56 protein-coding genes and 1 tRNA gene (2 of these 57 running past the window's edge) are annotated in these 56,239 nt (G+C 57.0%); 43 read left to right on the top strand and 14 right to left on the bottom strand.

The annotated features are described in order from the left end of the window. Both groL and groES read right to left on the bottom strand, forming a co-directional pair. On the bottom strand, nt 1-1,549 hold the 5' portion of the coding sequence (groL, locus tag M3A44_04075; protein MEQ6340836.1) for a chaperonin GroEL. Its footprint begins 98 nt before the window's first position; only the first 1,549 of its 1,647 coding nucleotides appear in the window; the start codon lies at nt 1,547-1,549; the stop codon falls past the left edge of the window. 57 nt (nt 1,550-1,606) lie between these two features. Next, nucleotides 1,607-1,897: a co-chaperone GroES gene (gene groES, locus M3A44_04070; protein MEQ6340835.1), complete on the bottom strand. Its 291-nt coding sequence runs from the start codon at nt 1,895-1,897 to the stop codon at nt 1,607-1,609. Between the two features lie 197 nt (nt 1,898-2,094). Here groES and M3A44_04065 point away from each other — a divergent pair, with 197 nt between their 5' ends. The 16 genes from M3A44_04065 to M3A44_03990 all read left to right on the top strand — a co-directional run bounded on the left by M3A44_04065 (nt 2,095) and on the right by M3A44_03990 (nt 13,939). Continuing rightward, nucleotides 2,095-2,418, top strand: coding sequence for a divalent-cation tolerance protein CutA (locus tag M3A44_04065; GenBank protein MEQ6340834.1), 324 nt, complete (start codon nt 2,095-2,097; stop codon nt 2,416-2,418). Nucleotides 2,419-2,433: 15 nt separating this feature from the next. Next, complete coding sequence (locus M3A44_04060; GenBank protein MEQ6340833.1) at nt 2,434-4,326, top strand: protein-disulfide reductase DsbD; 1,893 nt, start codon at nt 2,434-2,436, stop codon at nt 4,324-4,326. Beyond that, on the top strand, nt 4,323-4,904 hold the full coding sequence (locus M3A44_04055) for a TlpA family protein disulfide reductase (GenBank protein ID MEQ6340832.1): 582 nt from the start codon (nt 4,323-4,325) through the stop codon (nt 4,902-4,904). Before M3A44_04060 ends, M3A44_04055 begins: the two co-directional genes overlap by 4 nt. Before the next feature lie 163 nt (nt 4,905-5,067). Then, entirely contained in the window at nt 5,068-5,508 is a 441-nt protein-coding gene (gene aroQ / locus M3A44_04050; GenBank protein MEQ6340831.1) for a type II 3-dehydroquinate dehydratase, read from the top strand. A 24-nt stretch (nt 5,509-5,532) separates the two neighbouring features. Beyond that, the gene (gene accB, locus M3A44_04045; GenBank protein MEQ6340830.1) at nt 5,533-5,985 is read left to right on the top strand and encodes an acetyl-CoA carboxylase biotin carboxyl carrier protein; all 453 of its coding nucleotides are present in this window, start codon (nt 5,533-5,535) and stop codon (nt 5,983-5,985) included. A 57-nt stretch (nt 5,986-6,042) separates the two neighbouring features. Next, nucleotides 6,043-7,383, top strand: a complete 1,341-nt coding sequence (accC, locus tag M3A44_04040; GenBank protein ID MEQ6340829.1) for an acetyl-CoA carboxylase biotin carboxylase subunit — start codon at nt 6,043-6,045, stop codon at nt 7,381-7,383. A 109-nt stretch (nt 7,384-7,492) separates the two neighbouring features. Continuing rightward, entirely contained in the window at nt 7,493-8,062 is a 570-nt protein-coding gene (locus M3A44_04035; protein MEQ6340828.1) for a pesticin C-terminus-like muramidase, read from the top strand. Continuing rightward, the gene (locus tag M3A44_04030; GenBank protein ID MEQ6340827.1) at nt 8,059-8,721 is read left to right on the top strand and encodes a hypothetical protein; all 663 of its coding nucleotides are present in this window, start codon (nt 8,059-8,061) and stop codon (nt 8,719-8,721) included. The genes M3A44_04035 and M3A44_04030 overlap by 4 nt, the downstream gene beginning before the upstream one ends. Before the next feature lie 126 nt (nt 8,722-8,847). Then, nucleotides 8,848-9,747, top strand: coding sequence for a 50S ribosomal protein L11 methyltransferase (prmA, locus tag M3A44_04025; GenBank protein MEQ6340826.1), 900 nt, complete (start codon nt 8,848-8,850; stop codon nt 9,745-9,747). Between the two features lie 20 nt (nt 9,748-9,767). After that, nucleotides 9,768-10,571, top strand: coding sequence for a zinc-ribbon domain-containing protein (locus M3A44_04020; GenBank protein MEQ6340825.1), 804 nt, complete (start codon nt 9,768-9,770; stop codon nt 10,569-10,571). 55 nt (nt 10,572-10,626) lie between these two features. Then, a complete protein-coding gene (locus tag M3A44_04015) occupies nt 10,627-10,935 on the top strand; it encodes a (2Fe-2S) ferredoxin domain-containing protein (protein MEQ6340824.1) in 309 nt (102 codons plus the stop codon). Between the two features lie 169 nt (nt 10,936-11,104). Further along, nucleotides 11,105-12,028, top strand: coding sequence for an ATP-binding cassette domain-containing protein (locus M3A44_04010; GenBank protein ID MEQ6340823.1), 924 nt, complete (start codon nt 11,105-11,107; stop codon nt 12,026-12,028). Then, nucleotides 12,025-12,801, top strand: a complete 777-nt coding sequence (locus M3A44_04005) for an ABC transporter permease (GenBank protein ID MEQ6340822.1) — start codon at nt 12,025-12,027, stop codon at nt 12,799-12,801. The genes M3A44_04010 and M3A44_04005 overlap by 4 nt, the downstream gene beginning before the upstream one ends. 113 nt (nt 12,802-12,914) lie before the next feature. After that, nucleotides 12,915-13,343: a 50S ribosomal protein L13 gene (rplM, locus tag M3A44_04000; GenBank protein ID MEQ6340821.1), complete on the top strand. Its 429-nt coding sequence runs from the start codon at nt 12,915-12,917 to the stop codon at nt 13,341-13,343. 28 nt (nt 13,344-13,371) lie between these two features. Next, entirely contained in the window at nt 13,372-13,764 is a 393-nt protein-coding gene (gene rpsI / locus M3A44_03995) for a 30S ribosomal protein S9 (GenBank protein ID MEQ6340820.1), read from the top strand. Between the two features lie 101 nt (nt 13,765-13,865). Continuing rightward, nucleotides 13,866-13,939 (top strand) — tRNA-Gln (locus M3A44_03990). 23 nt (nt 13,940-13,962) lie between these two features. Here the strand turns inward: M3A44_03990 and M3A44_03985 are convergent. Together M3A44_03985 and M3A44_03980 are read right to left on the bottom strand one after the other, a co-directional pair. Continuing rightward, nucleotides 13,963-14,235: a type II toxin-antitoxin system RelE/ParE family toxin gene (locus M3A44_03985; GenBank protein MEQ6340819.1), complete on the bottom strand. Its 273-nt coding sequence runs from the start codon at nt 14,233-14,235 to the stop codon at nt 13,963-13,965. Continuing rightward, nucleotides 14,232-14,450 (bottom strand): ParD-like family protein, encoded by a 219-nt coding sequence (locus M3A44_03980; GenBank protein ID MEQ6340818.1) that lies wholly within the window; start codon nt 14,448-14,450, stop codon nt 14,232-14,234. The genes M3A44_03985 and M3A44_03980 overlap by 4 nt, the downstream gene beginning before the upstream one ends. 382 nt (nt 14,451-14,832) lie before the next feature. Between M3A44_03980 and M3A44_03975 the strand changes: the two genes are divergently transcribed. The 17 genes from M3A44_03975 to M3A44_03895 all read left to right on the top strand — a co-directional run bounded on the left by M3A44_03975 (nt 14,833) and on the right by M3A44_03895 (nt 35,151). Continuing rightward, nucleotides 14,833-15,933, top strand: coding sequence for a porin (locus M3A44_03975; GenBank protein ID MEQ6340817.1), 1,101 nt, complete (start codon nt 14,833-14,835; stop codon nt 15,931-15,933). A gap of 411 nt (nt 15,934-16,344) precedes the next feature. After that, complete coding sequence (locus M3A44_03970) at nt 16,345-17,424, top strand: porin (GenBank protein ID MEQ6340816.1); 1,080 nt, start codon at nt 16,345-16,347, stop codon at nt 17,422-17,424. A 217-nt stretch (nt 17,425-17,641) separates the two neighbouring features. Beyond that, entirely contained in the window at nt 17,642-18,496 is an 855-nt protein-coding gene (locus tag M3A44_03965) for a cytochrome c3 family protein (protein MEQ6340815.1), read from the top strand. Beyond that, the gene (locus tag M3A44_03960; GenBank protein ID MEQ6340814.1) at nt 18,486-19,376 is read left to right on the top strand and encodes a peptidylprolyl isomerase; all 891 of its coding nucleotides are present in this window, start codon (nt 18,486-18,488) and stop codon (nt 19,374-19,376) included. The genes M3A44_03965 and M3A44_03960 overlap by 11 nt, the downstream gene beginning before the upstream one ends. A gap of 117 nt (nt 19,377-19,493) precedes the next feature. Beyond that, a complete protein-coding gene (locus M3A44_03955; protein MEQ6340813.1) occupies nt 19,494-21,344 on the top strand; it encodes a hypothetical protein in 1,851 nt (616 codons plus the stop codon). 153 nt (nt 21,345-21,497) lie between these two features. After that, nucleotides 21,498-21,938, top strand: a complete 441-nt coding sequence (locus M3A44_03950; protein ID MEQ6340812.1) for a hypothetical protein — start codon at nt 21,498-21,500, stop codon at nt 21,936-21,938. Nucleotides 21,939-21,957: 19 nt separating this feature from the next. Further along, complete coding sequence (locus M3A44_03945) at nt 21,958-22,698, top strand: cytochrome c, class I (protein MEQ6340811.1); 741 nt, start codon at nt 21,958-21,960, stop codon at nt 22,696-22,698. A gap of 311 nt (nt 22,699-23,009) precedes the next feature. Continuing rightward, nucleotides 23,010-24,305 carry a hypothetical protein gene (locus M3A44_03940; GenBank protein ID MEQ6340810.1) on the top strand — a complete coding sequence of 432 codons (1,296 nt, stop codon included), beginning with the start codon at nt 23,010-23,012 and terminating at the stop codon, nt 24,303-24,305. Between the two features lie 171 nt (nt 24,306-24,476). Next, on the top strand, nt 24,477-25,091 hold the full coding sequence (locus M3A44_03935) for a cytochrome c3 family protein (GenBank protein MEQ6340809.1): 615 nt from the start codon (nt 24,477-24,479) through the stop codon (nt 25,089-25,091). After that, complete coding sequence (locus M3A44_03930; protein MEQ6340808.1) at nt 25,052-26,431, top strand: hypothetical protein; 1,380 nt, start codon at nt 25,052-25,054, stop codon at nt 26,429-26,431. The genes M3A44_03935 and M3A44_03930 overlap by 40 nt, the downstream gene beginning before the upstream one ends. Further along, complete coding sequence (locus tag M3A44_03925; GenBank protein ID MEQ6340807.1) at nt 26,431-27,513, top strand: 6-bladed beta-propeller; 1,083 nt, start codon at nt 26,431-26,433, stop codon at nt 27,511-27,513. Before M3A44_03930 ends, M3A44_03925 begins: the two co-directional genes overlap by 1 nt. Further along, a complete protein-coding gene (locus tag M3A44_03920; GenBank protein MEQ6340806.1) occupies nt 27,510-30,215 on the top strand; it encodes a hypothetical protein in 2,706 nt (901 codons plus the stop codon). The genes M3A44_03925 and M3A44_03920 overlap by 4 nt, the downstream gene beginning before the upstream one ends. Then, nucleotides 30,212-31,255 (top strand): cytochrome c biogenesis protein ResB, encoded by a 1,044-nt coding sequence (locus M3A44_03915; protein MEQ6340805.1) that lies wholly within the window; start codon nt 30,212-30,214, stop codon nt 31,253-31,255. The genes M3A44_03920 and M3A44_03915 overlap by 4 nt, the downstream gene beginning before the upstream one ends. Further along, nucleotides 31,252-32,127: a cytochrome c biogenesis protein CcsA gene (gene ccsA, locus M3A44_03910; GenBank protein ID MEQ6340804.1), complete on the top strand. Its 876-nt coding sequence runs from the start codon at nt 31,252-31,254 to the stop codon at nt 32,125-32,127. The genes M3A44_03915 and ccsA overlap by 4 nt, the downstream gene beginning before the upstream one ends. Then, nucleotides 32,124-32,834, top strand: coding sequence for a tetratricopeptide repeat protein (locus tag M3A44_03905; protein ID MEQ6340803.1), 711 nt, complete (start codon nt 32,124-32,126; stop codon nt 32,832-32,834). Before ccsA ends, M3A44_03905 begins: the two co-directional genes overlap by 4 nt. 65 nt (nt 32,835-32,899) lie before the next feature. Next, a complete protein-coding gene (locus tag M3A44_03900; GenBank protein MEQ6340802.1) occupies nt 32,900-34,207 on the top strand; it encodes a hypothetical protein in 1,308 nt (435 codons plus the stop codon). A 170-nt stretch (nt 34,208-34,377) separates the two neighbouring features. Then, complete coding sequence (locus tag M3A44_03895; GenBank protein ID MEQ6340801.1) at nt 34,378-35,151, top strand: hypothetical protein; 774 nt, start codon at nt 34,378-34,380, stop codon at nt 35,149-35,151. On the opposite strand, the gene M3A44_03890 is transcribed toward M3A44_03895, so the two are convergent. The 5 genes from M3A44_03890 to M3A44_03870 form a co-directional block, all read right to left on the bottom strand. Then, nucleotides 35,089-36,039 carry a DUF6279 family lipoprotein gene (locus M3A44_03890; protein ID MEQ6340800.1) on the bottom strand — a complete coding sequence of 317 codons (951 nt, stop codon included), beginning with the start codon at nt 36,037-36,039 and terminating at the stop codon, nt 35,089-35,091. The two genes, M3A44_03895 and M3A44_03890, sit on opposite strands and share 63 nt — an antisense overlap. 75 nt (nt 36,040-36,114) lie before the next feature. After that, nucleotides 36,115-37,725 (bottom strand): BatD family protein, encoded by a 1,611-nt coding sequence (locus tag M3A44_03885; GenBank protein ID MEQ6340799.1) that lies wholly within the window; start codon nt 37,723-37,725, stop codon nt 36,115-36,117. Then, nucleotides 37,719-39,488 carry a VWA domain-containing protein gene (locus tag M3A44_03880; protein MEQ6340798.1) on the bottom strand — a complete coding sequence of 590 codons (1,770 nt, stop codon included), beginning with the start codon at nt 39,486-39,488 and terminating at the stop codon, nt 37,719-37,721. Before M3A44_03880 ends, M3A44_03885 begins: the two co-directional genes overlap by 7 nt. Continuing rightward, on the bottom strand, nt 39,488-40,498 hold the full coding sequence (locus M3A44_03875) for a VWA domain-containing protein (GenBank protein ID MEQ6340797.1): 1,011 nt from the start codon (nt 40,496-40,498) through the stop codon (nt 39,488-39,490). Before M3A44_03875 ends, M3A44_03880 begins: the two co-directional genes overlap by 1 nt. Nucleotides 40,499-40,501: 3 nt before the next feature. Continuing rightward, a complete protein-coding gene (locus tag M3A44_03870) occupies nt 40,502-40,972 on the bottom strand; it encodes a DUF4381 family protein (GenBank protein MEQ6340796.1) in 471 nt (156 codons plus the stop codon). Nucleotides 40,973-41,238: 266 nt separating this feature from the next. Here M3A44_03870 and M3A44_03865 point away from each other — a divergent pair, with 266 nt between their 5' ends. Then, the gene (locus tag M3A44_03865) at nt 41,239-41,994 is read left to right on the top strand and encodes an IS5 family transposase (GenBank protein ID MEQ6340795.1); all 756 of its coding nucleotides are present in this window, start codon (nt 41,239-41,241) and stop codon (nt 41,992-41,994) included. Nucleotides 41,995-42,075: 81 nt separating this feature from the next. Here the strand turns inward: M3A44_03865 and M3A44_03860 are convergent, their stop codons facing one another. From M3A44_03860 to M3A44_03845, 4 genes are all read right to left on the bottom strand, one after another. After that, the gene (locus M3A44_03860; protein ID MEQ6340794.1) at nt 42,076-42,753 is read right to left on the bottom strand and encodes a hypothetical protein; all 678 of its coding nucleotides are present in this window, start codon (nt 42,751-42,753) and stop codon (nt 42,076-42,078) included. Between the two features lie 87 nt (nt 42,754-42,840). Then, nucleotides 42,841-44,409: an alkaline phosphatase gene (locus tag M3A44_03855; GenBank protein MEQ6340793.1), complete on the bottom strand. Its 1,569-nt coding sequence runs from the start codon at nt 44,407-44,409 to the stop codon at nt 42,841-42,843. A gap of 115 nt (nt 44,410-44,524) precedes the next feature. Continuing rightward, nucleotides 44,525-45,418 (bottom strand): DUF58 domain-containing protein, encoded by an 894-nt coding sequence (locus tag M3A44_03850; GenBank protein ID MEQ6340792.1) that lies wholly within the window; start codon nt 45,416-45,418, stop codon nt 44,525-44,527. Between the two features lie 5 nt (nt 45,419-45,423). Next, complete coding sequence (locus tag M3A44_03845; GenBank protein ID MEQ6340791.1) at nt 45,424-46,380, bottom strand: AAA family ATPase; 957 nt, start codon at nt 46,378-46,380, stop codon at nt 45,424-45,426. A gap of 262 nt (nt 46,381-46,642) precedes the next feature. Here M3A44_03845 and M3A44_03840 point away from each other — a divergent pair, with 262 nt between their 5' ends. Continuing rightward, nucleotides 46,643-48,850 (top strand): hypothetical protein, encoded by a 2,208-nt coding sequence (locus M3A44_03840; GenBank protein ID MEQ6340790.1) that lies wholly within the window; start codon nt 46,643-46,645, stop codon nt 48,848-48,850. Beyond that, nucleotides 48,850-49,044, top strand: coding sequence for a hypothetical protein (locus M3A44_03835; protein ID MEQ6340789.1), 195 nt, complete (start codon nt 48,850-48,852; stop codon nt 49,042-49,044). Before M3A44_03840 ends, M3A44_03835 begins: the two co-directional genes overlap by 1 nt. Before the next feature lie 477 nt (nt 49,045-49,521). On the opposite strand, the gene M3A44_03830 is transcribed toward M3A44_03835, so the two are convergent. Continuing rightward, on the bottom strand, nt 49,522-50,004 hold the full coding sequence (locus tag M3A44_03830; GenBank protein ID MEQ6340788.1) for a hypothetical protein: 483 nt from the start codon (nt 50,002-50,004) through the stop codon (nt 49,522-49,524). A gap of 655 nt (nt 50,005-50,659) precedes the next feature. Here M3A44_03830 and M3A44_03825 point away from each other — a divergent pair. From M3A44_03825 to M3A44_03795, 7 genes are all read left to right on the top strand, one after another. Next, complete coding sequence (locus M3A44_03825; GenBank protein ID MEQ6340787.1) at nt 50,660-51,502, top strand: formylglycine-generating enzyme family protein; 843 nt, start codon at nt 50,660-50,662, stop codon at nt 51,500-51,502. 91 nt (nt 51,503-51,593) lie between these two features. Beyond that, nucleotides 51,594-52,214, top strand: coding sequence for a cytochrome c biogenesis heme-transporting ATPase CcmA (ccmA, locus tag M3A44_03820; protein ID MEQ6340786.1), 621 nt, complete (start codon nt 51,594-51,596; stop codon nt 52,212-52,214). Between the two features lie 12 nt (nt 52,215-52,226). Next, a complete protein-coding gene (ccmB, locus tag M3A44_03815) occupies nt 52,227-52,904 on the top strand; it encodes a heme exporter protein CcmB (GenBank protein MEQ6340785.1) in 678 nt (225 codons plus the stop codon). Nucleotides 52,905-52,918: 14 nt separating this feature from the next. Continuing rightward, nucleotides 52,919-53,665, top strand: a complete 747-nt coding sequence (locus tag M3A44_03810; GenBank protein ID MEQ6340784.1) for a heme ABC transporter permease — start codon at nt 52,919-52,921, stop codon at nt 53,663-53,665. After that, the gene (ccmD, locus tag M3A44_03805) at nt 53,662-53,850 is read left to right on the top strand and encodes a heme exporter protein CcmD (protein ID MEQ6340783.1); all 189 of its coding nucleotides are present in this window, start codon (nt 53,662-53,664) and stop codon (nt 53,848-53,850) included. The genes M3A44_03810 and ccmD overlap by 4 nt, the downstream gene beginning before the upstream one ends. Continuing rightward, the gene (gene ccmE / locus M3A44_03800; GenBank protein MEQ6340782.1) at nt 53,834-54,301 is read left to right on the top strand and encodes a cytochrome c maturation protein CcmE; all 468 of its coding nucleotides are present in this window, start codon (nt 53,834-53,836) and stop codon (nt 54,299-54,301) included. Before ccmD ends, ccmE begins: the two co-directional genes overlap by 17 nt. A 43-nt stretch (nt 54,302-54,344) precedes the next feature. Continuing rightward, nucleotides 54,345-56,239 carry the 5' portion of a heme lyase CcmF/NrfE family subunit gene (locus tag M3A44_03795; protein ID MEQ6340781.1) on the top strand. It continues 136 nt past the right edge of the window, so only the first 1,895 of its 2,031 coding nucleotides appear in the window; its start codon is at nt 54,345-54,347; its stop codon lies off the right edge, out of view.

Raw genomic sequence — 56,239 nt, 5'->3', positions numbered from 1 at the left:
TGGTGATCATCAGGCCGGCCACGGAGGCGGCGTTCTGCAGTGCGGAACGCGTTACCTTGGTCGGATCGAGGATACCCATGGCGATCATGTCGCCATACTCGCCGGTGGCGGCATTGTAACCGTAGCTGGTCTCACCTGCGGCCACTTTGTCGAGCACCACGGAGGCTTCACCGCCGGCGTTGGCGACGATCTGGCGCAGCGGTTCTTCCATGGCGCGGCGTGCGATGGCGATGCCGATGTCCTGGTCATGGTTGTCACCCTTGAGGCCTTTGAGCGCCAACAGAGCGCGGATCAGCGCAACGCCGCCGCCCGGTACCACGCCTTCTTCGACAGCTGCACGGGTTGCGTGCAGGGCATCTTCGACGCGGGCTTTCTTCTCTTTCATTTCCATCTCGGTGGCAGCGCCGACCTTGATGACGGCTACGCCGCCAGCGAGCTTGGCAACACGCTCCTGCAGTTTCTCACGGTCGTAATCAGAGGTGGTTTCCTCGATCTGGGCGCGGAGCTGCTTGACGCGTGATTCGATGTCGTTGGCTTGACCTGCGCCGTCGATGAGGGTGGAGTTATCCTTGGTGACAAGGATGCGCTTGGCGCGGCCCAAGTCGTTCAGGGTGGCTTTTTCCAGGCTCAGGCCCAATTCCTCGGCGATGACGGTGCCGCCGGTGAGGACGGCGATGTCCTGCAGCATAGCTTTGCGGCGATCACCGAAGCCGGGTGCCTTCACGGCGCAGACTTTGACGATACCGCGAATGGTGTTGACCACCAAGGTGGCCAGCGCCTCGCCTTCTACGTCTTCCGCAATGATGAACAGCGGGCGACCCGACTTGGCGACGGCTTCCAGCACCGGCAGCAGCTCGCGGATGTTGGAGATTTTCTTGTCGTACAGCAGGATGAACGCGTCTTCCAGCTCGGCGCTCATGTTCTGCTGGTTGTTGATGAAGTAGGGGGAGAGGTAGCCGCGATCAAACTGCATGCCTTCCACTACGTTCAGGTCGTTTTCCAGGCCTGAACCTTCTTCAACGGTAATCACGCCTTCCTTGCCGACTTTGCCCATGGCATCGGCGATGATGCGGCCGATGGCCTCATCCGCGTTGGCGGAAATGGTGCCTACCTGAGCGATGGCTTTGTCATCGGTGCAGGGCTTGGACATTTTCTTCAGTGCTTCGACGGCAGTGATAACGGCCTTGTCGATGCCGCGCTTGAGGTCCATGGGGTTCATGCCGGAGGCGACGGACTTCATGCCTTCGCGCAAAATGGCCTGGGCCAGCACGGTGGCGGTGGTGGTGCCGTCGCCAGCGATGTCGGAGGTCTGCGAAGCGACTTCCTTAACCATCTGTGCGCCCATGTTCTCGAACTTGTCTTCCAGTTCGATTTCCTTGGCCACGGACACGCCGTCTTTGGTGATGGTGGGGGCGCCGTAGCTCTTCTCGAGTACTACGTTACGGCCTTTGGGGCCGAGTGTTACCTTAACGGCGTTGGCCAGAATGTTAACGCCGCGCACCATGCGAACACGTGCGTCATCACCGAATTTTACGTCTTTAGCTGCCATGTGTTATTCCCTCTGAATTCGTTGATCAAATAATGAAAGGATCGTGAGAACTATATATTACTCTTCGATGACGGCGACGATATCTTCTTCGCGCATCACCAGAAGATCTTCACCTTCGACCTTGATCTCGGTGCCGGAATATTTTCCAAACAGCACTCTGTCGCCTGGCTTGACGGCCAGGGTGCGCACTTCGCCATTTTCAAGGATCTTGCCCTTGCCCACGGCGATCACTTCGCCGCGCACGGGTTTCTCGGCTGCGGTATCAGGAATCACGATGCCACCGGCTGATTTACGCTCTTCCTCCATGCGACGGATGATGACGCGATCATGCAAAGGACGGATTTTCATATGTAATCTCCCTAATAATTAAAGACTTAACACGTGTGTGCTGCGGTTTCAGCATCGCGGCGAGCGTTAATTAGCACTCACCGTCGACGAGTGCTAATAATGATATCCGTCAAATTTCCTACGTCAAGTGATTTCGTAAAAGATTCATGGTTTAACGCGTTTTTGCTCGGGCGGCAAGGATGCGGTATCTTCTTGGGATGAATAACAAATACCACATCGTTCTTACCACCTGCCCGGACCCCGGAGTAGCCGATACCCTTGCCGGCGCCCTGGTGGATCAGGGGCTGGCCGCCTGTGTTAATATCCTGCCGACCATGCGTTCGGTCTATTACTGGAAAGGGGAGCGCCAGACCGGAGAGGAGCATTTGCTGCTCATTAAATCGCGGGTGGAGGATTATGCTGCGATTGAGGAGGCTATTCTGGCGATGCACCCCTATGAACTTCCAGAGATTCTCGCTGTCTCCATTGACACTGGGCTGGCGGCCTACCTTGCCTGGATTGATTCCTCAGAAGAGATATAGAGAGATATAGAAAGCGTGAAGCGGTTTTTGATGGTGCTGTGGTTATTTGCCACCGGTGTGGTAATGCCAGTGACGGTGGTGGCGGACGCTTCCTCGCAGGGGCTTTTCGGGGCGATTTCTTCTCTTGGCGAGCGGCTGGGCGTAAAAAAGCCGGATGAAAAATTTCTGGAAGCGGATCGCGCTTTTGTTCTGTCGGTGAACGCCATCAATGCCACTACCGTGAGTGCGCGGTGGGATGTTGCCGAGGGTTATTATCTCTATAAAAGTAAATTTTCGTTCGTGCTGAAAGATGGCGCGGGCGTCAGTCTCGGCACTTTTACCGCCCCCCCCGGCGAATTCAAGACCGACCCCAACTTCGGCCAAGTTGAGGTCTATCACAAGCCGCTGACCATCACTTTGCCTGTAACGCGCACCTCCACTTCACCTGCCGACATCAATCTGGAGCTGCATTATCAGGGCTGCGCCGATGCCGGTTTTTGTTACCCGCCGATCACCAAGGTTGTTGCATTAACACTGCCTGGCGGTAGCGCGCCGTTTGCCTCTGTGCCACCTGCTGCCGCTAATGATGATGCCCCGGAGCAAGACCGCTATGCCCAATCCCTGGCGAGCGGCAACACGGCGCTCACCCTGCTCAGCTTCTTCGGTATTGGCCTGCTGCTGGCCTTTACCCCTTGCATGTTCCCCATGATCCCCATCTTGTCCAGTATCATCGTAGGGCAGGGCAGGGCGCTTACTACACGCCGAGCTTTCACTTTGTCGTTGTCTTACGTGCTTGCCATGGCGGTGACCTACACAATTGTGGGGGTCGTTACCGGGTTGTTCGGCGGGAATCTCCAAGCGGTTTTTCAAAACCCCTGGATACTCGGTAGCTTTGCTGCCGTGTTCGTGCTGTTGTCTCTGTCTATGTTCGGCTTCTATGATCTGCAACTACCCGGTCGCTGGCAAAGCAAGCTGACCGAGATGAGCAACAAACAGCGCGGCGGCAGCCATGCGGGCGTCGCCGTGATGGGTTTTTTGTCTGCACTCATTGTCGGCCCCTGCATTGCTGCGCCACTGGCGGGCGCCCTGATTTATATCGGCCAGAGCGGTGACGCCGTGCTTGGCGGGTCTGCCTTGTTTGCGCTGAGTCTGGGCATGGGCGGGCCGCTGCTGGTTATCGGCGCCTCCGCAGGCAAGCTATTGCCCAAGGCCGGGGATTGGATGAACGCCATCAAGGCGGTGTTTGGTGTGATGTTGCTGGCGGTGGCCGTGTGGATGCTGGAACGCATTCTGCCGCCGCAGATTACCATGGTGCTATGGGCGGTGCTGCTCATCATTTCGGCTGTGTATATGGGCGCCCTGGAGCGGCAACCCCCGGAGGCCAGCGGCTGGAGCAAGCTGTGGAAGGGCGTGGGGCTGGTGTTGCTGATCTGTGGCGGCTTGATCATGCTCGGTGCGGCAGGCGGCGGCAAGGATGTATTCCAGCCCTTGCGCGGCGTGCAATTCGCCGGAGGTGGACTGTCCGCCGCCGAAGCCCCCCCGCTGTCGTTCAAGACCATCAAAGGCCTGGCCGGATTGAACCGGGAAATTGATCTGGCGCGCGCTTCTGGCAAGCCCGTCATGCTCGATTTTTATGCCGACTGGTGTGTCTCCTGCAAGGAGATGGAGAAATACACCTTCTCTGATCCGGGTGTTCAGCAAGCGCTGGCTGGTGTGGTGCTGTTGCAGGCCGATGTCACCGCCAATGACGCCGAAGATCAGACACTGCTCAAACACTTTGGTATTTTTGGCCCGCCGTCCATCATGTTTTTTGGCCCCGACGGCACAGAGCAGCGTGACCGCCGCGTAGTGGGTTTTTTGAAGGCAGGGAATTTTCAGGCGCATGTTGCTGCGACGCTTGGAAGGAAGCAGGGAGTACGTACATTATGAAAAAATCCGGGTTGATACTGGCTGCGCTGTTGTTTTTTGGTTTCGGCGCCATGGCCAGCAAATACTTTTTCGCGGGATTGCAGGAAGTGACGCCTGCCAATGCGGCGGAAAAGCGCGCTACGCCTGTGCCCATGCCCGCGCCTGCGCAGGAGGCAGGCCCGATGCGCCCGGCGTTTGCATTGCCGGACATGGAGGGCATATCGCGCAATATCAGCACTTGGGACGGCAAGGTGCTGGTGGTCAACTTTTGGGCTACCTGGTGTGGGCCGTGCCGCCGCGAGATGCCTGCTTTTATTGAATTGCAGAAGAAGTATGGCCCGCAGGGTCTGCAATTTGTGGGTGTAGCCTTTGACGATGTTGAAGCGATCCAGGCATTTATGAAGACGTCCAGAATGAAGATCAATTACCCCGTTCTGGTGGGGGAGGATGATGCAATGATCATCGCCGAACGGTATGGGAATACGATGGGGGCATTGCCCTATACCGTCGTCATCGACCGCAAGGGCAGAGTCATTTACGGCCAGATCGGCGAGATGTCCCGTCAGCTTGCCGAGGAGACTATCAAACCCCTGCTATGAACATCTGGCGTCGATCTGCGTCGAAATACGGTCTATTTCATTTGATCTGGACAAAACGCTCACCGCCATGCACAATTCACCTCGTCGGGTTTCTATAAGAAAGCTTAAAAAAACATACGCAAATAATACGCGTGTGTTGCTTGCTGTGTTTGGAGGGGGCGAGATGGCGGTGGTACTGGTTCTGCACGGACCGAACCTCAATCTGTTGGGTGCTCGTGAGCCTGAGCATTATGGGCGGGTGACGCTGGGCGCTATCAACGCACGGCTGGAAGAGCTTGCCCAGGCGGCAGGCCACACCCTGGCCAGTTTTCAGAGTAACGCCGAACACATGCTGGTGGAGCGAATACACGCGGCCCAGCAGGAGTCCATAGAGTTTATCATTATTAATCCCGCTGCTTTCACACATACCAGTGTCGCGCTACGCGACGCGTTGAGCGCGGTGCGCATCCCGTTTATTGAGGTGCATTTGTCCAACGTGCATGCGCGAGAAGCGTTTCGTCACCATTCCCACTTCTCCGATCTTGCGGTCGGGGTCATCTGCGGTTTCGGGCCGCAAAGTTATGAATTGGCGCTGCAGGCTGCCTTGGCGCGCCTTGGTAATTGATAGATACATTAATTTGGGTAAATTATGGATATACGCAAAGTTAAAAAATTAATTGAATTGCTTGAAGAGTCCGGTATTGCGGAGCTTGAGATCCGGGAGGGCGAGGAGTCGGTGCGTATCAGCCGTTACGGCCAATCGCCTGCGCCGATGATGATGCAGGCCCACGCAGCCCCTACCGTGGTCGCCACGTCTGCGGCGGCTCCGTCCGTTGCGCCAGCGCAAGAGGCCGCAGCCACCGCGCCTGGCCATGCCGTAACATCACCCATGGTCGGCACCTTTTACCGCTCCCCTTCTCCCGGCACCAAGGCTTTTGTCGAGGTGGGACAGCGCGTCAATGTTGGCGATACCCTGTGCATCATCGAGGCGATGAAGATGCTCAACCAGATCGATTCCGACAAGGCTGGCGTAGTGACCGCCATCCTGGTGGAAAATGGCGAACCTGTCGAATATGGCGAGCCACTCTTTGTCATTGAGTAGGGGTGGGTGTACAGCCCGTCTCATCTGACTCCCTTCATCCTATAGTGAGCCTGATGAATGCTTGAAAAAATCGTTATTGCCAATCGCGGTGAAATCGCCTTGCGCATCTTGCGCGCGTGCCGTGAACTGGGCATTAAAACCGTGGCGGTGCATTCCTCGGCGGATCGTGACCTGAAACACGTATTGCTGGCCGACGAATCTGTGTGCATTGGTCCGGCACCCGCCGCCCAGAGTTACCTGAACATTCCTGCGCTGATCAGTGCCGCCGAGGTCACCGACGCAGTGGCCATCCATCCCGGTTATGGCTTCCTCTCCGAAAATGCCGATTTTGCCGAACGCGTTGAACAGAGCGGTTTTATCTTTATCGGTCCACGGCCCGAAACGATACGCCTGATGGGCGACAAAATCTCCGCCATCACCACCATGAAAAAAGCCGGTGTGCCGTGCGTGCCAGGCTCCGGAGGCCCGCTTGAAGATGACGAGCAGGAGATTCGCACGATGGCGCGCGACATCGGCTATCCCGTCATCATCAAGGCGGCGGGCGGTGGCGGTGGGCGCGGCATGCGCGTAGTGCATAGCGAGGCCGCGCTGTTGCAGGCTGTCTCTCTGACGCGAACCGAGGCCGCCAATGCCTTCGGTAATGCCACCGTGTACATGGAAAAATTTCTGGAGAACCCGCGCCATATCGAGTTTCAGGTGCTGGCCGACCAGCACGGCAACGTGATTCATCTCGGTGAGCGCGACTGCTCCACGCAGCGCCGCCACCAGAAGGTAATCGAAGAAGCTCCGGCGCCCGGTCTTTCCGACAAGCTGCGCAAGAGCATGGGCGAGATCTGCGTCAAGGCCTGCAAGAAAATCGGTTATCGCGGCGCGGGCACGTTCGAGTTTTTGTATGAGAATGAACGCTTTTACTTCATCGAGATGAATACCCGTGTCCAGGTGGAGCACCCGATCACGGAGATGGTCACTGGCGTGGACATCGTCAAGGAACAGTTACGCATCGCTGCTGGTGAGCCGTTGCCGTATCAGCAAAAAGACATCGTCTTGCGCGGCCACGCCATAGAGTGCCGCATCAATGCCGAAGACCCGGCCACCTTCATGCCATCGCCAGGCATGATCACCCGCTACCATGCGCCAGGTGGCCCTGGCGTGCGTGTCGATTCGCATATCTATTCCGGTTACAAGGTGCCGCCCAATTATGACTCGATGATCGGCAAGCTGATTGCGCATGGCGACACCCGCGAGTCAGCCCTGGCGCGCATGCGCACCGCGCTCAGCGAGATCATTGTGGAAGGCATCAACACCAACATCCCGCTGCACCGCGACATTCTCAAAGATGCGGCCTTCATTGCGGGCGGCACGAATATCCATTATCTGGAAAAGAAGCTGGGGTTGTAAGTCTTTGCATCGAAAAGGTGCGAAGATGCAATACCATGTTTTTGTGAGATCTCGCTTTTTTGCTTTTGGGGCCATCAAAGTTAGTTGATAATGAGGCTGTCCGCATCGAATGGTTGATAAGGTCGATTTTAAATTCATAAGCCAACTTGAGGGCGGGCGCACGACGACTGGGTATGTTCCTGCGGTCGGGGGCAGTAATAGCGGCGTTACCATTGCTACGGGCTTTGATTTGGGGCAGCGCAATGTTGCAGACATAAAGGCTTTAGGGTTGACTGTGGCTCTGGTTGAGAAGCTCAAGCCGTACCTCGGTAAGAAGAGGCTTGAAGCCGTTACCTTTCTGAAACAAAAGGCTTTGGTGATTACAAGTGCCGAAGCTGAGCAAATCGACAAAGCAGCGAAAAAATCGTTGCTGACAAAGGTCAAGCTAAAATACATTTCGTCTGCCCATAATTCCAATACGCTGCACTTTGATAGCCTCCCGGTCGAGGCTCAAACCGTGATTGCTTCAGTGGCCTTTCAGTATGGCGCCAGCCTTGACGTGCGTGTTCCTAAATTCTGGCAGGCCGTTTCGTCACAAAATTGGGGTGAGGCGGCAAAAATCCTGAACTCTTTCGGCGATGCCTATCCCAGCCGAAGGAGAAAAGAAGCTGATCTGCTCAAGAAATTGATCAGCAAATGAGCATGAGGCTCGGGATTATTGTCGTCAGTCTGTCGCTGATGATCTCGGGATGCGATCGGCAGGAAAATGTTCAGACTGATGTCTTAATTTACAATCCTTCAGTTAAGCAGGCCTGGCAGTCTTTCAATGTCGAGATGGCGAAGAAACGCCCGCCCCTGCAATTTGACTCAGGCAAGGTGGTGGGTGATTGCATCGCTTACCTGAAGGAAAGCAGGCACGCTTCGATCAGTGAGGGCGTGAATAATCAAGCGATGGCAGGAGGGTATCTGATATGCCCCACACTTTCATCTATCCAGGCAGCTAAGCCGGCAGCGCACGTTTTTTCGAGGGAAAAAAGACTAGGGAAAGTCTTGTTTGATCGTCTCGATGTGCTCAGTTTTCCTTCTTCGTTCAATCAAAGGGCAGATGCTCAACACAACACACCAAGGTTGCTGTCGGATATTTCCTGGAAGGTAGGGCAATACTCTATTACTTCCGATTCTGAGGACTGGCGGATTTCAATCGAGGTGGTAGCCGAGTTGGATGTCAACGGCAATGGTATTCCAGATTTACTGCTTTGGTTCTTGGATGAGGCGAAGGACGGAAATTACAAAATCTATCGTGTATTGGAGATTCTTGATGCGAAACGCGAGGGGTTGCTAAAGGCCGCGTCCATTTAGGTTAAAATTCGCATTCTTTGTGCCTTGGCGTCGTTGCGTGAAATTATCTTTTTGCAGCGCAGAATAAAACGCACGCTCATGGTATGTTATCCTTCCTAATCCTTGTAACTTTTCCCTGCTGCCAAAATGCCCTGGCTACAACTCAAGCTCAACGCCAAACCTGATACTGCCCAGCACCTTGCCGACCTGTTGAGCGAAGCGGGCGCCAGCGCCGTGACCCTGCAGGATGGCGCGGATCAACCGCTCTACGAGCCGCCGCCGGGAGTCACGCCATTGTGGACGCAAACCAGCGTGACTGGCCTTTTCGAGGCGGATGCCGATCTTGACGCCGTGCTTGAGTATCTGCGTGTCGCACTGGGTCAGGACGAACCGCCCATACACCGCATCGCCCCGCTCGAAGACAAAGACTGGGAGCGCGAATGGATGGACAACTTTCACCCAATGCGCTTTGGTGACCGGTTGTGGATCTGCCCAAGCTGGCGCTCACCACCCGAACCCGATGCGGTGAACGTGCTGCTCGATCCCGGGCTAGCGTTTGGCACAGGCACGCATCCTACTACTGCGTTGTGTCTTGAATGGCTGGATCAGCACGATATTGCGGGCAAGGATGTTATCGACTACGGTTGCGGTTCGGGCATCCTAGCTGTTGCCGCAGCAAAACTAGGGGCTCGCCGGGTGTGGGCGGTCGATTATGATCCCCAGGCATTGCTGGCTACCACGCTCAATGCCGAAAAGAATGCGGTTGACGCAGTTATCACTACAGTGCTCCCCAAGGATTTGGCCGCGCATTTTCCCGGTGAGCCGGTTGACCTGCTCATCGCCAACATACTTGCCAAACCTCTGATTGACCTTGCGCCCCCCTTCGCAGAGCTGGTGCGGCCTGGAGGAAGCATTGTTTTGTCTGGCGTCCTCGATAGCCAGTCGGATGACGTGGCCGGGCATTACCAGCCCTGGTTTGATATGGCCCCGAGGGTTGAGCGGGAGGAATGGGTGCGGCTGTCTGGTATAAGGATCTGTCGGACTTAGGATGAAAGGATGCCGCCGCCATGTACGCACGCTGCCCCCACTGTAGCACCATCTTCAGGATAACCGCCCTGCAACTCACCGTCGCACAAGGGTGGGTGCGGTGCGGGCAGTGCCGTAGCGCATTTGATGCGCTGGGTAATCTCGCGGATCAGGCTGAAGGGTTCGCGCCCGTGGCTGCCTCAGTGCCGGTTACCCCTGTTGGTGGCGCAATCTCTCCTGGTCCAATAGAAATAGAAAGCAGGGCAAATGTGGCGCCGCCCGCCGAAGAGGCTGAAGAGGCTTTTGATCTCGTCAACGCGCCGCCCATTACCATGTATGAACGTGCTGTGGAGCCGGAAACCGTCCGGAGCGGCTGGGCAGGCACGCTGGCCTGGACGTCGGTAAATCTGTTTCTGATTGTTCTGCTGGTGGCGCAGTATGTCTATTTCACCCGCGACGATCTCGCCCGTTATCCCGAGCTGCGGCCAAGTCTGGAGGCGATGTGCGGGGTGATGGGCTGCGAAATCCCGCTGATGCGCGATGTCAAGCGCATCAGCCTGGTGAACCGCGAGCTGCGCAGCCATCCGGACGCGGCAAATGCGCTCCTGGTGAAGGCAGCCCTGATCAATAATACCTCTTACCCGCAGCCTTATCCGGTGCTGCAATTGAGCCTCTCCACTGTTACTGGCCAGGTTGTGGCGGCGCGCCGTTTTCAGCCGGTAGAATATCTTGGAAAAGCCATCAATATCAAAGAGGGCATGGTGCCGCAAAAGCCCGTTGAAGTGGTGCTGGAGCTCGTCGACCCTGGCCAGAACGCGATCAGTTTTGAATTTGAATTTCTATAGGCGCTTCTTCAGAAAAATCCGTGGGTAAACCACATACAACATGAAATTTAACGCTATGTCCTATTACCGTCACCATGTCTTTTTCTGCACCAACAAACGCGAAGACGGCAGCGCCTGCTGCCAGGACTTCGACGCCCAGGCCATGCGCGATCACGCCAAGGCGCGTGTCAAGGAGCTGGGCCTTAACGGCAAGGGTGCTGTGCGCATTAACAACGCCGGCTGTCTGGATCGCTGCTCTGAGGGGCCAGTGATCGTCGTCTACCCCGAGGAGGTGTGGTACACCTACGTGGACAAGGACGACATCGACGAGATCGTCGAAGAGCACCTGCATCATGGTCGCGTGGTTGAGCGTTTGAAGATTTAGAATGAACCTAAAAACTCAGTTATCCACGAAAGTCACGAAAAAACACGAAAATATTCAGATACATATCGCGTGTTACTTGCCACCCATCCGGTGAATTGCTGAAGCAATCCATGTTTTTGTTTTGTTTCGTGAATTTCGTGTTTTTCGTGGACAAAAAGAGGTTTTAAGGATGGAATCAGATGCGGTCGTCGAGGCGCGTGGCCTGACCAAATACTACGGTGCGCAGCCCGTCGTCGATGGTATCGACATCGAAGTCCAGCGCGGCGAGTGCTTTGGCCTGCTAGGGCCTAACGGCGCGGGCAAGACCACTACCTTGCGTATGCTGATGGGCGCCACGCCACCCAGCGCGGGGACTCTTGACGTGCTGGGCTACCCTATACCACAACAGGCGCGCAGGATGCGCGAGCGGCTCGGCGTAGTTCCGCAGCAGGACAACCTCGATCCCGATTTCACCGTGCTGGAAAACCTCATCACCTACGCCAGCTACTTTGGCTTGCATGGCCCTGAACTTGACGGGCGCATCGCCGATTTACTGGTGTTTGCCGCATTGGAGGCCAAGGCCGGTGCGGGCATCGGCACCCTGTCCGGCGGTATGAGGCGGCGCCTCACCCTGGCGCGAGCGCTCATCAACGACCCTGAACTGCTGATTCTCGACGAGCCGACCACCGGCCTCGATCCGCAGGCCCGCCAGCTCATCTGGCAGCGTCTGCGTGCCTTGCTTGGGCAGGGCAAGACCCTGATCCTTACCACACATTACATGGAAGAGGCCGAGCGCCTCTGCGACCGCCTGATGATCATTGATAACGGCCATGTTCTGGTCACCGGCAGCCCTGCCGAGCTGGTCAGGCAGCATATCGAGCCGCATGTGGTGGAGATTCATGGCCGCGGCGTAGAAGAGTGGTATGACACCATCGGCCGTCCTCTCGTCCAGCGTGGCGAGCGCTCCGGTGAGACGGTATTTTGCTACGTCAATGACGAGCGTCCCTTGCTGAATGCCCTTGGCCAGCGGCCCGATCTGCACTTCATGCACCGCCGCGCCAATCTGGAGGATGTATTCATCAAGCTGACCGGCAAGGAGTTGCGCGAAGGATGAATTTTTCCTTGCCGGTTATCAGTCTGCGCTGGCTCCCCGTCTGGCGTCGCAATCTGCGCGTCTGGCGCAAGCTTTCTGGCCCCGCCTTGATCGGCAACTTCGGCGAGCCACTGTTGTACCTGCTCGCGCTGGGCTATGGCCTGGGCGGTTTCGTTGGCGAGGTGAAGGGCTTGCCCTATATCGTCTTTCTCGCATCCGGCATCATCTGCGCCAGCGCCATGAACACCGCCACCTTCGAGGGGCTCTATTCCGCCTACACTCGTATGGCTGTGCAGAATACCTGGGGCGGCATGCTGGCCGCCCCACTGGATATTGACGACATCGTGCTGGGTGAGGTCGTTTGGACGGCCACCAAGAGTCTTATCAGCGCAATCCCCATTCTGATCGTGGCGGCGGCGCTGGGGGCGGTGCAGGGCTGGGGGGCGCTGTGGGTGCTGCCGGTGGTCTTCGTCACCGGCTTGTGTTTCGGCGCCATGGCGCTGGTGGTTACCGCGCTGGCCAAGAGCTATGACTTTTTCATCTACTATTTCACGCTGGTCATTACCCCCCTGTTCCTGGTGAGCGGTGTATTTTTTCCGCTGGAAGGTGTGCCGCAGGCCGTGCAAATAGGCGCGCAATTGCTGCCATTGTCCCATGCGGTGGAGATTGTGCGCCCCCTGATGACCGGGCAACCGCTGCATGACCCGGTGTTTCACCTGCTGGTGCCACTGCTCTACGCCGGTGCCGCATTCTGGCTGGCCACGGTGTTGCTGCGGCGCAGGCTGATGTCGTGAAAGTTGCTGTTGTGGTTAAGCCGGATCTACATGATTGCTAAATCACCCTTGTATCTTTTCGCTCCCTCATGTAACATTCTCGCCCTTTACGCAGTTTTTTGGAGCGAAGCACAATGAAAACCTTTAGCGCAAACCCAACGACCGTCCGGCGCGACTGGTATGTTGTGGACGCCTCCGGCAAGACCCTGGGCCGTCTTGCCACCGAAATCGCGCGCCGCCTGCGCGGCAAGCACAAACCCGAGTACACGCCGCACGTCGACACCGGCGATTACATCGTGGTGGTAAACGCCGCCAAGTTGCACTTCACCGGCAACAAGCTCGCGGACAAGATGTACCACAAGCACACCGGGTTCATCGGCAACTTGAAGACCATCTCTCTCGGCAAGCTTATGGCTAAAGCGCCGGAGCGTGTCATCGAGACCGCCGTCAAGGGTATGCTGCCCAAGAATCCGCTGGGTCGCGCCATGTACCGCAAGCTCAAGGTATACGGTGGTGCTGAGCACCAGCACGCCGCGCAGCAGCCCAAGCCTTTGGATATCTGATAGTAATTACTTTTAGCAGGAACTGCATATGGCACAAACACAGCATTATGGAACAGGCCGCCGCAAAAGCTCCGCAGCGCGGGTTTACGTCCGCTCCGGCACCGGCAAGATCACCATCAACAGCCGCACGATCGAAGACTACTTCGGCCGTGAAACCGCGCGCATGCTGGTGCGTCAACCGCTAGAAAGCGTCAAGCTGGTCGATGCCGTGGATGTCAACGTCACCGTCTCCGGCGGTGGCAACACCGGCCAGGCCGGCGCCATCAGCCATGGTATTGCCCGCGCACTGCTGGGCTTTGATGAAACCTTGCGCCCCGCCCTGCGCAAGGGCGGCTTCCTTACCCGTGATGCGCGTGAGGTCGAGCGTAAAAAGGTTGGTCTGCGCAAAGCCCGTAAGCGTCCGCAGTTCTCCAAGCGCTAATATTATCCGGGTTTACCCTCAGTCATTACCCCTTTCCCGTCATCGGGAGAGGGGTGAGGGTAAAGCGGTGTTACCTCTTCTGTTTATCTCCTTTCTTTAATTGGGGGATCGTCTAGCGGTAGGACGGCGGACTCTGACTCCGTCAACCTAGGTTCGAATCCTAGTCCCCCAGCCATTTCTGCGTTTGCTCATGCCGTGCTACGCCTTCAGGTTACGGTAAAAATTCTCGTGTGATCCAAAAGACAGAAGCTTGATAGCGTCTTTGTCTTCCGTTACACGGTAGGTCAGCAAAAGAAGCTGTGCGTTGTGGCGATACTTGAAAGCACGCATACCCGCCAAGTCGCCCTTTTTCATCTCTCCGGCTTCCGGGTGGGCGGCGATGGTTCGCACTGCATTGTCTAAAGCCTGCTTTTCGTCTGGGCGGAGCTTTTTTGTCGCGCGCTCGAATCGGGGTGTTGCGACCAGCTTCATCCGAATTTGTATTCCTTGCCCATTCCTGCCCGGTCTTCTTCTATACCAACCAGGGTATCGATGATGAATCCAACGGGCAGATCCGGGTTGTCCTCGGCCGCCTTTCCTATCCGCGCCCAATATTCAATCTGTTTGGGCACGGAACGGTGCATTGCGTTGGCGTAGGGTTTGGCCGCCTCCACCAGTTCATCCGATAGTTTCATTGCAGTTGCCATGGCGTCCTCCACGTTTGTGAGCAGTATAACGGTTGTAATGTATTGCAAAAAGAACCAAAAGGCAACCAAATTTTCTTGTTCCCTGGAGGGGAGACTGCGCGCCGCCCTTCAGGGTATTCGTAACAGCGCGGCGGCTCCCTCTCTATGTTTGTCACGGCGAGTTACGGTTAGTTGTAGGGTGCGCCGTGCGCACCAAGCATCGAGATAATATGGTGCGCACGGCGCACCCTACACTGTTGTTGTATCATATTTACAACACAACTCCCTGCTCTGTTGCTTTTTTTGAAATAGTTGTTGCATTTCCGCTAAGCCCTCATTACAGTCCAAGCTGTGTCACTTTACAACGTGACCTTCCAACCTACACTCAAGGGAGAATTTACAAATGCAGAAAAAACTGATTGCTTTGGCTGTCGCCGGTGTATTGGCTGCCCCGTTGGCCGCGCAGGCTGATGTCGAGATCTACGGTCAGGCCCGCATGTCGGTCGATTACAGCAACAACGACACCCCGATTGCCGGCGATGACAAGAGCGCCTTCTCCGTCTCCAGCAACAAGTCACGTATCGGCTTCAAGGGCAGCGAGGATTTTGGTAACGGTCTGAAGGGTCTGTGGCAGATCGAGCAGGGCGTGAAATTCGACAGCGGCACGTGGGGCAACGAAGCACGTGACACTTTCCTCGGCCTGGGCGGCAACTTCGGCACAGTGCTGGCCGGCAAGCTGAGCACCCCCTACCGCACCTCCACCGAGCGCCTGGATGTGTTCAAGGACACCAAGGCGGACTACAATGCCATCGTCGGCAGCGTCGGCAGCGCCGGGCAACTGACCGGTGACACCAACGTTGGCAACCTGCGCACCAACAACTCGCTGGCCTATGTTACGCCGAGCATGAGCGGCTTCCAGGGCACGCTGGCTTATGTCGCCAACTATAATGATCTGGTCGGTGGTTCTGGCGACAACCTGCCGCGCACCAAGGATGATGGCAAGAAGGACGCCTATAGCCTGAGCGGTACCTATGACAACGGCCCGCTGTTCCTGGCGGCGGCCTATGAGGCTCTGAACAAGGCTGGCCTGGGCGGCGGCACCGGCACCCCGAGCACCAAGTCCTGGAAAGTGGGCGGCGGCTGGAATTTCGGCCAGGGCACCACCATCGGCGCGTTGTTCGAGAACATGGATCTGGGTGGTAGCATGGGTGATCGCAACGCCTGGTACCTGAGCGGTATGCACAAGATGGATGCCTTTAACGTCAAGGCCGCCTATGGCTCCGCAGATAAGTGGAGTGGCACAGGGCTTAGCGACACCGGCGCGCAGCAGTTCTCAGTCGGCGCGGGCTACGACCTGTCCAAGACCACCGAGGCCTATGCCCTGTACACCCAGGTCAGCAACGACAAGTTCGGCGCCTATGGTCTTGAGAGCATTTCAGGTTATGCCGACAAGTCTGTATCGTCCTTCTCGCTCGGCATCAAGCACATGTTCTCGTCCAAGTAAGACGGTGACAGATCGCGCATGACAAGTGGCGAGTGATGTGGTGCGGCGGGGGAGATTCCCGCCGCATCACGGTTCGCCGCGAGTCGCGCGTAATAAAAGCAGTAATTCGACGGGCGTCCTTATCAGGCGCCCGTTTTTTTTGCGTTTATTCATTTGAGAGAGTGACGTAGGTTGGGTCAAGGAGCGCAAGCTCCGGACCCAGCCTACATTTTTTGCTGTTGCTGTGACGGACACCTTTCGGTACAGTCTTGCGTTTGCATATATTAAATTTTCGTGAAACCTTGCGAACAAGGATTCATATAGCGGAATGCAAGGAGCTTTTGCCTTGATATGCTAAGACGGGGTGATTGCGTTGTCCTCGGGAGTGCCGGGGGAGGGTGTAGGTGTTAATTACTATTGAGAGGGGTACAAATGCAGAAGAAACTAATTGCCTTGGCAGTTGCTGGTGTGTTGGCTACGCCGTTAGCCGCGCAGGCCGGAGTGGAGGTATATGGCCAGGCGCGGATGTCCGTGGATTATGTCAATAATGATGACACGGGCCTTGCTCCTCCTGCGGGCAGTGGTCTTGCCAACCCTGACAAGAGCGCGCTTTCGGTGACGAACAATGTGTCTCGCATTGGCTTTAAGGGTGACGAGGATCTGGGTAACGGCCTGAAGGCGATATGGCAGATCGAGCAGCGTGTGGATTTCGATACGGGAGGGTTTGCCACTGGGCCCCGTAATACCTTTCTTGGCCTGACCGGCGGTTTTGGTACCGCGCAGATCGGCAAAATCGAGACGCCTCTTCGGCTGGCGACCCAGCGCATCGATGCTTTTGCCGATACCCGGGCCGATTACAATGCCATCATCGGCAACATCGGTGGGACGCTGGTATTCGATAAGCGCAGCAACAATATCATCGTTTATACCTCGCCCGAAATGCAGGGATTCAAGCTGTCGGGGGCCTACGCGCCTAGCGATAAAAGCGATGATCTGCCTCGATCCACCAGCGATGGTGACAAGAGTGTGGGCAGTGTGAACGCGACCTATGGCAATGGCCCGCTATATCTGGCGGCGGCTTTTGAGTCGCAGGGCAACTACACCGGCACCAATGACGCCAGGGCAACCCGGCTGGGCGGGTCGTGGGACTTTGGACAGGGTACGACGGTGGGCGGTGTCTGGGAGAAGGCTGACAAGGGCGGCGCTAATGGTGACCGCAAGGCTTGGTATGTGAACGCGGCCCACAAAATGGGCTATACCACTCTCAAGGCTGCGGTGGCTGGTGCAGGCGATATGGGCAGTAAATCGGATACGGGCGCCATGCAATATTCGCTGGGCGCAGCCTATGCGATGAGCAAGACCGCCGAGGTTTACGCCCTTTACACGATGATGAATAACGACAAAAATGGTGCCTATGGTCTGTGGAACGGCCAGTTAGCCACCGCCGGTTACAACGACAAGAGTGTATCTGCCTTGTCTGTCGGCATCAATTACAAGTTCTCATCCAAGTAAACAGTCACGTTTTACGGGATTGAGTGGGCGCCTTCGGGCGCCCATTTTTTGTGTGCCGTTTGCCATGAAGCAAGCTGAAGGGGGAGCTGCTCCGGCGACCCTTTATTTTGTATGGTTTTGCCTCGTTTTGCCTGGACTATCGGCCTCTGTTTTGTCATTTCATTGACAGTGCAAAACCCCCTGTGTTAGAAAGCTAAAGACAACGAGGGTGGCATAATTGAAAATAAATCACCAAGAACATTCGTTGCGTGGGAGAGGGCTCGTTGTCGGTGCAGTGCTGCTTATTGTCTGTGGCTCGGTTTTTTTTGCCGCAGGCGGCGCGCTGGCCGGCATTTTTAACACCAAGCACAATCTCGGCAGCACGGGCGTGAACGCGGCCAGCCAATTTAGCGGCACGCGGGAGATTTGCGTGTTCTGCCATACCCCCCATGGTGGCAACGAGGCCGCAGCCGTTCCCATCTGGAACCGCAATCTCGACCCCAATGGCTTTCAAACCTATGACCAGATGGGCACCACCACGCTCGATGCCCATGTGGAGCAGGTGGGCTCAGTCTCACTGGCTTGTCTTTCCTGTCATGACGGCACCCAGGCGATGGACTCGTTGCTTAACGAGCCTGGATCCGGGCGGGTTGTTCCAGGCTTCAGGAGCGGCATCTGGAGCGGTCAGGCGGCCTCCGTCGGCGGCAGGATCGCGCCACCCAACGTTATCACCAATTTGAGCAAGGATCTGACCAATGATCACCCGGTGGGCATCCAGTATGCGGGCGGGGGCTATTCCAATTCCAATCCCTCCGGTCCGGGCGCTGACAAGGATTTCAACCAGGCCAACACCGCGATTGTCGGCACGGAGAGGGTGTGGTGGGTAAACACCCCCGTGGAGGGCTCGCTGGCCTTCGAAAAGACCGACATGAAGCTATACACGCGCACCGGTACGCGCGGCAAATATGCCGGCGAGCCGCAACCGTATGTTGAGTGTGCCTCGTGCCATGATCCGCATGTCGATTACAATCCCACCTTCCTGCGCATTGATCCCAAGGGCAGCGCGTTATGTTTGACCTGTCATGCGAAATAGGGGGGGGCGCTGGTGGGCGTTGCAGATATTAACCCTGGCCTTGGTGGGCGTTGCTGTTGCTGGCGTGCCGCCCCAGGAGACTCAAGGAGTGGTCGCGCCGTTCGCTATAGTTGGGGGTGAGGCGATATCGCAGGCGGAGTATCAGTCCGCGCTGCATGAGGGGATGCGGCGCAAGTTTTTTCATGGTGCGCCCTCACAGGAGCAGGTTGACGCCTACCGCCGCGAAGTGGCGCAGGCTTTGATTGACCGTGCTCTGCTGCGGCAGGAGGCGAAGAACCGGGGCTTGGAAGGCGACGATCTGCTGGGGCGTCTGGATGCGGATGTCCGGCGTGTGCCGGAGCCGGGCGCGGAAGAGGTGCGCGGTTATTATAATGCGCATCCGGATAAGTTTACCGCGCCGGAGCGGTTGAGGGTTGCGTTGATCCTGCTCAAGGTGGAGCCTTCTGCGACAGGTGCGGCATGGAAGGCAGCGGAGGCCGAGGCGGCACGCCTGGTTGGCAGGCTGCGCCAGGCAGAGCCACAGCGCCGGGAGGCGGATTTCGCCGAGCTGGCCCGGTTGCACTCGGGGGACGTTTCGGCGGGCCGGGGCGGGGATCTGGGATATGTGCATAAAGGTATGCTGGCCGGCGAGGCGCAGCAGGTGTTGGATGGCATGAAGCCGGGTGATGTCTCCGCGCCGCTGTTGTTGCTGCAAGGGGTGGCGGTGCTGCGGCTGGAGGAGCGCGTCGCGCCCGCATTAAGCGCGTTTGATGCCGCAAAATCGCGCGCGCGTGACTTGCTGGCGAGGGAGCGGGGGGAGGTGGCGTGGCAGGCGCTTATCGAGCGGCTGCGCAGGGAGACGCCGGTTACGATAAATGAAGAAAAAGATGCTGGCCCGTGAAATCGCAGAGCGTGTGGGGCGGTCTGCAATTCGGTGCTGTTTTTAATAATAATTTGAATGCTATCTAGGGGCGCGCCGTCGGCGCGGTTGGCAATATGACTGTCACGCCTTATGTATATGAGCAGATTTGACGCCAGGCATTATATGCTGGCACTGCTCGCGTTCGCGTGGCCTTTGCGTGGCTTCGCGGTGGCTGTGGGGCCTGCGGAGGTGACGGGCAGCCTGGGCTACAACTACCGTCTGCTGCAAGGTTCCGATGACAGCAAAACGGCGAGCAATCAGTTCCTTGTCAATTTGCGCGCGAATTCCTATATCTGGCAGCCCTGGTTTGCCACGGCGGAAGGTGGTCTGACCTTGATGCGGGATGCCGCCAGTGTCAGCAAGGCTAATTCGGATAGCGGTCTCCAGGACAGCAGTTCCAACATAGTGACGGGCGAGTTCAATCTCAACCTGCTTCCGCAAAGCCGCTCGCCTTTCAGTCTGCGATATTTGACTAGCAATAGCCGTGTTGACATGGGGCGGATCAGCAGCGCCCCGGTGACGTTTACAAACCTGGAGTTTGATACCCGCCGTCTCGAATTGCGGCAGTCGTATCTTACGGAGCAAAACGACCGTTTCCTGTTCCGGTATGACACCTCGAACTGGAGTTCGGTCACCGACGGTAGCTATGACGACAGCCTGCTGGGGCTGGAGATGGATATGCGGCGCTCAAAGCAGAATCTTCTGGTCAAGTTAAGCCAGGGGACTACCGAACACTCATTGTCCAAGTTGCGCAATGAGAGCCTTATCTTTGACCTGAGTCATTTTTACACGGCGTCCCCCGCGTTGCGGGTTGATTCCAAGGCCAGTTACTACAATTTTGACCGCTCTTTTCGGGTGACTAGTGCCAGTGCGACCTCGGGCAGCAGCACCACCAATATCGCACAGGCCTCAACATTCGTGTTTTGGCGCCCCGAGGCGAGTCCGCTCTCGCTCAGCGGCGGTGTGCGGGCTTTCAAGCTCGATGGCAATACCCCGCTTGATTCCAATAGTTCGCTCAATCTTAGCGCCAACCTTGGCGGGTTTTATCAATATAACAAGCGCTTGCGTTTTGATGGCAGCGCGGCGGTAACAGCTACAGACAGCAACGGTGTGGCAACACGGATCTCACGGCAGCAGGTGGGAGCTTTGTATCAGTCCGACACCATGGATCTTTTCAAGGGGTCTGGCACGTATCAATGGTATGCTACGGGATCGGCTGATAACCAGACTGACAAGGCGGATAATCAACTGCCGCACAAAAACGAAAGCCGGCAATCGGTTTATGCCACTTTGGCGCACAACGGCCAGAAAACATGGCTTGTGAACGATACATCTTCGGTGAGGATGAGCCTGGGGCAGTCGCTTAACGGGTTTTACCGTTTTGGTGGCAGTGATACGATTACTGCCCAGCAGGACCACCAAGGGACGGTGGCGAACCGCCAGTTTAGCGGGATTGCCGCTGCGAATACCCGGCTGGATCATACCGGTATGGTGGCCTGGAGCCAATCGGATACCGGCACCTCAACCGTGCAGGCGACCCTATCGGACTCGAGGAGTCTGTCCGATACCAAGGATAACCAGCAGCTTGCCAATTTTCAGATAATGCGGACTCAGCCCATCAACCGCTTGAGTTTTTTATCGGGTAATCTTACTGTGCAGTATGTGCGCCAGGATTTTCCTGGCCTCGGTACGGCTTCCAATATTACAACGGCAACAGGTAGAATTGACTATCAGCATTCCAGCGTGCTTGGCATCACCAATTTGCGTTTCCTGTCCAACCTGTTTGTTTCCAGGTCGGCAACGCAACAGGGGATTGACCGCTCCGAATGGGATAATCGCCTGGATTATGCGATTGGGCTCCTGGATGCAAGTCTGAGCTTGCGTTTAATACAGATCGACGGGCAGAATTCAAAATTGCTGTTGTTCAGGATTGCGCGTCGTTTTTGACGAGCCCATGGATGGGCGAGGTAGAGCAACGCATGGAACAGTTGCCGATGTGTGGTGTTGTGCGGTTGGGATATAGCCGCGAAAATTGTTGTCAAACGATTTGATAATTGAAGATGGGAGGGTAGCGCAATGTTTGTAACCAAAAGTCGTTCCATGTGGAGCGCCGCTGTATTGGGTGTTGCCGCATGGCTTGCAGTTTTAGTGGTGCCAACGCCCGCGCAGGCGGAGTATGGTGATGTTGTGATCAATAATTATGCTGATGCGGCAGGTATGCGCCCTGCGGTCTTTTCGCACTGGTTTCACCGTGTCCGTTTCCGCTGCAAGGTGTGCCATGCCGATTTGGGCTTCCAGTTCAAGGCGGGCGGCAACAAGATAACCATGGCCAAGATCATCGATGGCAAGTTCTGTGGCGCCTGCCACAATGGCGAAATTGCCTGGTCAGTGGAAAACTGCGGAATGTGCCATTCCGGTGTCCCCGGCACGCCGACGCACTTCCACGGAAGCACGGTCCAGACGCTGGTGGCGCCCGCATATCAACCGATGACGGCACCTTCCGCTCCCGCTGCGCCCCAAGCACCTGCTCCTAAAAAGTGATGGATAGAGGAAAAAGAAGATGAATCGGTATAATAAAACGCTTTTTGTGACATTTGTCCTGTCGCTGCTGGTGGCGGGGCCTGCATGCAGTTCGCAGGCTCAAGGGGTGGCCCGGCCTGACGGCTCGGTGCCGGTGCAAGACCTGTCTTACGCGCCCAGCTACAAACCGGTCGACGAGGTTGCTCAATCCGATGTGCAGGTGATTCATATCGCCGAAGTCGCTGATATCAATAGCTTCAACCGCAACCTGAAGAAACGGGCATTTCAGTTGCCGCCTGCGGAAGACGGTCTGCGTGACCCTCAAAATGAGGCCACCCATATCCTGGCGGCACCCAAATCGGCATTCGAGGGGCTTCCTACAACTGAGTTCGGTAATCGCGTTGACTGGGTGAAGACGCTCGATGAGAAAAAGATCAGGCCGCGCTGGGACCGTGAAGATCCCGATGCAGAACCGTTTGTGATGGATCTTGATATCGTACGCCCAGTGAAGGCCTCGGTGCCGGATGTGGTGTTCCCGCACCGGCAGCACACGGAGTGGCTGTTCTGCTCCAACTGCCATCCCGCGATCTTTATTCCGCAGAAGGGTGCTAACCAGATCAACATGTCCGCCATTCTGTTGGGCCAGAAGTGCGGCGTATGTCACGGCAAGGTGTCCTTCCCGATTACCACCAAGTCGTGCAAGAAATGTCACTCCAAGCCCAAGCCGGATGATTGGAAGCCGCCACTGAGCGAGACTACTCTTAAGAATCCCTGGAAGTGAAGATAAGCGGCGGACCGTCGGCTGATGGTCCGCCGCTTATGTTTTTATTGCGAGTTCCATTAAGTAACATCCTGAAAGGCCTACTTTAGAAGTGGTTTTTCAGGGTGGTATTTTTTGAAGTCCGTGCATTGAAGTGTTGTGTTTCGGCCGGCTTATCTTGAGACCGTTGCGTGCCGCTAAAAGGGAGGTTAGCGGTTTCAACCAGAATGTCTCGGGTTGAAGGTCGATGGACACTTTGATTGAGTAACTGTCAGCGGATTATTCTTGCAGGTGATCAGGTAATGATGATGAAGTTTAGAAACCAACATAGTATGTTTATGGCGCCAGTGCTTGCGATTTGTCTTGCGGGGTATCACGGCGCATCATTGGCGGCGGAAAAGAGGGATTTTGTGGTCACGGCAGCGCCCAAGGACGGCACCCATCCGTTCTACGGGCAGGGGAGCAAGATGGGGCTGGTTGTCGACGGCGTACAGGGTAAAACCCTGGTTTTGACGCGTGGGGTGGAGTATACCTTTAACGTCAATACGGGCCCTATGCACGATTTCTATTTTTCAAACAATCCGGTTGGGCAGGGCGCCAGTACAATCACCGAAGGGGTGACGGGTCAATTTACCTATAGGGGAACGGTGGAATTTGCCCCGGCTGCGTCCACGCCGGGGGTGGTGTATTACCAATGCCGCAATCATAAAAATATGGGCGGCAAGATCCATGTCGTCGATAAAGGACAAGCTGCGCCGGTGGAATCGTCTTCCACGGTAGCTCCAGCCCCTGCTGAAACCGAGGGATCTTCGGCGCCTCCTCCTGTCACGCCTTCTGCCATGGAGGCCCAAGTCAAGCAGAAAATTGATTTTGCCAACATGCTGGTGAATGTGTCCAAGGGCGCGCAGCGTATCTCCGCAAGCAGCAACGCGCAGGCCAAGGATATGCTGGGATCGGCGCGTGCTCATCTTGACGCGTCGCGGACTGCCTTGGCAGCAGGGGATATTGGCAAGGCACAGGCGGAAGTTGACGAGTCGCTCAAGCTGGTGAGCGCGGCAGCGCGCCTGGTGCCCAGCGATTCACCTGAGGTGACCGATCCTAAATTCCGCTATAACGAGCTGCTGGATGCGATAAAGACCTTTGAGTCGTCTTACAAGCAGCATCGTGACAGATTGGCGGCCAAGAAAGGGAATGCCGCAAACACGCTGGACACGAAGAAATTCCAGGACGCCCTTGTCCAAGCGCGCGGCCATGCCGATGTCGGCCATTATGATGAGGCGAACAAGGTGTTGATGGGCGCGCAAAGAATGGTCACGAGTGCTCTGGGTGTGCTGCTTAATGCAGAGACGGTGGTGTATGACAAAAACTTTGCCACGCCTGCCGAGGAATATGAGTATGAGTTGTCGCGCTACAAAAGCTATGAAGAGCTGATCCCGCTTGCCATAGAGCAAAGAAATCCCCCGGCTGCTACCGTGGAAAAGATGCGTGAGTTGTCGGAAAAGGCCAAGGCTATGCACGGGGATGCGGTACAGCAGGCCGCCAAAAAAGATTATGCGACTGCTATCGGCAATCTTCAGGATGCCACGATGCAACTTCAGCGGGCGCTAATGATCGCTGGCGTGAATTAGTCGCGGTGGTTGGTTCGAGGGCGTTTCACGTTTTATAAGTGTGGTGATCGCCTCCCCCCTGTGGGCAGATCACAATTGAGGGTTGCGAAGGCTGCCTGCGGTAAGCAAAGCAAAAAGCTAGTGATTCGGCGTGCTGGGTAGTTGGGGTGTGTTTGCGGGTTTGGGGTGGCGATGAGCGAAAAGAAAAATCTCCAATTCAATCGTCTGGCCGGGCGGGTGTTCTGCGCGCGTGTTTGGGGTGTCATGGCGGCGTTGCTTTGCCTGATTCTTATGGAGGGTGCCGCCGCATCGGAGTTGATATGGTCCAAAGGGCGGCATTTTCAGACGCAGGGCGAAGCGGTGCCGCTGGCGGAAGATGGTATTCGTGATCCAACCAATCCGGCGATCAAGGTGCTGGCGGACCCTGCCGAGGCATTGGCGGATTTTCCCAGGGATTCAAAAGGCATTATCGATTGGGTAAAGGCGCTTGATGACGGTTTGATTGATCCGCGCAAGGGACTCAATGGTGAAGTTCAAATGTTCCCGGTGGATTTTGATATTATCTTTAAAAATACCGGGTCGATGCCTAATGTCCGTTTTCCTCATCGGCAGCACACGGAATGGCTGACGTGCGCCAACTGCCATCCGTTGATCTTTCTCCCGCAGGCGGGCGCCAATCCCGTTAATATGGCGGCCATCATCCAAGGCCGGTATTGTGGCGTGTGCCACGGCAAGGTCGCCTTTCCGCCAACCCTGAATTGTGGACGATGTCACTCCGTTCCCCGTCAAACTGCCGGCTTTCGCTGACAGCGCTGGGCGTAGCCCTGGTGCTGGCGCAATCCGGCTGTGCCTCGCTGGGTAAACCTGCGCCTGCGCCGCTAGTCAATCAATCACAGGCTGCAAATCAGGATCAATCCGCCCAGGCTGCTGGCACACCCGTTTCCCCGGTGGTTGTTCAGAGAACTCCGCAAGATGAGGTTCTGTTGGCACCTGTGCCCGTGACGGCAATGCCGGAACCGCTTCCCTTAACCATTGCTCCAGATGGGGTTGCGCCAGTAGAGTTGGCTGCTGCGGCTCCGGTGCCTGCTTCAACATTATCGCCTCCAGTTCAGGATCAGAGCGCGCAAGCAACCAATATGCCGCCGCCTCAGAGTGCCATTGTTGCGCCAGGACAGATAGAGCAAGCGCCGTCGGTTGCTTCAATGAAAGAGGTTGGGCAGGATGGGGCGCCGGTTTCCGTGCCGGCGCCAGTTCCCAGTGTGGTGGCAGCGCCCACCCAGTCCCTTGAACTATTGCAGCCTTGGGAGATTATTCGCGGCGGGCCGGAAGGGAATTTCATTGCGGGTGTGAGGGAGTTGAGCTTTGTGCGGCCCATCGCCGTCGCGGCGCGCGGGAATACCCTTTTTGTGATGGATGCCGGCCAGGACATGTTGTTCAGGTATGAGCGCGCTACCGGCAGATTGACGCCCGTCATGAATTTGACTGGTGTGATGACGGGGGATGGGGCGGATATCTATGTTGCCCGTGACCTGTCGTTTTATATCGCTGATACCTTTGGTGCCCGGGTATTGCAGTTTGACCGGAAAGGCCGTTTGCTGCGTACGTTCAGTAATCCGCTGAACATGACCCGTCCGGTTTCCGTGACCGTGGATGAGCCAAGCGGGCGTGTGTTCGTGGCGGATGGGGTATATGATTACGTGTTGGTATTTAACAGCATGGGCCAGTTGACCGGCTCCATGGGCGGTCGCGGCGGTGATCCTGGGGAATTCTTGAATATCACAGCCATGGCACAGGGGCCTGATGGTTTTTATGTCACGGCGCGCGTTGGGCAGCATATTCAGGTATTGGGGGAGGGTGGCCAATACTCTTACTCCCTTCCACAGGAGGGGATAATTTTTCCCACAGCAATAGCCGTTGATCAGGACAACCGTGTCTTTGTCAGCGATTTCAGTGATGGCAGCATCAAGGTTTATGAACAGGGGCGATTGGCTGCGAGTGTCGGCCATCCTGGTTCAGGTCTTGGTCAATTCAGGCATGTCACCGATTTGTGGTTTGATGAGGGCTTGCTATTTGTCGCTGACAGCCTGAATGGGCGCGTGCAGGTCATGCGTGTTGCGCCTGGCACCAAGGGCCAAAACACTAACTAATGGCGATCAGCTTGCAGCGCTGTGGTATTGGTGTCGTGCTGATGGCCTTTGCCCTGTTGACGGGCTGCGCCGAGTCGCGTTCGGTGTTGCGCTATCAGGCAGAGGGCGCGCAAGCCACTGTGTGGCCCCCAGCTCCGGAGACGCCCCGTTACCGCTATGTTGGCGAATTGACGGGTGAGGAGAATATAAAGACCGAGGGTGGCGGAGGCATTGGCGACCTTGGGTTGACGGGGCTGAAGTGGCTGGTCGGGTTGTTTTCGGACCAGCGCCAGGCCGTGATATTGCAGCGTCCGCAGGCCGGTGTGGTGGATGACGGCGGCAGGATTTATGTCACCGACGTCAGTCGCCAGGCGGTTTACGTGTTCGATGAGAAGGTGGGTAAGCTCCATGTGTGGGAGATGGCGCTGGAGGGTACCCGTTTCGAAGCGCCCATTGGTATTGCGTTAGGTGCGAACGGTGAGATCCTGGTGGCCGACTCCTCGCTGGGCAGGGTGGTGCGTCTCAATAGAGAGGGTGTCCCTGTCGGCAGTTTCGGCAAAGGTGTATTGAAACACCCGACGGGGCTGACGCGCGATGCGGTGCAGGGCAGAATCTATGTGGCGGATACCCATGAGCATCGGATCAAGGTATTCGATGACGCAGGGAATCTTCTGGACACCTTTGGCAGCGGCGAGCGCCAGGAGGGCCAGAGTGGGTTTAATTCACCGACCCACCTGACGTTTGCCAATGGCAAGCTGTATGTTGCGGACACGCTGAACGCGCGCATCCAGGTGCTTGCCCCGGACGGCAAGGTGCTGCGCATGTTTGGCAGGCGCGGCCTGTTTCTCGGCGACATGACGCGTCCCAAGGGGGTGGCGGTTGATGGTGCCGGTAATGTGTATGTCGTGGAATCTTATTATGATCATTTGCTAGTATTTAATGGTGAGGGTGAGCTGCTGCTGCCGATCGGTGGGGGGGGCAGCGGAGTGGGGGAATTTTATTTGCCTGCGGGGGTCTGGACCGATCAGCGCCGGCGGATATATGTCGCGGATATGTTTAACGGGCGTATTGTGATCTTTGAGTATCTGGGGGGAGGGGCATGACCGTTTTGCCGGAAACAAAACGGGACAGCCAAAGGCTGCCCGAAGGGCGAGGGTTATGGAAGGCTCACGTTATTAAGCCGCGCGCGGTTGCCGCGATGCTGCTATGCGCGGGTGCGTTGCTGCTGGGCGCTGTGAGTGTCCAGGCCGAGCGCGTGGCTGATATACGCAATACCAAACATAATTTCTCGTCGACGGTGATACCTGTATTGCCGGAAGGCATAACGCGCGATGCCTATGCCACCAACGAGTCCCAGATCTGCGCCTTCTGCCATACCCCCCATGGTGCTACCCTCGCCCCCAAGACCCCGCTGTGGAACCGCAAGCTGTCGGGTGCAACCTATATTCCGTATTCCTCGTCATCCATCGATGCGACCGATCTCGGCCAGCCGGGCGGCAAGTCCAAGTTGTGCCTGTCGTGCCACGACGGCACATTAGCGCTGGGTTCGGTCAATGTACTGAACCGCGTTGAAAAGCCGATTATTGACTTTACCGGCCCCGGCGTTGGGCAGGATGACAAGATCCCCGAGGGACGTGGACAGCATACCGGCTACACACGCCGTCTAGGCACGGACCTGACCAATGACCATCCTATCTCGTTTACCTTCGACAGTGCCCAGGCGGCACGCGATGGTGAGCTGTATGACCCGGCGATGGTGGCGCACCTCGGCACTCGCACGCCGGGGGTCAAGCCCACCCTGCCGTTGGAGGACAACAAGGTTGAGTGTGTGAGTTGCCACGATCCCCATCTGCGCGATACGTCCGGGGACAATATCAAGTTCTTGCGCGTCAACCGCCTCCAGCAACAGCCGCCGACTGACAAGCGCTTCAACGAAAAGAGCGACATCATCTGCCTGGGCTGCCATGACAAGGCGGGCTGGGTGGGTTCGGCCCATGCCCATCCGGCGGTGGCCAATGAGCGTTATGCGGACGCGGCGGGCAAGTTGCGCGATTTCCCCAAAAATCTGCCAGTGTGGCAGGCTGCGTGTCTGAACTGTCACGACCCGCATACCGTGCAGGGGTCGCGCCGCCTGCTGCGTGAAGGCACGGATGGTCCGACGATGGTGGGTGCGGATGGCACCAAATTCAAGCAGGGTGGCAACCCGGCCATCGAGGAAACCTGCTATGCCTGTCATTCCACGGATGGTGGTACTTTACAGGGTCAGGGAGTGAAACCTGGTTTCGAGGTGCCGGACATCAAGACCGACTTCACCACCATGGCGCGCCACATGCCGATTTCCAGCCGCGACCAGCCTGCCGGACGTGAAAGACATGATATCGGTACTGCCACCGATGAGCAGGCTAATGGTCCTGGTGGCGGCAAGGATTTTGTCGAGTCCCCAGCCAACATGGGCAAGGCGAGCAGGGTGAACAAGAAGGGCGAGGTGGGCGGCCTGCAAAACCGCCACGCGGAATGCACGGACTGCCATAACCCGCACCGCGTGACCAAAAATCGTATTTTCAACGCCGACACATCGATTCCCGATACGGAGGGTACGCATAATCACACTGCGGCGCAGATCGCCAACAATCCCGAGCGCCACCACACCAACATCGCTTCCGGTGTGCTGCGCGGCATCACAGGCGTGGAGCCGGGCGGCTGGCCGAGCACCGCGTTTGGCAGCGAGCCGACGACCTTCGTGGTCAAGCGCGGTGACCCGGGTGTGGGTGGCAGTACCGATGTAAACGCACCGTATGTGACGCGCGAATATCAGATCTGCATGAAGTGTCATTCCAATTATGGTTTTGATAAGCCACCCATGCTGGGTTCTTTCTCGGGAGGGACTCCGCCGGGCACCAATGCGATGATTCAATACACCAATATGGGTATGGAGTACCAGTCGCCGGACGATCACAAAGGAGAAGGTACGTCACCCACTCCCAGCGGGGCATACAAGGGTCCGGCTGCCGGACAGGGTTACACGGTAGATTTTCAGAGCGATAACCACCGTTCCTGGCATCCGGCATTGAAGGATACCGGGCGTACCATCGATGTGAGGCGGGTGGACAGCCCGAATATCTGGCGCGAACCCTTCAATGCAGGCGTGGGCATACAGACCATGTATTGCACCGATTGCCATGGTTCGACCACCGCCCCGGGCACAGTAGTGCCCGATGGTGGCGAGCAGGGCAATGTGTGGGGGCCACATGGCTCCAACAGTGACTTCCTCCTGAAAGGCCCCTGGGACGACCAGACTGGCGAGAACAAGCAGGATCACCTGTGTTTCAAGTGCCACAATTATGATTATTACGGCAAGAAGTTCCCGCAGGGCCTGTTAACTGACAATCAGACGCTCAAGAGCGGTTTTGCCAGAAATCCAAATGATGCGTCGGGTTTCGGTTGTTTGAATGTCCAGCGTGTCAATCTGCACACCGGCCACGCGCAGGTGGTACAGAATTTCCGTTGTACGTATTGCCATATCGCCGTGCCGCACGGCTGGAAGAACAAGAACTTCCTGGTCAACCTGAATGATGTTGGCCTTGAGGCAGGCCTGCCGCCAGGCACCCAGATGCGCAACAACACCACGGCACGTTTTTACAATGGGCCGTATTACAACGGTTCCGTGCTGAAAGTGGTGAATTTCAGGCGCAGTGGCGAGTGGACGCCGCAAAACTGTGGCTCCGCGGGTATGCCTGGCAATGGTGCGCGCGGGATCAGTTGGATGAACGGTAGTGGCGGTGAGACGTGTAGCAACCTGCCATGATCCCTATGGTTCGCGCGCTGGGTTCCGTCCGCTTGGCATTGCTGGGCATGGTGCTGCTGGCCTTAGGCGCGGCGTTGAGTTACAACAACCCGGTGAGCACCCCGGTGTGGGTGCTGGTCGTTCCCTTGGCGTTCCTGGCGGTGAATTTGCTGGCCGCCATTGCCACCAACCCACGCATTAACCGCCGTGCCGGCCTGTTGATTTTTCATATCGGTTTGCTTTCCATCATTGTGTTGGCGGGCGTCGGACGGTTGACTCACCTGGACGCGCAACTGGAAATTACTGAGGGCGGCGCATTTTCCCCTCAGGAGTTGAGCGAGGTGAACAAGGGTCCCTTTCACTCCGGTGCATTGGATAAAATAGCCTTTGTGCAGGGTTCATATACAGTGGAATATGCGGCAGGGATGGTGCGCGGCCTGACGCACAGCCAGGTGCTGGTGCCGGATGGGCGTGGCGGGGTGGTGACCAAAGTGGTGGGCGATGATCGCCCCCTGGTGCTGGAGGGATACCGCTTTTACACCACATTCAACAAAGGCTTCGCCCCGGTGCTGACGTGGTTGCCTGATACGGCGCCGAGGGAGGCTATCACCGGTACGGTCCATATGCCCTCTTACCCACTTTTTGAATACAAACAAGATAGCACCTGGACGCCGCCAGGTGGCAAGGAGATTAAACTCTGGTTACGCCTCAAAACCGGATTGCGCGAGGACGCCCCCTGGGTGCTGGACGGCAAAGGCGCCAGCGGCGTGCTGGTGGTCAACTCCGGGGTACGGCGGGTTGAATTGCAGCCGGGAGAGACGGTCCAATTGGAGGGTGGCAAGCTGCGTTATGAGCGTTTGACAAGCTGGATGGGCTACAAGGTATTTTATGATCCCACACTGCATTGGCTGTTTGCCTCGGCGATGGTGGCGATAATCGGCTTGGGCTCACACTTCTGGGGCAGGTTTGGTGCTCGACTACAGCACACTCCGGCACCATCCGCAGGGGCGAGCTTGAAACACGTATCTGCATCGGAGATTTCTGGTGGGAGGGGATTATGAGTGACATTATCGAAAATGTCATTGGCCAGGCCACGGAGCTTCCCTGGCTATGGGCGGGTCTTACTGCCTATGGGCTGGCCACTTTTATTGCCGTTGCAGGCGTAATCAGAACCCAAGGGCGAGCGGTTGGTGCAATGGCGGTGAGCCGTTCGCACGAAAAGCTGGTACTTGTGATTGTCGCCACAGGGGTGGCGCTAATCGCGATAGCGCTGGCGGAGCGCTGGGTGCGTATCGGGCATGGTCCGTTCGTCAATTTGTTCGAATTACTGATGAGCCAGTTGTTCAGTCTGGGACTGGTGTTTACGCTCGTTTATTGGCGCATGCCGGTATTGCGGCCCAGTGCTGTGGTGGCTTTGCCGCTGATGGGGGTGCTGGGGGGCTGGGTGTTGGCCTTGCAGCCCATTGATACGCCGCTGCCTCCCACCTATCACAATGACTGGTTATGGGCGCATGTAGGGCTGGGCAAGATTTTTCTGTCATTGAGTCTGGTGGGCACGGCGCTAGCCGGTGTTATTCTGCTGCGCCACGCCCAGCGCTTTGCCGGGTGGTTTCGACAGATGCCTGCTGACGAAGTGTTGGATGGCTTGGCGTGGCGTTTCATGCTGCTCGCGTTCATCTTTCACAGTTTGATGCTCACCGCAGGTGCGGTATGGGCGCAGGACGCGTGGGGGCGGTATTGGGCGTGGGACGCGCTGGAAACCTCGTCGTTTCTGAACTGGCTGTTGCTCGGCGCAAGCATCCACGCGCGCCTGACCTACCGCATTCCAATCCGTGTTGGAGCAATGGCGATCATCGCCGTGTTCGTGTTTGCCTTCATTACCTATTTTGGCACGCCGTTTTACAGTGAAGCCGCGCATAAGGGCGTGATATGAATCCAGTTGCTCTTGAACGTGATCCGACTGAGATTGCGACATCTGTTGTCTCATTGCTGCTGGTGATGGGGATGGTGGCCCTCATTACGGGTGTAACACGTAATCCCTCTTTCGTGCCTCCGGCGAAAATGAGCGAGACACAAGTGGTTGCAGATCCCAAAAAAGATCCGCAACAGCATGCAAAGCAGGCGCGCATGGCCCAGATCAAGATGCGCTTCGAGCAGGCGGTGGTGATGCTGCATGCAAAACAGTATGAACACGCCGCAACCGCCTTGCACCGCGTCCTGGAGCTCTCACCAAATCTGGTCGATGCCCATGTCAATATGGGGTTTGCCTTGTTCGGGCTGAAACGCTACAAAGAGGCCGAGAGTTTTTTTAACACGGCGACCAATTTGCGCCCCTATCAGGCTAACGCCTACTGGGGGCTTGCCGTTACCCTGGAGGAAATGGGTGACTTGCGGGGTGCGCTGGGGGCGATGCGTACCTATATCCATCTTTCCCCTCCTGAAGATCCGCTGGTGCGTAAGGCGCGTGCGGCGTTGGGAGAATGGGAGTACGCACTGGCGCGCGGGCCATTGCCCAAGGAGGAGGCCGACTTCCTTGCCAGAAAAGGCAAGGAATGGACTGATCGCAACAGCCCTGCGGTGGATATGCCGGAGCAAAAACAGCAAGAGGGCGCACCAATCCGGGTGACGCCAGTGCGGTGATGTTCTTTTTTCAATAATAAAACACGTGTTTCACGGACAAGTCATCTTAAGCCTGGAAAAGAAAAATGAGTGAAAAATTATCTGCCGCCTCTGATGATGTCAGTTGGTCTTTGGTGTGCTATGCCGGTGATGAGCAAATTGGCATGGTCTCGGTCATCAGGCACGATGGCGCAACGGGAAAAACAACGGTAAAGGCACTGGACACGGAAACCGCTGACAGTGTCAACTCCCGGCCCGTTTTTATTAATACCACGCAAGACGATCAGGTGGCGATGCTTGATCCCGTGAGCAAACAGATTTATATCCAGAATACATTCCCGGCCATTGCCCGGCCTGATCACATGTATCGTGATGTCGACAAGGCGCAGCTTTGGCTGGGCAACGATGGTGACAAAGACACGGGTAATGATGCGCTCAATTGCGGCGAGAACGGCTCCTCCGTCACGGTGATCCAAAATGACGTCCAGGCGGATAAGCTGGATGTGCCTGCCAAGGTGTTGACGACGCTGTGCGTGGGCCGAGGCCATCACGTGACAACGTTTACCTTCCCCTCCAGCTTAGCACCCGCAACGCCGCGGCGTGCTTTTGTCAGCAATCTGATGGATGGCACAATTTCCGTGGTGGGCAATGACCCGGCGGATGCCGCCACGTATCTCAAGGTGATCGCTACCATCAACCTGTGCGAACCAGTGCGTGAAAAGAATGGAATCACCGGCGTACCAAACAATGCCGCGCCGCACGGCATGGTGTATTCACCGCTGACCGGGAAGGTCTACAACATGAACAACGGCTATGGCACTATCGCGGTGATCGACCCGCTGACCAATAGCGTCGAAGATTCTATTTACGTCGGCACCAGCACCAATGCGCTGCTGAGCCCGGATGGCCGTTTCATCGTCTGCAAAGGCGCAGACCGCAAGAGCGATGAAAATCATGTGATCGGCAAGATCACTGTGCTCGACGTGGTGACCAAGGCCGTGTCCGAGACGATGGACTTGGTCGATGTCTATCCGAGTGTCTATCGCTTCTCCGCCGATGGCAAGAAACTCTATTTGACTACCGCCTCCACCGGCAACAAGACGCAGAAGGTCAACCTGAAAATGAACGCGCTGCTGGTATTCGACAGTTCCGCGCTGCCGATGCTGCGGCTGAGCAAGGAAGTCATCGTCGGCGTGGCCGACTGCGGGCGGCGCCCCATCGCGTTTCTGGAGCAAGATGGCGTCTTCACGCGCACGTTTGTCTCTAATCCCACCGAAGGCACCCTGTCTGTCCTGGACGGCGATGAGCAGGTGTTGGAAACAGTGACTGTCTCAGCTCAGCCGGTGCCAGCCCTGCATTTCTATAGCGATGAGGGCAGGTTGCTCGGCGCGTAATGTTTAGCGGCTCGCCGAAGTGCCGATAACCTCGTTGTCTTCCAAGTAATCCCTTCCCTTCAATCAGGTGGTGGCGAGGGGTGTTCAAATCACCCGCCTCCTTGCCACTTCCCTTGTGGGGAGCGGGAGTTCATCCTTTCTATCGATAAATTATTAAGGCGTCCCACGGGATGTTCAAAAAACTGCGGATTGCGTTTCTGCTCGTGCTGCTGTTGTTCGTTGCCGGGAATGCCTGGCTGAACAAGCTGCGCACCACAAAATGGGATCGGTCTTTGTGGGTGGTGGTGTATCCGATCAATGGCGATGCGAGTGCCGCATCGTCCCGCTACATCGGCCAGTTGCGCCAGGATACCTTTCAGTCCATTGAAGAATTTATGGTGAGCGAGGCGTCGCGCCATTCATTAAAACTCGGAAATCCCGTCACCATAAAGTTGGCGCCCGAGGTTGCCGTCTTGCCGCCGCAACCACCGCGTGATGGTAATGTGCTTGGCATCATGTGGTGGAGCTTGAAGATGCGTTACTGGGCATTTCGCGCCGATAACTATGATGGCCCTGCGCCGGATATCCGCATGTTCGTGGTGTATTACGACCCCGCTACCCACGACGTTCTTAATCATTCTTTTGGCCTGGAGAAGGCATTGGTAGGCGTGGTGAACGCCTATGCCGATGACAAAATGGCGTCGAGAAATAATGTGGTTATCGCACATGAATTTCTGCATACCGTGGGCGCCACGGACAAATACGATATGGCCACTAACCAGCCGACCTATCCCGATGGCTATGCCGATCCGAATCAACAGCCGCGTTTCCCGCAGAATAATGCGGAGATTATGGGGGGAAGGATTCCGCTGTCGGAGGTGGAAGCTGAAATGCCGCCGAGCCTAAAACGCGCTGTTATTGGTGGCAAAACTGCCAGAGAGATCAATTGGATTCATGTGGAATAGCGCCAGGCTGGGTGCAGTCCAGTCAGCGGCCACTTGTGACTTCCTGGTTAATGCCCCCAGGTCTGCCGTGTACTCCTGAATCTTGTCGCGCAACCGCTGTTTTTGCTGCGGGGTCAATGTTGTGTAGATATTTGCAATCATTCCGTTGGTGGCATCCTGAAATTCTTTGATGAGTTTTTGTTCGTCCGGTGTGCGGGTGTGTTCCGGTGTGGAAATCCATAGGCCGATGAAGGATGCGATTTTTTCGGCGCCTTCGTTGTTGTGTATGAGTTCGATGATTTTTCTTTGATTCTTTTCACGGTTTTGCATGAATGCCGGGGCGGCGAAGGGGAGTTGGCGGCTCATTCGGGTGATCTTTTCTTTCTGCTCGCCGGATAGATTTCCCGTGAAATCTTCGATGAAGTCGATGGTTTTTTCGGCGCGTCTGCTTAGTTGGTCGTCGCGGCTTCCATTCAGCGATTCCTCTTTCAATTTTTCATTTTCTTCTTTCAGATTTTCCTCTAATTCCTGAATTTGCGGTTTGCTCATATTTGCCAGTATGTGGGCGGCAGGATGGATAGTAGGCCTCAGCGTTATGCGATAGAGGCCGCGCAATTCGTCGCTGAGTATGAAAATTTGCTCTTTTTCTATTCTGCTATTTTGGAGTGATTGATCGATTTTTTTGAGAAATTTGATGTATTCAGGAAGCATGTCGCGGCGATGCCAGTTCATGAAAACACCGACTTCGCGCTGGATTGTTTCTTTTTGAGTGGTGTTGAAAGAGGTGTAGTTGTTGATCTTGTAGCGCAGATACCAATCGGCGTTGTTGTAACCTGTGGCCACCATGCTGCAACCGACAACAGAGATCACCAGTAGGAGGGTGATGCTGGTCAGTGGCAGTTTTGACATAAAGTACCTGCTTGGTGCGCAACCTTTGGTGTTCATCCTCAATTTGACGGAAAAAGAGGAGAGAAGTTTCATGTTTTAAACGCGGCTGGTAAATGCCTGCGGTGACCATCTGTCGGCAATGGCCTGTTTAATTGGCGCCCCAGCGTGGATTCTGGCTACCGCTGCCTGTACGGTGGGCCGTAGTTTTTCTTCATCAACTTTTTGCTTGCCGTAATAGAGTCGTTGCACGGTACGCACTGTTTCGCGCAGTTCCTGATCCACGCCGAAACGTGCTTCCCATTCACCCAATCCTTGTTCCAGCGAGGGGGCGCCGAAGGCGTCGAGCAGGATGGCCTGAAGGGGGTGTGCAGTGCGGAATGTCTTCGTTTCGCCAGGCATCTCTTTAACCAGGGACTTTTTCAGTGGCGGGGTGCGCCGCGCGCGTAGCCATAACCCCAGCGTGGCAAGCCATAACACGGCGAAGGTCAGCGCTGTGATCTGCCATGCCAGTGAAGATGTGTCATGAATTTTCGCGGTACTGCGTGAGGCGGGAGCGGCTACAGCCGGTGTGACAGGTTTTGGGCCGGCGTTGACAAGCAGGGTTTGTCCCGGTGATTCGACGGTATCCATCACGCCGCGCTGCGGGTCGAAATAGCGCAGGCGTATTGGTGGCAGGCGGAAATTTCCGGCGGCCAGCGGGGTGACGGACAGTATGTAGGTGGCGACATTGGTCAGGCCATCGGCGGTTTCGTCTGTCCGCCGCTGGGCGTTGTCCTGATAGAGTTTGACCTGGGCAGGCGCCGCCAACCCTGGCAGCGTGCCAGGCAGCGCATTGGCGCCCACCGGGGCGCGCAGGGTGATGCTCAACGATGTCAGGCTGTTCGCATCCGGCAGGGCGGTGAGCGGGGCTTGGCTGATCTCCGGTTTGCCGACCAGGATATCAGCGGGTATGCCCGCCGGCAGTGCCTTAACCTGTAGACGATGCTGTCCGCCGGGAAGACGCAGGCGGCGGCCATTGGCGGTGATAGCCCATACGTCGGGCAAGCGCACCGTGAGTTCGCCGCTTTGTGCAGGGAAGATCGCCCAGGCGATGCGCTGCACGTTGTAACTTATGCCCGCGACCTCTTCCTTGCGCTCTGCCTGTGGAAGTTTGCGGTACTCCATCAGATCAATGCGCATCGGGCTGGCTTCTATATCGCCACCCAGGCTGGCGGTGGTGAGATTGATGCGGTGGTACAGGTCAATATGCGCGATGGTTTGTTCGCGTGCCCACACCGTGGTTTTGTTCACGCCGCTGCGGATAAATACTTCGGGGTTGGTATTGCTGGCGGTGGGGCTGGCCTTGATTGTGACAGGCTGACTGCGCAGGCCGTCCACGCTGAAGGCCGGGATAGTCACTGCCCCTGGGCGTTTGGGGAACAGTTCTACGGTGATGCTGGAGGTGGATCTGCCGCCTTCGCGCGTAAGGATGAAACGGTTGTCGGCGCGCGGCGTGCCGAGGTCGAAGTTTTTTGTCAGCACACTCAGGTCGACATTCGGCGAGATACCTTCGGCGCGCAGCCGGGTATCGCTGTTTATCAGTGACAGGGTGAACACGATGTGCTCGTTTACGGCCAGTTCCTTGCGGTCCACGCTGGCGGTCAGTGTTGCCGCCAAGGTGTTGCTGGCCCACAAGGTGAGCAATATGAAAGCAATGCGCGCTACCACGGTTTTTCGTCCTCTACCACTATGATCCCAGCCGCCTTGTCCGCAGTGGAGAAGCGATTGCTGAGCAATTCCTGTGCGTTGGCCGCTTCTGCGCATCCGGCGCTCGCGGCACTAGCACATCCCTGTGCGTTGTCCTGGATGGATTGCATTTGCTGGCGGGCCTGGACGGCTTCGGGTTTGTTGGCTGGGGTAGAGCCAGGCGGGCCCGCGCCGCCTGTTGCTTCTGCGCCCTTTAGGGTGCGAGTCGACTCGTCACTCCCTTCTTTTGTGTTCCTATCGCTTTGTTTTGCCGGGGTCAACGCGGTATTTTTTTGTGGATCTCCAACTTTTCCTCCGCTGGTGCGTAGCTGTTTTTCCTTGTTGATGAGGCTGAGGTTGAGTGCGGCGCGCGGATAATTTTTTTGCCACGCCAGTGCAGTTTCATAGGCGCGGGCGGCTTCATCGAGGTGGCCCAGTTGCGCCAGCGCATTGCCGCTATTATACGCGGCCTTGGCACGCTCTTCGTTTGATGCGGCAAGCCGCGCGGCTTGTCTAAATGCAGCCAAGGCCTGTTGCCAGTCGCGCTGACGATAGGCGACGGCGCCCAAGCCCATCGGTCCGTTGTAAGTTTTGATGCCGCGATATAGGGTCGCGGCGCGTGCATAGTCACCTGCGGTAAAGGCTTCCAGCGCGCTTTGTTCACGCCAGGGCGAAGCCTGTGCGTCCTGTGGCAGGGCGCCGATTAACGGCCCGATGATCAGCACGGCCAGGATATCCATGCGGTGGCGCGCGCCCGACCACATGAACAGCAGCAGGCTCACTCCAAGCAACCACGGGAAAAGTTGATAGGCGTGCCGCGTTTCATTGGCTTGCTGGTAGCTTTTGGTTTCAATCTTGCTCAGCCCTGTGATCAATTGGCGGATATCGCCATCATCGTTGCTCAGGTCGGCATAGCCGCCGCCAGTGCTTACAGCGAGCGCCATCAATTCCTTACGCGCCAGACGCGACACTACGAGAGTATCTTGCTGCACATGTCCTTTAGGGTGCATCATGAAATGCCCCTTGCCGTCCGGCACTGGCCCGCCTGCTTCCGTGCCAACACCGAGGATAAACAAGGGGATCCCCGCCGCGCGCAGATTTTTTGCCTCGGCCAGCGTGGTTTGATTATTATGCGCCTCGCCGTCGCTGATCAGCAGTATCGCACGGCCTTGCGGCGAAGCGCCGTCCAGTGTCTGTCGCGCTACTTGCAGCGCGCGCGCCAGATTGGAGCCGTGCTTCATTACCAGGGCAGGATCGAGCAGGTCGGCAAAGTGGAGGAAGGTGTCCTTGTCAGGGGTGAGCGGCAGGGTGACGTAGGCATTTGCCGAAAAGGCGATCAGCGCGACGCGGTCGCCGTGCAGACGGCTAACGAAATCGCGCAATTCCAGCTTGGCGCGCTGCAAACGGCTGGGTGCGATATCGGGCGAGGTCATCGAGGGCGAGATGTCTATGATGACGGCGATGTCGATGCCGCGCCGTTGTTCGGTTTGTGGCGTCTGTTGCAGGAAATAAGGCCCTGCCGCCGCCAGTGCGGCCAGCGTCCAGGCGAGGATAATTGCCCAGTGTGGTGCGGATCTTGATCGAGAGGTCTTTCCTACCAATAGTCTTGGTAATAAATGGGGGTCGGCAAACGCATTCAGCCTGCGTTGCTGCTGGGCATTTCTCTTTTTGTCCCATGCCAGTATGAGCCAGGGCGTGAGCGCTAGCAGCATCCACAGCGGTTCGCGCCACTCCAGATGCGGCATCACGGCAATACCTCCGCGTGCTTGCGCGTCTGATAAATCAGCAACAGGGCAAGCCCAATGATCAACGGCAGCCAGTACCATTCGGTGCGCAGCGTTGCGGCATCGTCAACGATGTCGGTTTTTTCCAGTTGCTCGATATCGCTGATGATGCGTCGCATCTCTTCGGTATTGCCGGCAGCATAGTAATGTCCGCCGGTTTGTTCCGCCATGCGCCTCAACAGATCTTCGTCGAATGGCATTTCGGTGATCGCGGGTGTTTCTTTTGTACCGCGCGGGAAGGGCACCTGACGGTGTGAGCCGATGCCGACCGTATAGATGCGCACGCCCTCCTGTTTCGCCAGCAGCACTGCCGCATCTGGGCTGATAGTTCCGGCGGTATTGCTGCCATCGGTAAGCAGTATCAGTGCGCGTGATTTAACGTCGCCTTGTGTAGCATCGTTTTGCAGACGCTTGACTGCGAGCGCCACCGCCGTGCCGAGCGCGGTTTTCTCTCCCGCCATGCCGTGCCGTACTTCATCCAGGAAGGCACGCACGATATTCATGTCACTGGTGAGCGGTGCCAGGGTATAGGCGTCATCGGCGAACACAATCAGTCCGATGCGGTCGCCATGGCGTTCGTTGAGAAACTGACTGACCACACGTTTGAGCATGTCGAGGCGGCTCAGGTTTTTTTCATCGACAATAAAATCCTGTGCCCGCATTGAACCCGACACGTCAATTGCCAGCAGAAAATCGCGCCCTTTGTAGGTGTTGGGTGCAGACTCCACCCATTGCGGGCGTGCAAGAGCAGTGGCCAGCAAGGCGCAGCCAACGATCCACAGCCAGGGCAGGTGGGCACGGCGAGAGAGTGGCTGCGCGGTTAATTCCGCCAGGACGTCGGCTTGGCTGTGAAGGAGGGCGGCGGGCCTGGAGGATACAGAGGTTCTGCCGCGAAAGCGCGCTGCACCCATCCATGCCAGCCACGGCAGGGGCAGGACGAAGAACCATGATGGTGCGGCGAATTCCAGCATGGATCAGGTATCTCCCTCAGCGCCGGCTAACCAGTTTTTGGCGCGCTGAAAGACTTCCAGCGTCAACGTTACCTGCGGCGCCTGCTGGTAACGCAGTTGCTCGAACAGGTGCAGTGTGTCCCGCCATGCGGTTTGGTCTGCGGAGAAATGGGCAGGGCATTCCGGGGTGAGTTGCGGTAGGCCTAGCCCCAGCCGCAGCAGCGTCGCCAGCTGGTAGGCCGCCTCGCGGTCGACCATTTTCCCGGCCTGCCACTCCATGCGCGTCTGTTCCAGCCGGGTTTGCGCCGTGGCGAGAGGGGTGGCGGGTTGCCGGTTGCCTGCACGGCGCTTGCGCGAACGCCAGGCCAGCCATGCTGCTATCAATATCGCCGTAATGGCGACTATGGCCGCCGCCGCGATGATGAACGGCTGCCAGTCCGGCGCAGCGGGCAATTCGATGTCGGCCAGGCGGCTCAGTGTCCCGGTATCATTCATGTGCCAATGCTTGTTTGCGGGTGAAATCTTTCCTGGAGGATGCAGGAGTATTAGGGGCCGTTAAGGAATAACCAGTGCTTTTCTGGTTAAGCCTTTACGGCCCCTTATGCCGTTCCCACCATTCTAAATGTACAGATTAATTTTGAACGACGGCTTAGTAAACAAAAAGGCCGGAACATTCAATGATGTTCCGGCCTATTCTAGCAGGCTGGCTAGGTTCTGTTGACGTTTCGCGGTTTTGGTAGAATCCGCCGTTTTAGGTTGGCATGGACAGAACCAAAATAAGCGATAGTGAGTGGGTGCGTATATTGTCACACTTAACTAAATTGACGGGCGTGCATCTCGGATCGCCCGATAAATGCAGGCGATTTATGGGCGCATCATTGTGGATACTGCGCACCGGCGCGCAGTGGCGGACGCTGCCGCCAGAGCATGGCAAATGGAATAGTGTCTTCAAGCGATACTCACGTTGGTGTGCGAATGGCGCATGGGATAGATTGCTCACTTATTTTTCTGAAGATGCTGATTTACAAGATGTTTCTATTGATGGAACGGTGACAAGAGCGCACGCCTGTGCCGCAGGCGCGGCGGGCAGTTCGGCTGAAAAAGAAGCGCTGGGGCGCTCCAAAGGTGGGTTTAGCTGTAAGATTCATGCGGCCTGTGATGCACTTGGCATGCCGATTGAATTCATTCTGACGGGTGGCCAAACGGCGGAGTGCACGGTCGCAATACCGCTGCTGGAAGGCATCCAAACATCAGCACTTCTGGCGGATAAAGGCTACGACACAAACGAGCTGCGCGCGTGGTTAAAGGCGCGTGGGATAGAGGTTGTGATTCCGCCGAAGTCGAACCGAAAAGAGAAAATTGACTGTGATTATTGGCTTTATAAGGAGCGACATGCCGTCGAATGCATGTTTGGCAAGCTCAAGCATTATCGCCGGATTGCTACTCGATATGAGAAAAAAGCTGTTAATTACATGGGAATGCTATCTTTTGCGGCGGTACTTTTGTGGCTGAGATGAAACGTCAACAGAACCTAGGGAAGGGTTTGTGTGATTCGTTTGATGCGGTTCTTCAGCACTATCCAGCCTCTACGACTCGTGTCAATGTCCGTGATGCAATCCTTCCTTGTGGCCCACGACATTCTTCACGAACGGATCGTTTTCCTTGTCTCCAAGATCAGCATAATCAAGGTGCTGATAGGACTGCATCCGCGCCTCGGAGGTCATGGTCCAGGGGGCTGACGCCAGTGGTTTGCATTCCGCCATGCGCAGACTCACCGTAATGCCTCCCTGGGTCTTCTCGATCCGCGTCGGCAGGTTCATTTTCGGTAGCCATAAGACCTCGGTACTCACGCCGTCAACCTCACCTGCATAGCGTTCGGCCCGCTGGCCGTCGACGGTTTGTTCTCCTGTCCGTTTCAGCTGCGTGCCCAACAATCCGGGGTCGATGATGGATCTTATCTGGTTCCAGTCCGCCTTCATCGCAAGTGCACGCAGGTCGCCTGGCGTATAGTCGATGGCCTTCCCGCCAGGGTGAAAAAGTTTGGTGTAGGAAATCTGGCCGCGCGGATCCAATTCCCAGACCTCGCCGGTCTCTCCGTGTGCGTCGCGGGTTTCGACGCGGTTGTCGCTGCGCCAGAAGTACCACGGTGTGGTGTGATTCTGCCCGGAAGATGAGTCGATCAGGTACACGCACGCTGTTGCTTCCGGTGCTTGATCGGCCACCGCGCCGCCAGCCAAGCAGAGCATCGGTAATACAAAGATCCACGGTTTTGTCATGTCATGCCTCGAAACAGGTTCTTACGCCAAATGGAAAAAGGGAATGCGCTCGCGCGCATTCCCTGTTGTACCTCCTTTCCAGGTCAATCAGAAGCCAAAGGCTTCCTTCATGACATGGAAGATCGTGTTCTGCTCCATGGTGCCGCGGAACAGATAGGCCTTCGGGCCATTGGCGTAGATCGCGACATCCTCACCGGCATGGGTCTCGGACTGCATCGGCACGGCCGATTCCTGCATGTAGCTCGGGGCCGTGGTGTCGGTGGCGGTCAGGTTTGGCCGGCCTGCGGTGATCCCCGAATAGCTCGACGGGTTATGCGGGTAAGCTTTGCTTCCCTCCGGCTGGCTGTTGGAGGCGCCGGTGTATCCCGGGCCGTTGGCATAGCCCAGCGTGCTGTAGGGCAAGCCGAGCGCGTCCTTGGCGTAAGTGCCGTCGGCATCGCCAGGGTTGACCACCTTGCCGAGGATGTTGTTGCCGCGTTTGGGATAGCCGGCGATGGTGAAGACATGGCTATGATCCGCAGTGACGATGATCAGCGTGTCCTTGGGGTCGGTCTTCTCCAATGCCACCTTCACCGCCTTGGACAGTTCGATGGCGTCCGTCAGCGCCCGGTAGGCGTTACCGGCGTGGTGTGCGTGGTCAATGCGGCCGGCTTCAACGTGCAGGTAGAAGCCTTTGCGCTCTTGCTTGAGCAGGTCGATGGCCTTGCTGGTCATGTCGGACAGGGAGGGTTCGCCGCCGATATCGGTGTCGCGGTCGTGCTCATACTCCATGTGTGAGCGTTCGAACAGGCCCAACAGGTGGCGGGTGGTGGACGGATTGATGGCGTCGAATTGCGCCTTGTTCCAGGCGAAGGCGGCGTTCGGGTACTTCGTCAGCCACTCCGCAGTGAGGTTGCGCCCGTCCTTGCGCACGCCCTTTTTGCCTGCATCCTCGGGATCTGCAACCGTGTTGGGAAGAAAGCGGTCGCGGCCCCCGCCCATTGCCACTTCAAGTCCGTCACCATAAGGGAATTCGATGAGCTGCCGGGCGACGTCCGAAAAGCTTGCGCACTGGGCGGAGACCTCCGCATCGCTCTCCCAGTCGCGTTCCGGGGAGTGGGCGTAATTGGCTGCCGGGGTGGCATGGGTCAGCCGGGCGGTGGTGACGATGCCGGTGGCCTTACCGGCCTTTTCCGCGTGTTCGAGGATGGTCGTCAGGGTGTTGCCTTGTGCCTGGTCACAGTTGCCGCGCTCGACATGATGATTCACCGACAGCACGCCATCATTGGTCTTCACGCCAGTGACCATGGCGGTCATAGTGGGGGCGGAGTCAGGTGTTTGCTGGTTGACGCTATAGGTTTTGGACAACGCCAGATAGGGCAGTTGCTCGAAGGTGAGCCGGTTTTCTTCGCCGCTCTTGCCCTGCAACTGTCCTGCCAGGATGCGGGCGGCGGTGACGGTGGAAATACCCATGCCGTCGCCGACGAACAGGATCACGTTCTTGGCGCGGCGCACATTGGGGAACAGCTTCTTGGCTTCGTCCACGGCATTCGCGCCGGCATCGTACCAGCCCTGCGGCGTCATCTCCGGCGCCGGGAAGGAATCCGCTGCCAGGGCGGAGGTCGCAAAGCTGGCAGCCACTACGATTGCCAGTGGTTTTAGTATGAATCTCTTCATGACAGGGTTCTCCGTGAGTTTGTCGAAATGACACAACCGCCCCAAACTGGTTCGGGTCTGAAGGGTAATCTAAGCGAAGTCTGTTACAGGAAGATGAACCAAAGGCTGCACTGCGTCAGAAATCGAGACTGTCCATTTCTTGTAGGACATCCCGGTGGGTATGCACCGGGCGCAGCGCAATTCCGGCGTACCTGAACAGGCCCTCCAGCGCGGCGGCGCGCTCCGCCATCGCTTTTGCATAACGGGTGCGCAGTGCGGCATCGGAGGTATCGACGACGCACATCGTGCCAGTGGCGGGTAACACGACGCGGATCTTGCCGGCGTCCGGCAGCTCTTCTTCGCCGGGGTCGACGATGCGCAGCGCGAGAACTTTGTGGCGCGCGGTGAGATGCAGCAACAACGGCAGATGTTCCTCACGCCATTGTGCGAAATCGCTGATCAGGCAAATCAGGGAGCCGCGTTCGGCGGTGCGGTCGATCTGTTCGAGCAGCGTTTCGACGGCAATCGTCGAAGGGCTTTCCGGGAGTGGCGCGCAGGCGGCCAGTAGCAGGGCCAATACGCCTTCCAGGTGTCGCGCCGGGGGAAAGAATTGTTCGCGGTTGTCGACCACGATACCGGCCACCGGCTCGCGCGCCGCCAGGGCCGAAAACGCCAGCAATGCCGCCACGCGTGCGGCGCGCGCCGCCTTCAGTTCGCCGCGTGTGCCGAAGTGCATGCCTGGCCCTCGGTCGATCACCAAAAACAGTTCTTTGCTGCGCTCCTCGCGGAACACTTTCATGATAGGTTTGCCGCTGCGCGCGGTGGCGCGCCAGTCCATGCGGCGCACATCGTCGCCGGTCTGGTAGGCGCGCACGTCTTCAAGCTCCATGCCGCGGCCCCGGAATACGGAGGGTTGCTGTCCGGCAAGCGGTGATGCCACAACATGCCGGGAGGGCTTGCCGCGCTCCAGGGTTTGTAGCTGCAATTGCTCCAGGTCTTCCGTGGTGAGGAGGGGTGTTGAGTTGGTCATATCGCTCAAGGCGCAGGCACTTTTTCTACAATACGCGCGATGACCTGCTGGCGCGTCACGCCATCGGCGCGGGCGGCGAAGCTCAGGGCGATGCGGTGATTCAGCACGTGATAGGCCAGATCCATGATGTCTCCCGGCTCGACGAAGTCGCGCTCGCGCAACCAGGCGCGCGCCCGGGCAGCATGGGCCAGTGCCAGCGTGGCGCGCGGCGAGGCGCCGCGTGACAGCCATGCGGCGGCCTCATTATCCCACGGTGCTGCATCGCGCGTGGCGCCCACCAGCGTGACGATGTAGCGTTCCAGCATCTGATCCATGTACACGCGATTGACGGCGGCGCGCGCTTCCAGCACCTGTTCTGGCGTCAGCACGGCCTGTGTTGCGGCAGGCTGATCCCCGCGCAGACGTGCGCTGTCGCGGCGCAGGATCTCAAGCTCCTCTGCGGCATTCGGATAATCCAGATCCACCTTCATTAGAAAGCGGTCGAGCTGCGCCTCCGGCAGGGGATAGGTGCCTTCCTGTTCGATGGGGTTTTGTGTTGCCATTACGAGGAACACGGATGAGAGTTTGCGCGTGACGCCGCCCACCGTAACCTGGCGTTCCTGCATGGCTTCGAGCAGCGCGGTCTGCACCTTGGGCGGGGCGCGGTTGATCTCATCGGCGAGGATGATGTCATTGAAGATCGGCCCTGGGGCGAATTGAAAGCGGCCTTCGTTGGGCACGAAGATGTCCGTGCCGGTGATGTCGCCCGGGATCAGGTCGGGGGTGAACTGGATGCGCTGAAAGTGTGTCGCCATACCGTCGGCCAGCGCATGCACGGCAGTGGTCTTGGCCAGCCCGGGCACGCCCTCCACCAGCAGATGGCCATCGGCCAGCACGGCGATCAGCAGGCGCTCCACCAGCACCGGTTGTCCGACGATGGTTTGTTCTACGTGTGTTTTGAGGGCGGCAAATGCGTTTTTCATGAGGCGTTATTCCAGAATATCAGTGTTTCTCGCAAGTATAGCGTTCCCGAAGAGGTTCGACACTTCCCAGGGCGGCGGGTTTGGTAATAAGTCACTTTCCGGGCGTGGATTATTTCCTTTCGGCATGGATACCTGGCGATTAGTTTATGTGCGAGGGGTAACGCAATTAATTTTTTGCGTATCTGTAAGTAGTCTGTAAGTCAGTGTGAATTAGGCTGCTTGCTCAGGAGTTTAAGTGAATTCAAGTTTCAGGGGGCACAACATGGATAAATCGTTCTCTATTGCCACAATCACGCAGCGTATTTTGCCTGCCAGGGTTGACAGCTGTTTGCAGATTGTCAGGCCTGCCTTGCAGCCAATCAATGCTGCTCCCGCACTCTCGCCCATCAGCGATTGGGATACCGTCGCCCAGATTATCAGCAAACAGGCGCCGTCATTGGTTACCCAGGGGCGTTACCGGACGCTGGAAAGCCGGCTGCAGCGTTTGCCGGAGGGTATCGTCAAGGAAAATCCCTGGTTGCTGTACTGGCGTGCGCAATGTTGTTTTCCGCGTGATCTTGGCCAGGCGCGGGCCTATTTTGAACAGGCGCTTGTCCTGTTCAAGGCCAGGCAGGACGTCGCCGGGATGTTTTCGGCCTGGTCCGGTGTGATGGATAGCATCATGGCTGAACGGAAAGACTACACCTTGCTGGGGAATTGGACCAAAGTGCTGGATGACCTAATCATCACCTACCCAACGCTTGGGTCCACTGATATCGAGGCCCGCGTCACGGCAAGCATGTTGGGCGCGCTGGTGCTCCATCAGCCGCACCACCCTGGCATTGCCCTGTGGGAAGCGCGCGCGCAGCGCTTGTTGCAAGACGACATTGACATCAACATCAATCAACGGATTGCGCTGGGCAATCACCTGCTCACCTTTTATCTGTGGCGAGGTCATTTTGACAAGGCTGCGCAGGTGGCCAATGCCATCAAGCCGGAGGCAGGAAAGGCATCCCCCACGGCCCAGATGGGGTGGCGGGTCAGCGAGGCGATGCTGGGCTGGTTCACTCGTTCCGCCGAGACGTGCCTGGAGGCTGTCACGGAGGGTCTTGAAAAGGCGCGCGTGAGCGGTGACCAATCAGCCGACTTTCACTTACATGCCCAAGGCGCGCATGGTGCCTTGCTCCGTGGCGATGTGATCGCCGCGCGCGGATATCTTTGTGCCATGAGCGCAATGCTGGATAGCACGCATCGACTGGATGTCTCTCTCCATTGCTTTTTTCTGGCATGGGATAGTTTGTGCCGCAATGATTTTCAGAGCGTTGTAGAGCAGGCTCAAACCGCACTCAGGTTGGCCGCCGAAGGTGGTATGCCGGTTCTTGAAGTGCTGTCTCACCTCATGCTTGCGCAAGGCCTGCTTGAGTGTAACAGGCGCCGCGAGGCGCTCGACCATCTCGCCTGTGCCCGTGACATAGGCGTTGCCATGAAGAGCAGTTACCTCGATTTCCAGTGCCTGCTCCTTGATGCCCAGTTTTCTTTCATGCAACAAAGGGAAGAACGCGGTTTGCGTACGCTGCGTAAGGCGCTGGCACTGGGTCAGCGGCAAGGTTATCGAAATGTTCACGGCTGGCGTGTTTGCATGATGGCTATGCTGTGCAAAAAAGCGCTGGAAAATGGTATTGAAGTGGAATACATCCGAGAGCTGATCCGTAGTCACGACCTGCAACCGCCATGCCCCCCGCTGGAATGTGAAAACTGGCCCTGGGCAGTGAAAATATACACATTGGGACGCTTCAGCGTGGTCAAGGAAGGTAAGTCCCTCCATACCACCAGTGGTAAGGTGCATGGAAAACCGCTGGCCTTGCTCAAGGCATTGATTGCCTTTGGTGGGCGGGAGGTCTGCGAGGCTCAGCTTGTCGATGCCTTATGGCCGGATGCCGATGGCGATGCCGGTCGTCAGGTCTTGCGTATTACGTTGCATCGTCTGCGCAGCATGCTTGGTAATGACAAGACCGTTCAAGTGAAGGATGGGCGCATCACGTTGGATGCGTCATATTGCTGGGTGGACATCTGGGCTTTCGAGCGCTTGATAAGTCAGGCGGAAACCGCAAGGCCCACGCTCAACTCCGAGAAAGCGCACAGCCTGTACCAAGGGCATTTCTTGAACAAGGATATCGAATACCCATGGGCGCTCTCCATGCGCGAGCGCCTGCACAGCAAGTTTCTGCGTCATCTTGAAACACGGGGCAGATACTGGGAAAACGCTGGCGAGTGGGAGAAAGCCATTGACTGCTATCGCAAGGGTTTGGAGGTGGATGCGCTGGCCGAGGTGTTTTATCAGCGCCTCATGGCCTGCTACCAGCAGCAGGGCCGCCGTGCCGAGGCGATGGTGGTGTATCAACGCTGCCGCACGGCACTTTCCACTTTAATGGGCGTTGCCCCATCACCTCATGTGGAGGCTGTTCGCCGGGCATTGGGAAATGTATGCTGATGAAGAAATTACCTCTCGGCTCGGGCGAGATTGAAAGCGCTTATCGCTATATTGTTCAGCAACGATTAAAGCGGCTAGGTGCCTGGTGGTCGCTAGACCATACCGATTACATATTGATCTTATGCTTCGCACGCGCCAATCGCCGTTGGGATGGTTATTGGAGATGGCTCGAATCAAAAAAATTCGCCGCGTGAACCGCCAACAACTTTAAATCACACTGACGCGACAACAACCTTGGCACGCCGCGCGTAATAGTGAGAGTGCCTGCGTGCTCGCGGCTCGGCGAATGGGCGAATGGGCGAATGGGCGAATGGGCGAGGCTCTGCCCGCTCTTGGGCCGTTGCAGTATTCTAGAATTTTTGGATGATTGACGGTGTGTCTAAGTTGTTATTGGCTATCACTTACTGGTTTTTCGATTCTGTCTTTTGTTTCTCCGAGCGTTGTTTTTCTAACTTTTTCTCAATGGCCCGTTGAATCCACTCTTGGAGCCGTAGCTTGTCCGATTTCGAATCTTGTATTGCCGTTATCGTGTCCGTATCAAGAGACACTACAACTCTTTGCGTCTCTGCGAGCCACGTTGCCAAGAAAGGAATGGCAACAAGAAGAGGAATAATTGCCGCATACTTCCATGGTGTGAGCCTCTTTGTTATCGCGCTGGGAAAGATCATTCGTCACACTTTATGTAGACATCCGAATGCGGCGGCAAACACTAACAGTATCGCCCCTAACACGGCAAGCTTAGGGGCGTGCTCCAAATAAGATACGGTGAAAAAAAAGAGCGCCATCAGCACAAATAGGTAGAATAGCCCAGCCATTGCTTGTTCAACGGATTTAACTCCTTTGAACAGTGCTACTCCATATCGTTTTCTCAGCCTACGCACCAACTTCCGAGGCCACAGATACAGAACTGCCAGGGCGGTGCCAAGTAAAAGAAGCCCATATATGCTCGAGATCGCTATAGCTTCAATGCGATAACCAAGCTGGTCGAATGTCACATCCTCACCCAACCAGCTAGTAACTAGCATTCCGACGAACAGAAATACTGGAATTGTGGCAGCCGAACAGCGTTTGCTAAGGTGGTGGTAACACTTCTTAGATCCGCTCCAGCCTTCTGCTAGTTGCTGCTGTAAACTCTTCGCACTATTGCTACGCATTGTTTCCCGCTCCTACTCGTATTCGCATCGAATTTGCACCCCACAAGTTAAACCTTGGCATCGCCACCTCTTGATGCTACCAAGGCGCAAGCATTCGAAGATTTAGTTGAGCAGTGCCTCGCCTGGGGCGCAGCCGCCCGTGTAGCGAATGGTGTCCACTCGAGCTCCCAGCTGCACGTGCCCGCCTGAGGCTAATGATATTTGGGCTATGGAATTTATACGCCACCGTGTCGGCTTATGCTTGGGAAAAGGGCAGAAAATCGTCGTGGCATGGCGAGGCCGATCCCCTATCAATCAGACCAAAAATAGCAAACCAACACGCTGCTATATGATGAAAATGCTATTTTGACGAAAATTTGATCTAGATCAAAGATAGCTGAATCAGCTTAATATCCCTGGCTGTCACCGCGCTTTCCGGTGCGCTGAGTTGGGAGGCAAGGAAGTGATGGGAAAGTGAACGCAATCATTTTGGGGGCGTGGATAATTTCAAAGGGGCGCATATTGCGCCCCTTTGTATTGGTGAACATAGCCATCCATATACCCTATCTACAGCAAGGTTTGCCGTCATGCCGCTTGCTTTGTACTGCTTGTCCGGGTTCTAATCTCCCTTCAATTTATTGCATGCACGGTTTTTGGGTGGTTGGACGGAGTTGTGGTGGATTCAAGATCTCAATTGGTTGTATTGATAGCGCCTGTTGTATTGATTCTCGTGGTGGCGGTAGCCATCATGCTGGCCGTGGATTCGACGGGTACTGCGGATAAGGCGCCGGTTGCAGGTCTGTCGGCTAACGCCGTCAAAGAGAATGTGATCACCAACACCGCAGGTATCCGCATGATACTTATGCCTGCCGGAAGCTTCGTGATGGGCCGCATTACGAGCAGTGAGGTGGCCGGGACAGATGAATTACCCGCGCATACGGTACAGCTCGCGCCGTTTTACCTGAGCCAGACCGAGGTGACCCAGGCGCAATGGGTGGCGGTGATGGGCAGTAATCCCAGCCGCTTTATGGACCCGCGCCGTCCGGTGGATCAGGTGAGCTGGCTTCAGGCCCAGGAATTCATCCAGAAGCTCAACCGCATGGAGCGCACCAACAAATACCGCCTGCCTTCCGAGGCGGAGTGGGAATATGCCGCCCGTTCGGGTAGCCGTGGCGCGTATTCGTTTGGTGATGACAAAAAGATGTTGCCACAATACGCCTGGTTTGGGGCCAGCGGCGGCATAGGTACCGCGCCTGCCGGCAAAAAGGCCCCCAATCCCTGGGGTTTATATGACATTTATGGCAATGTCTGGGAATGGGTGGAAGATTGCTGGCACCCGGACTATAACGGTGCTCCGGCGGATGGTCGGACATGGCAAGGTGGGGATTGCAACGTGCGTGTCGTGCGTGGCGGCGGCTGGAACAGTTCGGCGGAATATGCGCGCTCTGCTACCCGAGGCAGCTATGCGCCTGACATGAATGACAACGGTACGGGTTTCCGGTTGGCCCGGTCGCCTTGAGTCTATAAAATCTGCAAGTGGTTCTGCATCACATTCCCATCTATAATGGGCGTTTTATTACATGTTGAACCAAGCGAAGACCGGATAACAGGTGCTGGAAGTTTCCAATCTTGAATGTGTGCGCGGCGACCGCCGCCTGTTCGCGGGCATGAGCTTCTCCCTGCAACCCGGCGAGCTGCTGCACGTGCATGGCGCCAATGGCAGCGGCAAAACCAGCCTGTTGCGCATGGTATGCGGCCTGACCGCTCCCGCCGAGGGGGAGATCCGCTGGAACGGCGAGAGCATCCGCAGCCTGCGCGAAGACTATTTCAAGGATGTGACCTATCTCGGGCACTTGGGCGGCATCAAGGAGGAATTGACTGCGCTGGAGAATCTGCGCATCTCCGCCGAGCTGGCGGGCGTGGATGCCCCGGAGGACAAAGTGGTTGCCGCCTTGGGCAAGCTGGGGTTGGGCGGACGTGAAGACCTGCCCGCCAAGGTGTTGTCCCAGGGGCAGAAACGCCGCGTTGCGCTGGCCCGCCTGTTGTTGTGCAACACCCGGCTGTGGATTCTGGACGAACCCTTCACTGCGCTCGATGTGGCGGCGGTGGCTGTCGTTCAGGATCTGTTAAGCCAGCATCTGCATAATGGGGGTATGGTGATTCTCACAACCCATCAGGAGGTGGATATCCCGGCCGGTACCGTGCGGCGCATCCATTTGGGCTTACAATAATAACTAACAACAATGACTAGCCTGACTGCCGCATTCCGTTGCATCGTGGCGCGCGACATCACCCTCGCGCTGCGCCGTCGTGCGGATGTTTTGACCACTCTGTTTTTTTTCGTCATAGTGGTGAGTCTTTTTCCCCTCGGCGTGGGGCCGGAAATGGCGACGCTGCGCATCATAGCCCCCGGCGTGGTATGGGTGGCGGCGTTGCTGGCCTCCATGCTGGCGCTGGAGCGCATGTTTTACAGTGACTACCGGGACGGGACGCTGGAGCAGATGCTGCTGACGCCACAGCCTTTGCCGGTGTTGGTGCTGGGCAAGGTGTTCGCCCACTGGCTGGTGTCCGGGTTGCCGCTGGTATTGATAGCGCCCTTGCTGGGGGTGCAGTATGATTTGCCGCCGGAAGGGCTGCTGGTCCTTGCCCTGTCGCTGCTGGTGGGAACGCCGGTGCTTAGCCTGATCGGTGCCATCGGCGCTGCACTGACGCTGGGGGTGCGCGGCGGCGGGGTGCTGGTTTCACTGCTGGTATTGCCGTTGTATATTCCAGTGCTGATTTTCGGCGCGGGCGCGGTGGATGCGAGCATGTCCGGCTTGGGCGCACAGGCGCATTTGTCGCTGCTGGGCGCGTTTTTGCTGGGCGCCCTGATTCTGGCGCCGTGGGCCGCTTCTGCGGCACTGCGTATTTCGATGGAATAATGGTTTAATTGTTTATGGCTAAAAAAATCAATTGGTTCAAATATTCCTCGCCGCAGGCCTTTTACCCGTTGGCCGGCAAGATGATCCCGTGGTTTGCCGTCGCGGCGCTGCTGTTTACCCTGCCGGGGCTGTATTTCAGCTTTTTTGTGGCGCCCGCCGATTATCAGCAGGGCGAGGCCTACCGCATCATGTTCATCCATGTGCCGGCGGCGTGGATGTCCATGTTTATTTATGTGGTGATGGCCGGCTATGCCGGCATGGGGCTGGTGCTGAACTCGCGGCTGTCGTCGATGATGGCCTCCGCGCTGGCGCCCACGGGCGCGATGTTCACCTTTCTGGCGCTGTGGACCGGCTCATTGTGGGGTAAGCCCATGTGGGGTGCGTGGTGGGTATGGGATGCGCGCCTCACCTCCGAGCTGATCCTGCTGTTCCTGTATATCGGCTTTATGTCCCTGTATGCTGCGATTGACGAGCCGCGCCGCGCCGCCCGCGCCAGCGCCGTGCTGGCGTTGGTGGGGGTAGTCAATATCCCGATCATCTACTTTTCCGTGAAATGGTGGAATACCCTGCACCAGGGGTCATCCATAACGGCTACCAAAGGTCCTACCATGGCGGCCAGCATGTTCATTGCCATGATGTTGATGGCAATGGCGTTTTGGATGTACACCATCGCCGTGGCGTTGATGCGCGTACGCTGCGAGATTCTGGAGCGGGAGCGCCACGCCGAGTGGGTGGCCGAAGCGATGAGGGGCGCGAAATGAATTTGTCCGAATTCTTTGCCATGGGTGGTTATGGCTTCTATGTGTGGGGTTCCTATGGTGTCACCGCGCTGTGCCTGATTGTCGAAGTGGTGCTGCTGCTGCGCAGAAAACGAACTTTATTGCAGCGCCTGGGTCGTATGAGTCGTGTGACTTCTACAGAGGTTAAAAATGAAATCCAGACATAAAAGACTGGCGTTTATCGTCGCAGGTCTTGCCGGGTTAGGCGGTGCGGCCGCGCTGGTGCTGAACGCTTTCAATGACAACATGGTGTTCTTCTTCAGCCCTACCCAGGTATTCTCCAAGGAATCCCCTGAGGGGCGCAACTTTCGCTTGGGCGGCCTGGTGGAGAAGGGTAGCCTCAAGCGCGAGGACGATGGCCTGACAGTGCATTTTGTAGTGACGGATATGCATAAGGAGATAACGGTCACCTATAAAGGCATTCTCCCCGATCTGTTCCGCGAGGGTCAGGGAGTTGTGGCCCAGGGGCGGCTTAACCCGGACGGGGTGTTTTACGCCGAGGAAGTGCTGGCCAAGCATGATGAAAACTATATGCCGCCTGAGGTGAAAGACGCCCTCGACAAAGGCAAGGCCAAGAACGCCGCCACTCCGACGGGCGCCACGTTAATTACTCAGTAGGGACGGGTTTGAACCCGTCCCCATTCCACAAAGAGGGCACACAATGATTCCAGAGATTGGGCACTTTGCCCTTATTACAGCGCTGTTGATGGCATTGGTGCAGGGTACTTTGCCCATCATCGGCGCGGCGCGCGGCATCCCGCGCTGGATCGGACTGGCCCGTCCCGTGGCGCAAGGGCAGGCGCTGTTTGTGGTGATCGCCTTCGGTTGTTTGGCCTATTCATTTAGCGTCAATGACTTCTCTGTGCAGTATGTGGCCGAGCATTCCAATTCTGCGCTGCCCCTCCAATACCGGTTGGCTGCCGTATGGGGTGGCCATGAGGGTTCGCTGCTGCTGTGGATAACAATTTTGGCGGTATGGACGGTGGCCGTGACCTTGTTCAGCCGCCATCTCCCCGACGATATGGTGGCGCGGGTGATCGGCGTGATGGGGTTGGTCAGCGTCGGTTTTCTGATGTTCACGCTGTTTACCTCGAATCCCTTTAACCGCCTGATCCCCGCCGCGCTCGATGGGCGCGATCTTAACCCGCTGTTGCAGGATTTCGGCTTGATTATCCATCCGCCCATGCTGTATATGGGTTATGTCGGTTTTTCCGTGGCATTCGCCTTTGCCATCGCCGCGCTGCTTTCAGGCAAGCTTGACGCCGCATGGGCGCGCTGGTCGCGGCCCTGGACGACCGTGGCCTGGTCGTTTCTCACCATGGGCATTGCCCTGGGTAGCTGGTGGGCCTATTACGAGCTGGGCTGGGGCGGCTGGTGGTTCTGGGATCCGGTGGAAAACGCCTCGTTCATGCCCTGGCTGGTCGGCACCGCATTAATCCACTCCCTGGCGGTGACGGAAAAACGCGGCAGCTTCAAGAGCTGGACGGTACTGCTGGCGATTTTCGCCTTCTCGTTGAGCCTGCTGGGCACCTTCCTGGTGCGCTCCGGCGTGTTGACCTCGGTGCATTCGTTTGCCTCCGACCCTGCCCGCGGCATGTTCATTCTTGCCTTTCTGGTGATCGTCATTGGCGGTTCACTGGCTCTCTATGCCTGGCGTGCGCCGAAGGTGGGCATGGGCGGCAGTTTCAATGTGGTGTCGCGCGAATCAATGTTGCTCTCGAACAACGTCCTGTTTACGGTGGCCGCAGGTTCGGTGCTGCTGGGCACGCTCTATCCCTTGTTCCTCGAAGCGTTGGATATGGGCAAAATCTCCGTGGGTCCGCCCTACTTCGACACAGTGTTCCTGCCGCTGATGGCGCCGGCGGTATTCATGATGGGGCTGGGGCCGATCGCGCGCTGGAAGCAGGCCAGTCTGCCAGAGTTAGCGGTGCGGCTGAAATGGGCTTTCGTGGTCAGCGCGGTGACGGCGGTGGCCTTGCCGTTCGTGATGGGGCAGTGGTATCCGCTGGTCAGCTTGGGCCTGCTGATGGCCGCTTGGATTATCACCACCTCGGCGCAAAATCTGTGGACTCGGGTCGGCAATCCCCAGGGGTCGGATACTATTGGCTCCAAGTTGGCCGCCCAACCGCGTAGCTATTATGGGATGTTGCTCGCCCATTGTGGCATCGCAATTTTCATCATCGGCGTTACCTTAGTGAAGGGTTACGAGACCGAGAAAGACGTGCGCATGGATATTGGCGACACGACGACCGCCGGCGGCTATACCTTCCGCTTTGATGGCGTGGTGGATGTCGATGGCCCGAACTATACGGCATCGCGGGGTTTTCTCCATGTGAGTAAGGATGGCAAGGATCTGACCGTAATGCATCCAGAAAAGCGCATCTACAACGTGCAGACCATGCCCATGACCGAGGCCGCGATTGATACCGGCCTGTTCCGCGACCTCTACGTGTCGCTGGGCGAGCCGGTGAGCGGCGGGGCATGGAGCGTGCGTATTTATTACAAGCCGTTTGTGGACTGGATTTGGGCCGGGGCCTTCTTCATGGCAATGGGCGG

The sequence above is a fragment of the Gammaproteobacteria bacterium genome, assembly GCA_040183005.1.
In the GTDB taxonomy this organism is placed as follows: domain Bacteria; phylum Pseudomonadota; class Gammaproteobacteria.
This window is presented reverse-complemented; position numbering and strand designations above follow the sequence as displayed.

What these genes read in the sequence shown, in the direction of transcription:
- groES (MEQ6340835.1), bottom strand. Translation starts at nt 1,897, where the DNA reads ATGAAAATCCGTCCTTTGCATGATCGCGTCATCATCCGTCGCATGGAG.
- M3A44_04065 (MEQ6340834.1), top strand. Translation starts at nt 2,095, where the DNA reads ATGAATAACAAATACCACATCGTTCTTACCACCTGCCCGGACCCCGGA.
- M3A44_04055 (MEQ6340832.1), top strand. Translation starts at nt 4,323, where the DNA reads ATGAAAAAATCCGGGTTGATACTGGCTGCGCTGTTGTTTTTTGGTTTC.
- aroQ (MEQ6340831.1), top strand. Translation starts at nt 5,068, where the DNA reads ATGGCGGTGGTACTGGTTCTGCACGGACCGAACCTCAATCTGTTGGGT.
- accB (MEQ6340830.1), top strand. Translation starts at nt 5,533, where the DNA reads ATGGATATACGCAAAGTTAAAAAATTAATTGAATTGCTTGAAGAGTCC.
- accC (MEQ6340829.1), top strand. Translation starts at nt 6,043, where the DNA reads ATGCTTGAAAAAATCGTTATTGCCAATCGCGGTGAAATCGCCTTGCGC.
- M3A44_04035 (MEQ6340828.1), top strand. Translation starts at nt 7,493, where the DNA reads ATGGTTGATAAGGTCGATTTTAAATTCATAAGCCAACTTGAGGGCGGG.
- M3A44_04030 (MEQ6340827.1), top strand. Translation starts at nt 8,059, where the DNA reads ATGAGCATGAGGCTCGGGATTATTGTCGTCAGTCTGTCGCTGATGATC.
- prmA (MEQ6340826.1), top strand. Translation starts at nt 8,848, where the DNA reads ATGCCCTGGCTACAACTCAAGCTCAACGCCAAACCTGATACTGCCCAG.
- M3A44_04020 (MEQ6340825.1), top strand. Translation starts at nt 9,768, where the DNA reads ATGTACGCACGCTGCCCCCACTGTAGCACCATCTTCAGGATAACCGCC.
- M3A44_04015 (MEQ6340824.1), top strand. Translation starts at nt 10,627, where the DNA reads ATGTCCTATTACCGTCACCATGTCTTTTTCTGCACCAACAAACGCGAA.
- M3A44_04010 (MEQ6340823.1), top strand. Translation starts at nt 11,105, where the DNA reads ATGGAATCAGATGCGGTCGTCGAGGCGCGTGGCCTGACCAAATACTAC.
- M3A44_04005 (MEQ6340822.1), top strand. Translation starts at nt 12,025, where the DNA reads ATGAATTTTTCCTTGCCGGTTATCAGTCTGCGCTGGCTCCCCGTCTGG.
- rplM (MEQ6340821.1), top strand. Translation starts at nt 12,915, where the DNA reads ATGAAAACCTTTAGCGCAAACCCAACGACCGTCCGGCGCGACTGGTAT.
- rpsI (MEQ6340820.1), top strand. Translation starts at nt 13,372, where the DNA reads ATGGCACAAACACAGCATTATGGAACAGGCCGCCGCAAAAGCTCCGCA.
- M3A44_03985 (MEQ6340819.1), bottom strand. Translation starts at nt 14,235, where the DNA reads ATGAAGCTGGTCGCAACACCCCGATTCGAGCGCGCGACAAAAAAGCTC.
- M3A44_03980 (MEQ6340818.1), bottom strand. Translation starts at nt 14,450, where the DNA reads ATGGCAACTGCAATGAAACTATCGGATGAACTGGTGGAGGCGGCCAAA.
- M3A44_03975 (MEQ6340817.1), top strand. Translation starts at nt 14,833, where the DNA reads ATGCAGAAAAAACTGATTGCTTTGGCTGTCGCCGGTGTATTGGCTGCC.
- M3A44_03970 (MEQ6340816.1), top strand. Translation starts at nt 16,345, where the DNA reads ATGCAGAAGAAACTAATTGCCTTGGCAGTTGCTGGTGTGTTGGCTACG.
- M3A44_03960 (MEQ6340814.1), top strand. Translation starts at nt 18,486, where the DNA reads ATGCGAAATAGGGGGGGGCGCTGGTGGGCGTTGCAGATATTAACCCTG.
- M3A44_03955 (MEQ6340813.1), top strand. Translation starts at nt 19,494, where the DNA reads ATGAGCAGATTTGACGCCAGGCATTATATGCTGGCACTGCTCGCGTTC.
- M3A44_03950 (MEQ6340812.1), top strand. Translation starts at nt 21,498, where the DNA reads ATGTGGAGCGCCGCTGTATTGGGTGTTGCCGCATGGCTTGCAGTTTTA.
- M3A44_03945 (MEQ6340811.1), top strand. Translation starts at nt 21,958, where the DNA reads ATGAATCGGTATAATAAAACGCTTTTTGTGACATTTGTCCTGTCGCTG.
- M3A44_03940 (MEQ6340810.1), top strand. Translation starts at nt 23,010, where the DNA reads ATGTTTATGGCGCCAGTGCTTGCGATTTGTCTTGCGGGGTATCACGGC.
- M3A44_03935 (MEQ6340809.1), top strand. Translation starts at nt 24,477, where the DNA reads ATGAGCGAAAAGAAAAATCTCCAATTCAATCGTCTGGCCGGGCGGGTG.
- M3A44_03930 (MEQ6340808.1), top strand. Translation starts at nt 25,052, where the DNA reads ATGTCACTCCGTTCCCCGTCAAACTGCCGGCTTTCGCTGACAGCGCTG.
- M3A44_03925 (MEQ6340807.1), top strand. Translation starts at nt 26,431, where the DNA reads ATGGCGATCAGCTTGCAGCGCTGTGGTATTGGTGTCGTGCTGATGGCC.
- M3A44_03920 (MEQ6340806.1), top strand. Translation starts at nt 27,510, where the DNA reads ATGACCGTTTTGCCGGAAACAAAACGGGACAGCCAAAGGCTGCCCGAA.
- M3A44_03915 (MEQ6340805.1), top strand. Translation starts at nt 30,212, where the DNA reads ATGATCCCTATGGTTCGCGCGCTGGGTTCCGTCCGCTTGGCATTGCTG.
- ccsA (MEQ6340804.1), top strand. Translation starts at nt 31,252, where the DNA reads ATGAGTGACATTATCGAAAATGTCATTGGCCAGGCCACGGAGCTTCCC.
- M3A44_03905 (MEQ6340803.1), top strand. Translation starts at nt 32,124, where the DNA reads ATGAATCCAGTTGCTCTTGAACGTGATCCGACTGAGATTGCGACATCT.
- M3A44_03900 (MEQ6340802.1), top strand. Translation starts at nt 32,900, where the DNA reads ATGAGTGAAAAATTATCTGCCGCCTCTGATGATGTCAGTTGGTCTTTG.
- M3A44_03895 (MEQ6340801.1), top strand. Translation starts at nt 34,378, where the DNA reads ATGTTCAAAAAACTGCGGATTGCGTTTCTGCTCGTGCTGCTGTTGTTC.
- M3A44_03890 (MEQ6340800.1), bottom strand. Translation starts at nt 36,039, where the DNA reads ATGTCAAAACTGCCACTGACCAGCATCACCCTCCTACTGGTGATCTCT.
- M3A44_03880 (MEQ6340798.1), bottom strand. Translation starts at nt 39,488, where the DNA reads ATGCCGCATCTGGAGTGGCGCGAACCGCTGTGGATGCTGCTAGCGCTC.
- M3A44_03875 (MEQ6340797.1), bottom strand. Translation starts at nt 40,498, where the DNA reads ATGCTGGAATTCGCCGCACCATCATGGTTCTTCGTCCTGCCCCTGCCG.
- M3A44_03870 (MEQ6340796.1), bottom strand. Translation starts at nt 40,972, where the DNA reads ATGAATGATACCGGGACACTGAGCCGCCTGGCCGACATCGAATTGCCC.
- M3A44_03865 (MEQ6340795.1), top strand. Translation starts at nt 41,239, where the DNA reads ATGGACAGAACCAAAATAAGCGATAGTGAGTGGGTGCGTATATTGTCA.
- M3A44_03860 (MEQ6340794.1), bottom strand. Translation starts at nt 42,753, where the DNA reads ATGACAAAACCGTGGATCTTTGTATTACCGATGCTCTGCTTGGCTGGC.
- M3A44_03855 (MEQ6340793.1), bottom strand. Translation starts at nt 44,409, where the DNA reads ATGAAGAGATTCATACTAAAACCACTGGCAATCGTAGTGGCTGCCAGC.
- M3A44_03850 (MEQ6340792.1), bottom strand. Translation starts at nt 45,418, where the DNA reads ATGACCAACTCAACACCCCTCCTCACCACGGAAGACCTGGAGCAATTG.
- M3A44_03845 (MEQ6340791.1), bottom strand. Translation starts at nt 46,380, where the DNA reads ATGAAAAACGCATTTGCCGCCCTCAAAACACACGTAGAACAAACCATC.
- M3A44_03840 (MEQ6340790.1), top strand. Translation starts at nt 46,643, where the DNA reads ATGGATAAATCGTTCTCTATTGCCACAATCACGCAGCGTATTTTGCCT.
- M3A44_03835 (MEQ6340789.1), top strand. Translation starts at nt 48,850, where the DNA reads ATGAAGAAATTACCTCTCGGCTCGGGCGAGATTGAAAGCGCTTATCGC.
- M3A44_03830 (MEQ6340788.1), bottom strand. Translation starts at nt 50,004, where the DNA reads ATGCGTAGCAATAGTGCGAAGAGTTTACAGCAGCAACTAGCAGAAGGC.
- ccmB (MEQ6340785.1), top strand. Translation starts at nt 52,227, where the DNA reads ATGACTAGCCTGACTGCCGCATTCCGTTGCATCGTGGCGCGCGACATC.
- M3A44_03810 (MEQ6340784.1), top strand. Translation starts at nt 52,919, where the DNA reads ATGGCTAAAAAAATCAATTGGTTCAAATATTCCTCGCCGCAGGCCTTT.
- ccmD (MEQ6340783.1), top strand. Translation starts at nt 53,662, where the DNA reads ATGAATTTGTCCGAATTCTTTGCCATGGGTGGTTATGGCTTCTATGTG.
- ccmE (MEQ6340782.1), top strand. Translation starts at nt 53,834, where the DNA reads ATGAAATCCAGACATAAAAGACTGGCGTTTATCGTCGCAGGTCTTGCC.